Annotated in this window: 44 protein-coding genes, 2 tRNA genes and 1 other RNA gene (1 of these 47 cut by a window edge); 17 read left to right on the plus strand and 30 right to left on the minus strand. The window is 70.7% G+C overall.

The features are described 5' to 3' along the window. Both OQ02_RS30265 and OQ02_RS30270 read right to left on the minus strand, forming a co-directional pair. Positions 1 to 438, minus strand: the 5' portion of a protein-coding gene (locus OQ02_RS30265; protein ID WP_033442042.1) for a GNAT family N-acetyltransferase. Its footprint begins 384 nt before the window's first position; only the first 438 of its 822 coding nucleotides appear in the window; the start codon lies at positions 436 to 438; its stop codon lies off the left edge, out of view. Then, a complete protein-coding gene (locus OQ02_RS30270; RefSeq protein WP_063747182.1) occupies positions 431 to 1,531 on the minus strand; it encodes a glycosyltransferase in 1,101 nt (366 codons plus the stop codon). The genes OQ02_RS30265 and OQ02_RS30270 overlap by 8 nt, the downstream gene beginning before the upstream one ends. A gap of 94 nt (positions 1,532 to 1,625) precedes the next feature. On the opposite strand from OQ02_RS30270, the gene hrpB reads away from it, so the two are divergent. From hrpB to OQ02_RS41460, 3 genes are read left to right on the plus strand one after another with little or no spacing between them, the layout of a single operon-like run. Continuing rightward, complete coding sequence (gene hrpB, locus OQ02_RS30275; protein ID WP_033442084.1) at positions 1,626 to 3,971, plus strand: ATP-dependent helicase HrpB; 2,346 nt, start codon at positions 1,626 to 1,628, stop codon at positions 3,969 to 3,971. 55 nt (positions 3,972 to 4,026) lie between these two features. After that, on the plus strand, positions 4,027 to 4,452 hold the full coding sequence (locus OQ02_RS30280; protein WP_231500300.1) for a hypothetical protein: 426 nt from the start codon (positions 4,027 to 4,029) through the stop codon (positions 4,450 to 4,452). After that, positions 4,449 to 5,060 (plus strand): alpha/beta fold hydrolase, encoded by a 612-nt coding sequence (locus OQ02_RS41460; RefSeq protein WP_156077395.1) that lies wholly within the window; start codon positions 4,449 to 4,451, stop codon positions 5,058 to 5,060. The genes OQ02_RS30280 and OQ02_RS41460 overlap by 4 nt, the downstream gene beginning before the upstream one ends. A 131-nt stretch (positions 5,061 to 5,191) precedes the next feature. Here OQ02_RS41460 and ssrA read toward each other — a convergent pair. Continuing rightward, positions 5,192 to 5,564: a transfer-messenger RNA gene (gene ssrA, locus OQ02_RS42000) on the minus strand. A gap of 165 nt (positions 5,565 to 5,729) precedes the next feature. Between ssrA and OQ02_RS30290 the strand changes: the two genes are divergently transcribed. Both OQ02_RS30290 and OQ02_RS30295 read left to right on the plus strand, forming a co-directional pair. Continuing rightward, a complete protein-coding gene (locus OQ02_RS30290) occupies positions 5,730 to 6,977 on the plus strand; it encodes a sensor histidine kinase (protein WP_033442087.1) in 1,248 nt (415 codons plus the stop codon). After that, positions 6,965 to 7,609, plus strand: coding sequence for a response regulator transcription factor (locus OQ02_RS30295; RefSeq protein WP_033442044.1), 645 nt, complete (start codon positions 6,965 to 6,967; stop codon positions 7,607 to 7,609). Before OQ02_RS30290 ends, OQ02_RS30295 begins: the two co-directional genes overlap by 13 nt. Here the strand turns inward: OQ02_RS30295 and OQ02_RS30300 are convergent. From OQ02_RS30300 to OQ02_RS30325, 6 genes are all read right to left on the minus strand, one after another. Beyond that, the gene (locus OQ02_RS30300) at positions 7,596 to 8,450 is read right to left on the minus strand and encodes an amidohydrolase family protein (protein WP_033442045.1); all 855 of its coding nucleotides are present in this window, start codon (positions 8,448 to 8,450) and stop codon (positions 7,596 to 7,598) included. The genes OQ02_RS30295 and OQ02_RS30300 overlap by 14 nt on opposite strands. Further along, positions 8,447 to 8,923 (minus strand): SsrA-binding protein SmpB, encoded by a 477-nt coding sequence (gene smpB, locus OQ02_RS30305; protein ID WP_033442046.1) that lies wholly within the window; start codon positions 8,921 to 8,923, stop codon positions 8,447 to 8,449. Before smpB ends, OQ02_RS30300 begins: the two co-directional genes overlap by 4 nt. A 43-nt stretch (positions 8,924 to 8,966) precedes the next feature. After that, positions 8,967 to 9,869: a permease-like cell division protein FtsX gene (gene ftsX / locus OQ02_RS30310; RefSeq protein WP_033442047.1), complete on the minus strand. Its 903-nt coding sequence runs from the start codon at positions 9,867 to 9,869 to the stop codon at positions 8,967 to 8,969. A 53-nt stretch (positions 9,870 to 9,922) separates the two neighbouring features. Continuing rightward, the gene (ftsE, locus tag OQ02_RS30315) at positions 9,923 to 10,612 is read right to left on the minus strand and encodes a cell division ATP-binding protein FtsE (RefSeq protein WP_033442048.1); all 690 of its coding nucleotides are present in this window, start codon (positions 10,610 to 10,612) and stop codon (positions 9,923 to 9,925) included. A gap of 92 nt (positions 10,613 to 10,704) precedes the next feature. Continuing rightward, complete coding sequence (gene prfB, locus OQ02_RS30320) at positions 10,705 to 11,805, minus strand: peptide chain release factor 2 (RefSeq protein WP_033442049.1); 1,101 nt, start codon at positions 11,803 to 11,805, stop codon at positions 10,705 to 10,707. A gap of 51 nt (positions 11,806 to 11,856) precedes the next feature. Continuing rightward, positions 11,857 to 12,357: a PadR family transcriptional regulator gene (locus tag OQ02_RS30325; RefSeq protein ID WP_033442050.1), complete on the minus strand. Its 501-nt coding sequence runs from the start codon at positions 12,355 to 12,357 to the stop codon at positions 11,857 to 11,859. Positions 12,358 to 12,748: 391 nt separating this feature from the next. Between OQ02_RS30325 and OQ02_RS30330 the strand changes: the two genes are divergently transcribed. Beyond that, positions 12,749 to 12,946 (plus strand): hypothetical protein, encoded by a 198-nt coding sequence (locus OQ02_RS30330; RefSeq protein ID WP_033442051.1) that lies wholly within the window; start codon positions 12,749 to 12,751, stop codon positions 12,944 to 12,946. A 53-nt stretch (positions 12,947 to 12,999) separates the two neighbouring features. On the opposite strand, the gene OQ02_RS30335 is transcribed toward OQ02_RS30330, so the two are convergent. From OQ02_RS30335 to OQ02_RS30345, 3 genes are all read right to left on the minus strand, one after another. Next, positions 13,000 to 13,073, minus strand: a tRNA-Met gene (locus OQ02_RS30335). Positions 13,074 to 13,211: 138 nt separating this feature from the next. Continuing rightward, a tRNA-Met gene (locus OQ02_RS30340) sits at positions 13,212 to 13,285 on the minus strand. 94 nt (positions 13,286 to 13,379) lie between these two features. Further along, the gene (locus OQ02_RS30345) at positions 13,380 to 16,361 is read right to left on the minus strand and encodes a UPF0182 family protein (protein ID WP_063747183.1); all 2,982 of its coding nucleotides are present in this window, start codon (positions 16,359 to 16,361) and stop codon (positions 13,380 to 13,382) included. Between the two features lie 141 nt (positions 16,362 to 16,502). Between OQ02_RS30345 and OQ02_RS30350 the strand changes: the two genes are divergently transcribed. After that, positions 16,503 to 17,045, plus strand: a complete 543-nt coding sequence (locus OQ02_RS30350; protein ID WP_051772974.1) for a PPA1309 family protein — start codon at positions 16,503 to 16,505, stop codon at positions 17,043 to 17,045. Between the two features lie 13 nt (positions 17,046 to 17,058). On the opposite strand, the gene OQ02_RS30355 is transcribed toward OQ02_RS30350, so the two are convergent. Further along, complete coding sequence (locus OQ02_RS30355; protein WP_063747184.1) at positions 17,059 to 18,144, minus strand: YlbL family protein; 1,086 nt, start codon at positions 18,142 to 18,144, stop codon at positions 17,059 to 17,061. A 109-nt stretch (positions 18,145 to 18,253) separates the two neighbouring features. On the opposite strand from OQ02_RS30355, the gene OQ02_RS30360 reads away from it, so the two are divergent. After that, complete coding sequence (locus tag OQ02_RS30360; RefSeq protein ID WP_051772975.1) at positions 18,254 to 19,645, plus strand: zinc-dependent metalloprotease; 1,392 nt, start codon at positions 18,254 to 18,256, stop codon at positions 19,643 to 19,645. 219 nt (positions 19,646 to 19,864) lie between these two features. On the opposite strand, the gene OQ02_RS30365 is transcribed toward OQ02_RS30360, so the two are convergent. After that, positions 19,865 to 20,392 (minus strand): M48 metallopeptidase family protein, encoded by a 528-nt coding sequence (locus OQ02_RS30365; RefSeq protein WP_033442091.1) that lies wholly within the window; start codon positions 20,390 to 20,392, stop codon positions 19,865 to 19,867. A gap of 204 nt (positions 20,393 to 20,596) precedes the next feature. Here OQ02_RS30365 and OQ02_RS45130 point away from each other — a divergent pair, with 204 nt between their 5' ends. The 4 genes from OQ02_RS45130 to OQ02_RS30380 all read left to right on the plus strand — a co-directional run bounded on the left by OQ02_RS45130 (position 20,597) and on the right by OQ02_RS30380 (position 23,924). After that, positions 20,597 to 20,752 (plus strand): DUF5679 domain-containing protein, encoded by a 156-nt coding sequence (locus OQ02_RS45130; protein ID WP_197043564.1) that lies wholly within the window; start codon positions 20,597 to 20,599, stop codon positions 20,750 to 20,752. Positions 20,753 to 20,879: 127 nt separating this feature from the next. Next, positions 20,880 to 21,890, plus strand: a complete 1,011-nt coding sequence (locus OQ02_RS30370) for a TOMM precursor leader peptide-binding protein (RefSeq protein WP_033442053.1) — start codon at positions 20,880 to 20,882, stop codon at positions 21,888 to 21,890. Positions 21,891 to 21,977: 87 nt separating this feature from the next. Continuing rightward, a complete protein-coding gene (locus tag OQ02_RS30375; RefSeq protein WP_033442054.1) occupies positions 21,978 to 23,288 on the plus strand; it encodes an ABC1 kinase family protein in 1,311 nt (436 codons plus the stop codon). An 81-nt stretch (positions 23,289 to 23,369) separates the two neighbouring features. Further along, positions 23,370 to 23,924: a hypothetical protein gene (locus OQ02_RS30380; protein ID WP_051772977.1), complete on the plus strand. Its 555-nt coding sequence runs from the start codon at positions 23,370 to 23,372 to the stop codon at positions 23,922 to 23,924. Positions 23,925 to 24,604: 680 nt separating this feature from the next. Here OQ02_RS30380 and OQ02_RS30385 read toward each other — a convergent pair. The 6 genes from OQ02_RS30385 to OQ02_RS30405 all read right to left on the minus strand — a co-directional run bounded on the left by OQ02_RS30385 (position 24,605) and on the right by OQ02_RS30405 (position 29,246). Then, the gene (locus tag OQ02_RS30385) at positions 24,605 to 24,784 is read right to left on the minus strand and encodes a hypothetical protein (protein ID WP_033442055.1); all 180 of its coding nucleotides are present in this window, start codon (positions 24,782 to 24,784) and stop codon (positions 24,605 to 24,607) included. Then, complete coding sequence (locus OQ02_RS30390) at positions 24,781 to 25,692, minus strand: class I SAM-dependent methyltransferase (protein ID WP_033442056.1); 912 nt, start codon at positions 25,690 to 25,692, stop codon at positions 24,781 to 24,783. The genes OQ02_RS30385 and OQ02_RS30390 overlap by 4 nt, the downstream gene beginning before the upstream one ends. Positions 25,693 to 25,891: 199 nt before the next feature. Then, on the minus strand, positions 25,892 to 26,116 hold the full coding sequence (locus OQ02_RS30395; RefSeq protein WP_033442057.1) for a hypothetical protein: 225 nt from the start codon (positions 26,114 to 26,116) through the stop codon (positions 25,892 to 25,894). Further along, positions 26,113 to 26,511: a WhiB family transcriptional regulator gene (locus tag OQ02_RS30400; RefSeq protein ID WP_033442058.1), complete on the minus strand. Its 399-nt coding sequence runs from the start codon at positions 26,509 to 26,511 to the stop codon at positions 26,113 to 26,115. The genes OQ02_RS30395 and OQ02_RS30400 overlap by 4 nt, the downstream gene beginning before the upstream one ends. 140 nt (positions 26,512 to 26,651) lie before the next feature. Next, positions 26,652 to 26,876, minus strand: coding sequence for a hypothetical protein (locus OQ02_RS44260; RefSeq protein ID WP_156077396.1), 225 nt, complete (start codon positions 26,874 to 26,876; stop codon positions 26,652 to 26,654). 306 nt (positions 26,877 to 27,182) lie between these two features. Further along, a complete protein-coding gene (locus OQ02_RS30405) occupies positions 27,183 to 29,246 on the minus strand; it encodes an ATP-dependent DNA helicase UvrD2 (protein ID WP_033442059.1) in 2,064 nt (687 codons plus the stop codon). Between the two features lie 63 nt (positions 29,247 to 29,309). Between OQ02_RS30405 and OQ02_RS30410 the strand changes: the two genes are divergently transcribed. After that, a complete protein-coding gene (locus OQ02_RS30410; RefSeq protein WP_033442060.1) occupies positions 29,310 to 30,050 on the plus strand; it encodes a DUF4191 domain-containing protein in 741 nt (246 codons plus the stop codon). 149 nt (positions 30,051 to 30,199) lie between these two features. Here the strand turns inward: OQ02_RS30410 and OQ02_RS30415 are convergent, their stop codons facing one another. After that, positions 30,200 to 30,673, minus strand: coding sequence for an RDD family protein (locus OQ02_RS30415; RefSeq protein WP_033442061.1), 474 nt, complete (start codon positions 30,671 to 30,673; stop codon positions 30,200 to 30,202). A 195-nt stretch (positions 30,674 to 30,868) separates the two neighbouring features. Between OQ02_RS30415 and glnA the strand changes: the two genes are divergently transcribed. Then, positions 30,869 to 32,293 (plus strand): type I glutamate--ammonia ligase, encoded by a 1,425-nt coding sequence (glnA, locus tag OQ02_RS30420; RefSeq protein ID WP_033442062.1) that lies wholly within the window; start codon positions 30,869 to 30,871, stop codon positions 32,291 to 32,293. Between the two features lie 266 nt (positions 32,294 to 32,559). Further along, positions 32,560 to 33,387, plus strand: coding sequence for a hypothetical protein (locus tag OQ02_RS30425; RefSeq protein WP_156077397.1), 828 nt, complete (start codon positions 32,560 to 32,562; stop codon positions 33,385 to 33,387). Here OQ02_RS30425 and OQ02_RS30430 read toward each other — a convergent pair. Then, positions 33,384 to 33,779 carry a YkvA family protein gene (locus OQ02_RS30430; protein ID WP_033442064.1) on the minus strand — a complete coding sequence of 132 codons (396 nt, stop codon included), beginning with the start codon at positions 33,777 to 33,779 and terminating at the stop codon, positions 33,384 to 33,386. The genes OQ02_RS30425 and OQ02_RS30430 overlap by 4 nt on opposite strands. Beyond that, positions 33,780 to 34,442 carry a hypothetical protein gene (locus OQ02_RS30435; RefSeq protein WP_033442065.1) on the minus strand — a complete coding sequence of 221 codons (663 nt, stop codon included), beginning with the start codon at positions 34,440 to 34,442 and terminating at the stop codon, positions 33,780 to 33,782. It abuts the gene before it with no gap. Between the two features lie 189 nt (positions 34,443 to 34,631). Here OQ02_RS30435 and OQ02_RS30440 point away from each other — a divergent pair, with 189 nt between their 5' ends. Next, positions 34,632 to 34,847: a hypothetical protein gene (locus tag OQ02_RS30440; RefSeq protein WP_033442066.1), complete on the plus strand. Its 216-nt coding sequence runs from the start codon at positions 34,632 to 34,634 to the stop codon at positions 34,845 to 34,847. A 45-nt stretch (positions 34,848 to 34,892) separates the two neighbouring features. Here OQ02_RS30440 and OQ02_RS30445 read toward each other — a convergent pair whose 3' ends face one another. From OQ02_RS30445 to OQ02_RS30470, 6 genes are all read right to left on the minus strand, one after another. Continuing rightward, positions 34,893 to 35,822 carry an NADP-dependent oxidoreductase gene (locus OQ02_RS30445; protein ID WP_033442067.1) on the minus strand — a complete coding sequence of 310 codons (930 nt, stop codon included), beginning with the start codon at positions 35,820 to 35,822 and terminating at the stop codon, positions 34,893 to 34,895. A 12-nt stretch (positions 35,823 to 35,834) separates the two neighbouring features. Continuing rightward, complete coding sequence (locus OQ02_RS30450) at positions 35,835 to 38,777, minus strand: bifunctional [glutamine synthetase] adenylyltransferase/[glutamine synthetase]-adenylyl-L-tyrosine phosphorylase (RefSeq protein WP_033442068.1); 2,943 nt, start codon at positions 38,775 to 38,777, stop codon at positions 35,835 to 35,837. 39 nt (positions 38,778 to 38,816) lie between these two features. Further along, the gene (locus OQ02_RS30455) at positions 38,817 to 39,041 is read right to left on the minus strand and encodes a hypothetical protein (protein WP_033442069.1); all 225 of its coding nucleotides are present in this window, start codon (positions 39,039 to 39,041) and stop codon (positions 38,817 to 38,819) included. After that, on the minus strand, positions 39,038 to 40,171 hold the full coding sequence (locus OQ02_RS30460; protein ID WP_033442070.1) for an inorganic phosphate transporter: 1,134 nt from the start codon (positions 40,169 to 40,171) through the stop codon (positions 39,038 to 39,040). The genes OQ02_RS30455 and OQ02_RS30460 overlap by 4 nt, the downstream gene beginning before the upstream one ends. A gap of 83 nt (positions 40,172 to 40,254) precedes the next feature. After that, positions 40,255 to 40,992 (minus strand): type 1 glutamine amidotransferase, encoded by a 738-nt coding sequence (locus tag OQ02_RS30465; protein ID WP_033442071.1) that lies wholly within the window; start codon positions 40,990 to 40,992, stop codon positions 40,255 to 40,257. A 15-nt stretch (positions 40,993 to 41,007) separates the two neighbouring features. Further along, entirely contained in the window at positions 41,008 to 41,490 is a 483-nt protein-coding gene (locus OQ02_RS30470) for a rhodanese-like domain-containing protein (protein WP_081916047.1), read from the minus strand. Between the two features lie 79 nt (positions 41,491 to 41,569). Here OQ02_RS30470 and OQ02_RS30475 point away from each other — a divergent pair, with 79 nt between their 5' ends. Then, positions 41,570 to 42,034: an Lrp/AsnC family transcriptional regulator gene (locus tag OQ02_RS30475; RefSeq protein ID WP_033442072.1), complete on the plus strand. Its 465-nt coding sequence runs from the start codon at positions 41,570 to 41,572 to the stop codon at positions 42,032 to 42,034. A 21-nt stretch (positions 42,035 to 42,055) separates the two neighbouring features. On the opposite strand, the gene OQ02_RS30480 is transcribed toward OQ02_RS30475, so the two are convergent. After that, positions 42,056 to 42,919 (minus strand): GNAT family N-acetyltransferase, encoded by an 864-nt coding sequence (locus tag OQ02_RS30480; RefSeq protein ID WP_051772978.1) that lies wholly within the window; start codon positions 42,917 to 42,919, stop codon positions 42,056 to 42,058. Positions 42,920 to 43,194: the final 275 nt, after the last annotated feature.

Consider the following 43,194-nt stretch of genomic DNA (forward strand, 5'->3'; position numbering starts at 1 on the left):
GGCGATGCCTTCGAGGTCCGCGTCACGCGCCGCGCGCACGAGAGGCGACGGCCGCACCTCACCGCGGTGCACGACGGCCAACGCCTCCTCCACCGCGTGCCACCCGGTGTCGTCGGCGATGCCCTCGATCTCGGCCACCGTCGTCGGTGACGCGTACAGCACCGCTTCCGCCCGCCCGACGTCGGCGAACGTCTGCTCCAACCGCATCAACGTGCCCGCGACCTCGGCCGACGACCCGTACACGGCGCACGCGTGGTTGCCGCCGGGCAGCGGGTTGTCCCGGTTCACCACGACCTGCGCCACGCCGACCCGGCCGACCTTGCCGTACCGGACGGCGCCGGACGCCAACCGGGCGGCCTCCACCAGTCCGGCCAGGTCACGGGCCCGGTACGGGTCGAGCAGGTCCGGGTCGTCCGGGTCGCGCAGCGGGTCAACCACGCACGTCCCGGCCCTTCCACTTCGCGGTGCCGCGCAACGCCTGCCACGCCGCGTCCAGCGACATCGCTCCGAACACCGCGTACGACAGCGGCGCGAGCACCGCGGCCGACTGCGGCTGCCGCGAGCGCCGCAGGAAGATCCACCCGGCGACCGTCTGGCCGAGCAGCGCCAGCATCCCGAGCCTGGACCCGCGCAACGCGGTCACCGCCGGCACCACCCCGTACGCGATGTGCGCGAGCCCGGTCGACCCGAGCGACAGGAACGCGGTGGCCGGCCCCTTCGCGTACATCGACGTGCCGGCGACCATGCTCTTGCGCATCGACGCCCACATGTCGCCGAACGTGTCCATCCCCGACGTGGTCAGCGAGTCCGCCCCGTCCACGTACCGCGTCCTACCGCCGGTGTCGCGGACCAGGGTGGCGAAGCCGACGTCGTCCGCACGCGACCCGGCGATCGCGGACCAGCCGCCCGCCCGCTCGTACGCCGCACGGCTGACCAGGATGCAGTGCCCGACGGCCAACGCCATCCCGCGCCGCCCGTCCACGGTCGTCGTCTCGAACAGCAGCTGGTTCACCGGCGGCAGCAGCAGCCACCACCCGGCGCTCGGCCTGGTGCCGCGGCCGGACGTGGACACCAGGTCCACCCCGTCCCGCCGTGCGCCCGCGAGCAGCCGTCCGACCAGGTCGGGCGCGGCCTCGGTGTCGGCGTCCATGAACAACAGCCAGTCGGTGTCCACGTCCGCGCAGCCCACGTGCAGCGCGTGCACCTTGCCCGCCCACCCCGACGGCGGTCCGGAGCTGCTGATCAGCCGGACCCTCGGGTCCTCCTCCGCGTGCCGCCGCACGATCTCGGCGGTGCGGTCGGTCGACGCGTCGTCCACGACCACGATCCGCAGGTCCGCGTAGTCCTGCTTGCGCAGGCCGGACAGGCAGCCGTCGATCGTTCGCTCCTCGTTGCGCGCGGGCACGACGACCGTGACCGGCCCGGCGTCGACCGTCGAGGTGGGCAGCCGCTTGACCTCTTGCCAGACCTTGATCGCCACTGCGGCGCGGGCCAGAGCCACCGTCGCGCCGAGGACACCCCATTTCCCCATTGGTCCACAATGGCACACACCTATGGACGGACACCGGCTCACCTCGAACCCGCCGAACCCGCCGGCCCCAGCGAATCCGCCGACCTTGCCGAACCTGTCGAACCTGTCGAACCTGCCGGACCTGCCGATCCGCCCGGTGCTCGGCGAGATCGCGGACACGCTGGCGGCGCACGGCTCGGCGGTGCTCGTCGCGCCGCCGGGCACGGGCAAGACGACGTTGGTGCCGTTGGCGCTGGACGGTCGCGTAGTGGTGGCCGAACCGCGTCGCCTGGCCGCACGTGCCGCAGCCGCGCGGATGGCGAGCCTGCTCGGCGAACCGGTCGGGCAGACCGTGGGCTACTCGGTGCGGGGCGACCGGAAGACGTCGAAGAACACGCGCATCGAGGTGGTCACCTCGGGTCTGCTGGTGCGGCGGTTGCAGCACGACCCGGAGCTGGCCGGCGTCGGCACGGTGCTGCTGGACGAGTGCCACGAACGGCACCTGGACGCGGACCTGCTGCTGGCGCTGCTGCTCGACGCCCGCGCCGGGCTGCGGCCGGACCTGAGGTTGCTGGCCACCTCGGCGACCGTCGCGGCCGACCGGCTGGCGCAGCTCCTCGGTGACGCGCCGGTGATCCGGGTGGAGGCGCGGACTTTCCCGGTGGACGTCGCGCACGTCCCGGCGGCACGCCGTGAACGGGTCGAGGCCACCGTCGCCCGCGCCGTCCGACAAGCCCTGTCCGAAGTGGACGGTGACGTGCTGGCGTTCCTGCCGGGTGCGGCGGAGATCCGGCGGTGCGCGGCGCTGCTCGGTGACGACGTGGACGTGCTGCCGCTGCACGGTCGGCTCACCACCGCCGCGCAGGACGACGCCCTGCGCCCCGGTTCGCGGCGGCGGGTCGTGCTGTCCACCGCTATCGCCGAGTCGAGCCTGACCGTGCCGGGCGTGCGGGCGGTGGTGGACTCCGGGTTGTCGCGCGTTGCCCGGGTCGACCACCGGCGCGGGCTGTCCGGTCTGGCCACGGTCCGCGTCAGTGCCGCCGTCGCCGACCAGCGCGCGGGCCGGGCGGGACGTGAGGCGCCGGGCCGCGTCTACCGGTGCTGGCCCGCGCACGAGCACAGCACCCTCCCCCGCTACCCCGAGCCGGAGATCCGGACGGCCGACCTGACCCGGCTGGCGTTGGAGCTGGCCTGCTGGGGCGTGCCGGACGGTTCGGGGCTCGGCTGGTGGGACTCGCCGCCGCCGGGCGCGCTGGACGCCGGCCGCTCGGTGCTGCGGGCGTTGGGCGCGTTGGACGACGACGGCGGCGCGACCGACCGCGGCCGGCGAATGGCAGCTCTCGGGCTGCACCCCCGCCTGGCGCGGGCGTTGCTGGACGGCGCGGCAGCGGTGGGCGCGCGTCAGGCCGCGTCGGTCGTAGCCCTGCTGGACGACGACCGGTCGAACTCCGGCATCGAGCTGGCCGTGCGCGACGCCGACCCGCGCGAGGTGCGCCGACTGGCCGCGATGGTGGACGACCCACCGAACCGGAAGGCTTCCGACCCGGCGCTGGTGGTCGCGCTCGCCTACCCGGAACGGTTGGCGCGCCGCCGTTCTGCCGGTTCGCCGGTGTACCTGATGGCCGGCGGGACGGCCGTGGAACTACCGCCGGGCAGTGCTCTGGCGGACGCCGAGTGGCTGGCGGTGGCGATCGCCGACCGGGAGCCGGGCCGCACGCACGGTCGGATCAGGTTGGCCGTGCGGGCGGACGAGGAACTGGCGGTGACGGCCGCGGCTTCCCTCCTGGCGTTCGAGGACGACGTCCGGTGGGACGGTGACGTGGTGGCGAACCGGCTGCGCAAGCTGGGCGCGATCACGTTGTCCAGCAAGCCGTTGCACGACCGCGAGGCGATCCGCCGGGCGTTGGCGGACGGCCTGCGCGCGGAGGGCATGGGCCTGCTGCGGTGGGACGCGGACGGTCTGCGCACGCGTGAGCGGATGGCCTTCCTGCACCGCGTGATCGGCGATCCGTGGCCGGCGGTGGACGACGAGTCGCTGCTCGCCGTCGTGGACGTGGGTGACGCTCGGCGCAAGGCGGACCTGGCGCGGATCAGCGGTGAGCAGGTGGTCCGGCGGTTGCTGCCGTGGCCCGCGGCGGCCCGGTTCGACGAACTCGCCCCGGATCGCCTGGAGGTGCCTTCGGGTTCACGCGTAAGGGTGGACTACTCGGCGTCCCAGCCCGTGCTGCCGGTGAAGGTCCAGGAGGTCTTCGGCTGGACCGAGACGCCCCGGCTGGCCGACGGGCGGGTGCCGATCGTCCTGCACCTGCTGTCCCCCGCGGGTCGGCCGACCGCTGTGACGGGCGACCTGGCGTCGTTCTGGCGGACCGGTTATCCGCAGGTCAGGGCGGAGCTGCGGGGCCGGTACCCGAAGCACCGCTGGCCCGAGGACCCGATGACCGCGCGTCCCGCCCGCCGCTAGCTACTTGACGGCACGCGTCAAGTACTTGACGATAGCCGTCAAGGAGGTGGTCCACGTGCTCGCAGAACAGCTCGCCACGATCATCCGCACCCGGCTGCTGGACCCGTTGGAGATCCTGTTCGACGACGTCGGCGACCTGCCGTCCCGCGCCGACGCGGTGGCCCGGCAGTTGGCGGCGGCCATGGAGGGCGACGACGACGCGGCGGCCGTGCACGCCATCGCGAGGCTCGTCGGCGCGCTCTACCCGGGCGACGCGCCGTTCGACCCGCCCGCCGAGTGGTGGCGCACACCGCTGGGCCAGGTCGTGGCGCGGCGGATGGGGCACCCGGCGACGACGGCGGTGTCGTACTCGGTGGCCGGCGCGATGCTCGGCGTCACCAAGCAGGGCGTCCACGACCTCGTGCGGCGCGGGAAGTTGGAGCGGAACGCGGACGGCGGCGGCGTGACCGTCGACTCGGTGAGGGCGAGGTTGACGACGTGAGGGTGCTGGCACTGCACGGGGCGGGCGGGTCGCCGGCGGACTGGGACGGGGTGATCAGCGCCCTCGGCGGCGCCCACGAGCTAGTCCCGCTGACCCTCGACGGCCCGTGGGACTGGGACTCCGTCCTGGACCGGATCGAACCGCACGCCACCGACAACCCGGCCGTGGTCGGCATGTCGCTGGGCGGCATGGTCGCGGCGCTGTGGGGCAGGCGCCACCCGGAGTGCCCGGCGGTGATCGACATCGACGGCCACGGCGTGCCCACGCAACCCCAGCGCTACCCCGACCCGACCGCGGTGGCCGACGACATCGCCGCCCTGCGCGAAGTCTTCCGCGGCTTCGGCCAGCCGGAACTCCAGCAGGCGATCGAAGAACTCGACTGCTTCGAGGTGTTCCACGACGTCCGCTGCCCCATGCTGCTGGCCGTCGCCACGAAACCCATGCCGGGCCAGGCCCTCTTCGAGCAGTACCACCGAGGCCTGCTCCGAGACCTGGCCACCCTGCCGGCCACCATCGAGGTCGTCCGCATGGACGCCTCGCACGCCGTCACCTTCGAAGACCCCGCCCTGGTAGCCACCCTGATCAAGGACTACCTCGACGGCCGCTGACCCGGACCGCTCAACACAACCACGCGCGGACCGGGGTCGGGGCCAACGCCCACCGGGCGGGGCGGGTCGCACCCCCGCAAAGCACAACGGCCGACCCGGTTCGCGCTTCCGCGAACATGGGTCGGCCGAGGCCGTGGAGGTGCCGGGAATCGAACCCGGGTCCTCTGCCGCATCATCAAGGCTTCTCCGTGCGCAGTCCGCTACATCTCTACTCGGCCCCGGTGATCACGCGGACAAGTCACCGTGATGAGCCCAGCCACTGTGGGTGTCCCAACCGTTCCCCGTGGCCGGGGACGGCGGTGAGCCTCCTAGCTGATGCCGGCGACCGGAGCGGAGGCACCTCCGGGCCGACAGCGTTGCTCCTAGCCTCAGGCGGCGAGGGCGAACGCGCGCTGGTCGTTAGACTCGGCGCTTATTGGTTTGCGATGACGCTTACGGTGGTCTCTCGCCTGCACCGGCACGCTTCCCTTGAATCAACGCACAAAGTCGAAACCGTTCACCCCCGTGTTGTGGGTCCTGCTGCGCACAGCATAACGCCCCGCGCACCCCGGTTCATTCCGATTAGGTTGGTAGGGCTGTCCCCACCCCTCGCTGACCGGCGTACCTGATGGTTCCCGGCCACCCGGACGGGCGATGCTGGGCCGGTACATCAGCCTGAAGGTGGGGAACATGACGACGCGGGTCAACCCGGACATCGCCCGGATCAGCGGGTACTTCCTGCTCAACCTGGTCACCGGGATCTTCTGGTTCGTCCTGCTGGTGACCCTGGGCGCAGTCAGCCTCGGCACCGCGGTGATCTGGGTCGGCTTGCCGCTCGGCGTGCTGACCATGGTCCTGGCACGTGGCGCGGCGAGCGCCGAACGGGCGTGGCTCGGCGCCGCGCTGAAGGTCGACATCCCGTCGCCCTACCGGCCGCTGCCGACCGGCCTCGCCACCCGCGCGAAGGCGCTGGCGACGGACCCGGCGACGTGGCGCGACCTGTCCTACTGGCTGCTGATGCTGCCGCTGGGCGCGATCGAGTTCTCGCTCACGGTGGCGCTGTGGTCGGCCGTCCTCGGCACCGTGTTCCTGCCGTTCTACCTGCACACGCTGCCCGCCACGTGGCAGGTGGACTTCGGCGGCGGCAACGTGTGGCTGATCGACTCGTTCGCCAAGGCCCTCCCGGTGAGCGTGCTGGGCCTGCTGCTCGGCGTCATCGCCTACCGCCTGCTCAAGGGCCTGGCCAGGGGTCACGCGGCGTTCGCGCGGGCCATGCTCGGCCCGTCGCGCAACAGCGTGCTGTCCGCCGAGGCGGAGCGGCTGAGCGCCAGCCGGGCCCGGGGCGTGGAGGCGGCCGAGGCGGAGCGCCGGCGCATCGAGCGCGACCTGCACGACGGCGCGCAGCAGCGCCTGGTGTCGGTGGCCATGGGTCTCGGCCGGGCGCGCAGCAAGATGGAGTCCGACCCGACCGCCGCCCGTGACCTGATCGAAGAGGCGCACGCGGACGCCAAGCTGGCCATCTCCGAACTGCGCGACCTCGCCCGCGGCATCTACCCGTCGGTGCTGGGCGACCGCGGCCTCGACCCGGCCCTGTCGTCGCTGGCCGCGCGGTGCCCGATCCCGGTGACCGTGGACGTGGACGTCGAGCCGCGCCCGCCGACAGCCGTGGAGAGCGCCGCGTACTTCACCGTCGCCGAGACGCTGACCAACATCGCCAAGCACGCCGGCGCGACCGAGGCGCACGTCAAGGTGACCCGCACGGAGAACTCCGTGGTCGTGGAGGTCACGGACAACGGCCGCGGCGGTGCGGAGGTGCGTCCGGGAGGTGGCCTCGCGGGCCTCGCGGACCGGGCTGCGACGATTGACGGCGTGGTCGTCGTGGTGAGCCCCCTCGGTGGGCCGACAGTGATCCGGACGGAGCTGCCGTGCGCGTGGTGATCGCCGAGGACTCGGTCCTCCTGCGGGTGGGCGTGCAGCGCCTGCTGGCCGACGAGGGGATCGAGACGGTCGCGGCGGTGGAGGACGGTGACGCCCTCCTCGCCGCGATCGGCGAGCACCGGCCGGACCTCGCCCTGGTGGACGTGCGGATGCCGCCCACGTTCACCGACGAGGGCCTGCGCGCCGCGATCGAGGCCCGCAAGCGCATCCCGGGTCTGCCGGTGCTGGTGCTCTCGCAGTACGTGGAGGAGCGCTACGCGGTGGAGCTGCTGGCGGGCGGTGCGAACGGCGTCGGCTACCTGCTCAAGGAGCGGGTGGCCGACGTGTCGGAGTTCGTCGCCGCGGTGCGCCGGGTCGCCGACGGCGGCACGAGCATCGACCACGAGGTCATCACCCAGCTCATGGCCCGGTCACGCCGCAACCCGGTCGACTCGCTCACCCAGCGTGAGCGGGAGGTCCTGGGCCTGATGGCGCAAGGCCTCTCGAACGGCGCAATCGCCGCGTCCCTCGTCGTGTCGGACGGCGCGGTGGAGAAGCACGTCGGCAACATCTTCGCCAAGCTCGGCCTCGAACCCAGCACGTCCGAGCACCGCCGCGTCCGGGCCGTGCTCGCCTACCTCAACCTGGGCTGATGCCCAGCAGCCTGGCGCCGTTGTCGTGCAGCACGGCCCGCAGGAACGGCTCGCCCAGCCGGTCGTCGGCGGCGGCCCAGCCCTCGATCGCGTCCAGCTGCACGGAGTAGTCGTACGGGATGTTCGGGAAGTCCGAGCCCAAGATCACCCGATCGCCGACGTCGACGAGCCGCGCCGCCCAGTCCCGCGGCAGGGCCGCCCGCGCCTCCGTGAACGGCACGCCGACCATCGTGGTGTCCAGGTGTACCCCGTCGTACCGGCCGACCAGGTCCAGCGCGCCCACGTAGTCCGGCATCCCGGCGTGCGCCAGCACCGCCACCAACGACGGGTGCCGCCGCAGCACGTCCTCGAACACGTCCAGGCCCGTGTGCGCCCCGGGGACCGGCCCGTGCCCGCAGTGCACGACCACCGGCACCTGCGCGTCGGCCAGCAGGCCCCACGCGCCGTCGAGGGAACGCGGGTCGTAGCCGCCGACCTGCACGTGCGCCTTGAAGCACCGCGCACCGGCCGCGAGAGCCCGCGACACGTACGCCTCGACGCCCGGCTCCGGGTACAGCGTGGCCGTCGGCACGGCGCCGTCCACGCGTGCGCCGAAGTCCAGCGCCCAGTCCGTCAGCCACTCGCCCATGCCCGGCTTGTGCGGGTACACGAGGGGCGCGAACCCGACCACCCCGAACGACCGCAGCGCCGCCAGCCGGTCCGCTTCGGGCAGCCGGTACCGGATCGCCCAGTCGACGCCGTAGTGCCGCGAAGCCTGGTCGAAGTACGCCCACACCTTGTCCAGCACGCGCTGGGGCATGAAGTGCACGTGCACGTCGACCAGGCCCGGTACGCCGTTCAGTAGCGGCCCTTCAACGCCCGGCCGTGCGCCTTCTGGATCTCCCGATCCGCGTCGCGCTTGGCCAGGTCCTGCCGCTTGTCGTACGACTTCTTGCCGCGCGCCAGCGCCAGCTCGACCTTGACGTAGCCGTCCTTGAAGTACATCGACAGCGGGATCAGCGACAGACCGCTCTCCTTGGTCTTGCCGATCAGCCGCTCGATCTCGCCGCGGTGCAGCAGCAGCTTCCGCTTGCGCCGCACCTCGTGGTTGGTCCAGGTGCCCGCCACGTACTCCGGGATGTGCAGCGCGTGCAGCCAGATCTCGTTGTTGTCCACCTGGGCGAAGGCGTCCACAAGGGACGCCCGGCCCATGCGCAGGCTCTTCACCTCGGTGCCGACGAGCACGACACCCGCTTCGAAGGTGTCGAGGATGGTGTAGTCGTGCCGAGCCTTGCGGTTCGACGCGATCACCTTCTGACCGCGTTCCTTGACCATGACCGAAACCTTACGTGAGCCGGCCAGCGGTTATCGGCCGCAACTACAGGCGGACGTAGAGCCGCAGGGTGACGTAGCCCGTCAACGCGGAGATCAGGATCGAGACGCCGAGCAGTATCGGTGAGATGAACAAGATCTCGATCATGCTCACCTCCGGGATGATGTTGGACGCGAACAGGTCGCCCAGCACCCGGTTGAGCAGGAAGACCTTGGTCACCACGAGCAGCCCGATCGACAGGACCGCGCCGATGATGCCCGCGACCACCGCCTCGATGAGGAACGGCAGCTGCGTGTACCAGCGGGTCGCGCCCACCAGCCGCATGATGCCGACCTCCGTGCGCCTGGTGAACGCCGACACCTGGATGGTGTTAGAGATCAACATCAGGGCCGCGAACGCCTGGAGCAGCGCCAGCGCCAACGCCGCGTCACGCACGCCGTTGAGGAAGCCGAACAGCCGGTCCAGGTCCTCGCGCTGGTCGTCGACCTTCTTCACGCCGGCCTTGTCGCTGAACGCCTGCACGATCACGTCGGACCGCTCGGCGTCGACCAGCTTCACCCGGAACATGGCCGGGATGGCCTCCGGGCGGGCCAGCTTGGCCAGCTCCGGCTGCGACTCGAAGACCTTCTTGAACCGCTCGTAGCCCTTGTCGCGGTTGTCGTAGACGACCGACTCGACGCCGGAGGTCGACTCCAGCTGCGTGCGCAGGCCGGCGCAAGGCTGCTGCGTGCAGTCCTTGTCGTTGGCGCTGATGTCGTTGGTGAGGTGGACCGCCACCTCGAGCTTGCCGAGGTAGTCGTCCTGCATCTTGCCCACCATGTTGACGACCAGGAGGCCGACACCGAGCAGGAAGAGGGAGATAGCGGTCGTGAGGATCATCGCGATGGTCATCGTGACGTTCCGGCGCAGGCCGGTGACGACCTCGCTGAACACGAAGCTGGTACGCATCGGGGGGAACGTTCCTCAGAGTCGGGGGATGAGGGGGTCCGTCGGCCTCGGGCTCAGCGGCCCACGCCGTAAACACCCCGCGCGTCGTCGCGGATGATCCGGCCGTTGTCCAGCTCGACCACGCGACGGCGCATGGAGTCGACGATGGAGTGGTCGTGGGTGGCCATCAGCACCGTCGTGCCGGTGCGGTTGATCCGCTCCAGCAGCAACATGATGTCCTGGCTCGTGTCGGGATCCAGGTTTCCGGTCGGCTCGTCGGCGAGCAGCACCAGCGGCCGGTTGACGAACGCGCGGGCGATCGCCACCCGCTGCTGCTCACCACCGGACAGCTCGTGCGGCATCCGGTCCGCCTTGCCGTCGAGGCCCACCAGCTGGAGCACCTCGGGCACCACCTTGACGATGGTGTTGCGCGGCTTGCCGATGACCTCCAACGCGAACGCGACGTTCTCCGCCACGGTCTTGTTGGCCAGCAGTCGGAAGTCCTGGAACACGCAGCCGATGGACTGGCGCAGGCGGGGGACCCTGCGCCGGGACATCTTGGCCACGTCGAAGTTCGACACGTACACGCGGCCCTTGCTGGGCACTTCCTCCCGCAGCAGGAGCCGCAGGAATGTGGACTTCCCGGAACCGGAAGGTCCGATGAGGAACACGAACTCACCCTTGCCCATCTCGACGGAGACGTTGTCGAGAGCGGGGCGGGCGGAGCTCTTGTAGACCTTGGACACGTGTTCGAGGCGAATCACGAGGGGCGAGTGTACTCGTGGCCTGGGTAAAGCCTCCGTCTCGCCCTTCTTCTCGGGGCCGGACGGCGGCTTGACCGATCAGGAACCGCCGGTCAGGCCTGCCGCTGCTTGCGCCAGCGGATGCCCGCTTCCAGGAAGTCGTCGATCTCGCCGTCGAGCACGGCCGACGGGTTGCCGACCTCGTGCTCCGTGCGCAGGTCCTTGACCATCTGGTACGGGTGCAGCACGTAGGACCGCATCTGGTTGCCCCAGCTGGACCCGGTGTCCTTGAGGGCGTCCATCCGGGCCTGCTCCTCCTGGCGCTGCCGCTCCAGCAGCTTCGCCTGGAGCACGGCCATCGCGGTGGCCTTGTTCTGGAGCTGCGAGCGCTCGTTCTGGCAGGAGACGACGATGCCGGTCGGGATGTGCGTGAGGCGCACCGCCGAGTCGGTCGTGTTGACGCCCTGGCCGCCGGGGCCGGACGAGCGGTAGACGTCGACCCGCAGTTCCTTCTCGTCGATGTCGACGTGGTCGGTCGTCTCGACCACGGGCACGACCTCGACGCCCGCGAACGACGTCTGCCGGCGGCCCTGGTTGTCGAACGGCGAGATGCGCACGAGGCGGTGCGTGCCCTGCTCGACGCTGAGCGTGCCGTAGGCGTACGGGGCGGTGATGCGGAACGTCGCGGACTTGATGCCCGCCTCTTCGGCGTAGGACGTGTCGAACACGTCGACGCCGTAGCCGTGGCGCTCGGCCCAGCGCGAGTACATCCGGAGCAGCATCTCGGCGAAGTCCGCCGCGTCGATGCCACCGGCCTCGGCGCGGATGGTGACCAGGGCGTTGCGCTCGTCGTACTCGCCGGACAGCAGCGTGCGGACCTCCAGGGAGGAGATCTCGTCACGCAGCTTCGCGCGGTCGGTGTCCGCCTCGGCGAGGCTGCCCGCGTCACCCTCGTCCTCGGCCAGCTCGTACATGATCGCCAGGTCTTCGAGCCGCTCCCGCAGCGTGGTGACGCGCCGCAGCTCGCCCTGCTTGTGCGAGAGCTGGCTGGTGACCTTCTGCGCCTGCTCCTGGTCGTCCCACAGGTCGGGTCGGGCAGCCGTCTCTTCCAGATCGGCGACCTGAGCGCGCAGCGAATCGAGGTCCATCACCGCCTCGATGCTCGAAAGCGTCGCGGAGAGGTCCTTGATGTCTGCTTCGACGTCGGGGTTCACGTTCGAAGATTACGCCGGCACCGGTCGCTGAGCGCGACCGGTGGGCGCGCTTCAGGCCGTGGGGATGGCGTCGAGCAGTTTCAGCACGGCCTTGGCGTGGGCCAGGCCGAATTCGGCGACCGCTTTGGCGTAGGCGTCCTCGGCGGTCTTGACCGCCGTCTTCGCCGCCTCCTGTTCGGCGCCGTAGCCGGCGCGGGCGGAGTCCACGAGCCCTTGCCGCTGTTTGGCGGTCAGGGAACCCGCGTGCACCAGCCGCAGGATCAGCGGGCTGCGCAGGTGGTCCGGTCCCGGCTCGGAGAGCAGCCAGTTCTTGAACGCCTTCTTGCCCGCCGCTGTGAGCACGTACTGCTGGCTGGAGCGCGGGCCCTGCTTGCCGAGTCGCAGCAGGCCTGCTTCCGCCAACGCGGGCAGCTCGCGGTAGACCTGGCTGCGGGTGACGCTGAAGAACGCGCCGAAGCGCTCTCCGGCCTCAGCCACGAGCTGGCCACCGGTCTTGGGTCCGTCGTGCAGCAGCCCGAGCAGGGCAGCTGCCGTCGCATTCAGGTCCGACACACCACCAACCGTGCCACGCTCACCGGTCGCTGTCCACAATGGTCAGCCGTTCTGTCCACTGTGGCTGATCACGGGCTAGCGGAGTTGGGCCATGCGGAGCAACGAGAAACATCGCTGCGTAACCACCCGCTGATCAACACCACGCGTTCGGCCCCTTGACCGCGACTGTCCACGCCGGGTGGAAATTCATTGACCCACAACGGAAACCGCATTTTTGCGTTCACTCGAACGGCAGCGCGCGTCACGCGGAGCGTCCGGCGCGCCCCAACGGGGCCGTCGACCGATAGCACAACCCGGTGATGTCGCGGCCACACCCTGGCAAACACGTCGGGTGGTGGGACCATTACGGCGGGTTGTCGTTCGACTGGCTTGTTCGACTGGGAGGTCGACTGTGGGCATCAAATGGACGACGGGGACGAAGGCGGTCCGCAACGCCCGCGCGTGGGCGTCCGGCACGATCCCCGACCAGGCGGGCAAGGACGAGTGCATGGTGTGCGGCAAGCAGATCCGCCGGCACCGCACGGTCAGCGGCGAGGGTCGGGTGTGCTCGCTCACCTGCGCCCAGTACTGGGCCGAGAACATGACCTGAGGCGCGGACGCGGAAAAGGCCCTCGGATCGGAATCCGGGGGCCTTTCACGTAGTAGCGGGGACAGGATTTGAACCTGCGACCTCTGGGTTATGAGCCCAGCGAGCTACCGAGCTGCTCCACCCCGCGCTGTAAGGACAACTATACACGACCTGAAAACCCCTTTTCACCGGGGTCCACTAACCGCATCGCCGCACGTGGGACCGTGTGCGACAGACATAAGCGAAAGGCCCGTCCGGCATCTCGCCGAACGGGCCTTTCACGTAGTAGCGGGGACAGGATTTGAACCTGCGACCTCTGGGTTATGAGCCCAGCGAGCTACCGAGCTGCTCCACCCCGCGCTGTAATTGGAACTGTACGCCGGGCGTCGACCAGATAGCAAATCGGGTGGCCCGGAACGTGTCCCAGGCCACCCGATCGCATTGTCGACGCAGGTCAGCCGGTCGGTGTCGGCGACGGCTGGACCGACGACGGCGACTGCGTGGACGCCGCGCTCGCCGTGTCGAACCGCTTGGTCGCCTCGTCCAGCGCCTTGTACGCGCTGCCGAGCTCCGCGAAGTCACCGCTGGCCTGCGCGGCCTTCACCCGCGACAGGGCCGTCTGGATGTCCTTCACGGCCTGCTGGAGCTCCGTGCCCTGCTGCCCGTCGGCCGGCGGGGTCGTCGGCGTGGCGGACGGCGTGGACGTCGGCGGCTGCCCGTTGTTGTCCTCGCCGGGCACCTGCGCCGCCGCGCCGGTGAGCACCTCCTCCAGCGCCTGGCTCAGCGTGGGCGCGTAGCCCACCTTGTCGCCGAAGCTGACCAGCACCTTGAACAGCTGCGGGAACTGGGTGTTCTGACTGGCCCGCTCGATGTAGATCGGCTCCACGTAGAGCAGGCCGCCGCCCACCGGCAACGTCAGCAGGTTGCCGTAGACGACCTTCGTCTGGCGCTGGGTGAGCAGGTTCAGCTCACCGCTGACCTCGCCGTTGGTGAGGAAGGTGGTCTGGATCTGCTGCGGACCCTTGGCCTCGTTGTTCAACGTCAGCACGCTGATCTTGCCGTAGTTGTCCGGGTCGGAGCCGACCGTCACGTACGACGCCATGAACTCCCGGTTCAACCGCACCAGCGCGCTGGTCAGCTGGAAGCTCACCTTGTCCGCGTCGGCCGGATCACCCGCCAGCACGTAGAACGGCGGCTGCCGGTCGCGCTGCTGCTGCACGCCCTGCTGCTGGGCCTCGATGGTGGTGGCGTTGTCGATGGTCGGGTCGGACGGCACGTCCCAGAACGAGACGCCGGAGTAGAAGTCGCGCGGGTTGTCCACGTGGTACTCCGACAGCATCTCGCGCTGGACCTTGAACAGGTCCTCCGGGTAGCGCAGGTGCTCCTTCAGCGACTGCGACATCTCGCTGTTCGCCTTCACCGTGCCGGGGAAGACGCCCATCCACGCCTTCAGCACCGGGTCCTGCTTGTCCATCTCGTACAGCGTCACCGAACCGTCGTAGGCGTCCACAGTGGCCTTGACGGAGTTCCGGATGTAGCTGATCTCCCGGTCCGGCTGCTGCGCGACACCCGGCAGCGAATCGTTCGTGGCCTCGCCCAGCGCCGTGCGGCGCGCGTACGGGTAGTTGTCGAGCGTGGTGTAGCCGTCGACGATCCACGTGATGCGGCCGTCCACCACGGCGGGGTACGGGTCGCCGTCCACGGTCAGCCACGGCGCCACGGCCTCCACGCGGTCACGCGGGTTCCGGTTGAAGATGATCCGCGAGTCGTCGCCGATGGCCGAGTTGAACAGGATGTTCCGCTCGCCGTACGCGGCGGCGAAGACGAGCTTGTTGAACAGCCCGCCGATGCGCACGCCGCCCTTGCCGTCGTAGGTGTACGACGAGCCGTCGGTGTCGTACTCGCCCGGCGCGCCCTCACCCCGGCCGCCGACGATGGCGTAGTCGCCCGCACTGCCCATCTCGCCGTAGTACGTCCGCGGCTGCTGCACGCCGAACGGGCCGGGCTTGACCTCGCCGTTCTGGCCCACCTCGGCCACCTCGAACACGGGGTAGCCGCCGTTGCCACCCTCGTCCGCGGGCGAGTTCACCTTGCTGGCCTCGGCGAACACCATGCCGTTGCCGTGCGTGTAGATGAGGTGCTGGTTGATCCAGTCGCGCTGACCCGACGGGATGCCCGCGGTGTGCAGCTCGCGGACGGCGACGATGTAGTCCTGGAGCTGCTGGTCCACCTTGTACCGGTCGACGTCGAGCTTCTCCGGGAACGCGTAGAACGGCCGCAGCTGCTGGAACTGGGTGAACGTCTTCGAGATGACGGCCGGGTCGAGCAGCCGGACGTTGCCCAGCGTCGCCTGGTCGCTCTTCAGCTCGTCCAGCGAGACGTTCTGCTTGCCCGCGTACGGCTTGCTCTCGACCTTGTCCTCGGTCAACCCGAACGCCTGCCGGGTCGCGGCGATGTTCCGGTTGATCGGTTCGGCTTCCTTCTCGATGGCGTTGGGCTTCACCGAGAACTGCTCCAGCACCGCGGGCCACGCCGCGCCGACCAGGATGCTGGACAGCACCAGCAGCACGGTCGCGATCGCGGGCAGCTGGAGGTTGCGCAGCACCGCGCCCGCGAAGAACGCGATGGCGCAGAAGACCGCGATGAACAGCAGGATCAGCTTGGCGGGCAGCACCGCGTTGAGGTCGGTGTAGCTCGCGCCGTCGAACTTGTCGTTGCGCTCGGAGAACAGCAGCGTGTACCGGTCGAGGAAGTACGCCACCGCCTTGAGCAGGATGAACGTGCCGGCCACGATCGCCAGGTGGGTGCGCGAGGGCCCGGACAGCTGCCCGCCGCGGCCGGCCAGGCGGATGCCGCCGAACAGGTAGTGCGACACCACCGCGCCGACGAACGCGACCGCCGTGGCGATGAACAGCCACGACATGACCCACGTGTAGAACGGCAGCTGGAAGGCGTAGAAGCCGATGTCGTGGCCGAACTCGGGGTCGTTCACGCCGAACTGGGTGGCGTTGAGGAACAGCTGCAGCAGCTGCCACTCGGTCTGCGCCGAGGTGCCCGCGATCAGGCCGACGAGCACCGGCAGGCCGATCGCGAACAGCTTCATCCGCTTGCTGACGACCGCGCGGTAGCGGGCCACCGGGTCGTCAGGCCCGGACACCGGCACGAAGACCGGCCGGGTGCGGTAGGCGATGATCAGGTTGATCGCGAGGAGGCCGCCCACCAGCAGGCCCACGGCGAAGAACAACCCGAAGCGGGTGCCCAACACCGTGGCGTAGACGCTGCGGAAGCCGACCTCACCGAACCAGAGCCAGTTGACGTAGGTGCCGAGCAGCCTTGAGCCGGTGATCAGACCGACCAGGACCACCGCACCGACGATGAGCAGAATCCGGCTGCGACGGGACAGCCTGGGCAGTCCGACCGGGGGCCGTGTGGCCACGGGGCACGCTCCTGGATCGCGGTAGTGGCGTTCGTACGTTCTGTCCAACTCTACGGAGGCCGCTGAGGGTTCCCCGTCGGGTCTTCGGTTCGCTCCGATTGCCCGGATCTGATTGCCCGGTCCGCGGGCGGTGATGCGACGATGGCGCACGTGTCAGCCAGTGAAACGCCGCCCGTGGTGCTGCCCGCTGTCGCCCGCGAGGTCGAGGAGTTCGTGTCCACCGCCGGGTGGAACCAGCCGATGCAGCTGTTCGCGCTGGTCCCGACCTCGGAGCTGCTGGAGCGGCAGCCGGAGCTCGCGGGCCAGCTCGATCCCGACGCGTCACCGCTGACGCCGATCGCCCAGGACTCGCTGCCGGACTCCGAGCTGGACCGGGCGCTGGCCGGGATCGTGTGGCCCGACCTGGTGCACGGGTGCGCGCTGGCGCAGGAGATCGTCGTGCTGCCGCCGGACGCGGAGGCCCAGCTGACCGCGGAGGAGCTGGACGACGAGGAGGCCCGGCGGTTCGCCGCCGAGCACCCCCAGCGCCGCGAGGCCAGGCTGGTCGCGGCCGTGCTGCGGGACGGCTCGGCGGCGTGCGTCCTGCGGCTCCGGGGCAGCGTCGAGGTGCCCGAGGAAGTCGTGGAGCACCCGGAACTCGCCCCGAACCTCACCCACGCCCTGCTCGAGACCCTGCGCGCCTAGCAGCTGGGGGCTCTTAGCAGCTGGGGGCTTCGCCGCCCTTGCTCAGCGATTCCAGGGACCTCACCGCGTCGTCCAGCTTCTCGACCTTGACCAGGCGCATGCCCTCCAGGGCGTGCTGCTTGGCCTCGTCGCAGTTGCCCGCCGGCACGAGGAACACGGTGGCGCCGTCCTCTCGGGCGGCGACCATCTTGAACCCGATGCCGCCGATGCGGCCGACCTCGCCCTTGTCGTTGATCTCGCCGGTGCCCGCGACGGACTGGCCGCCGTTGAGCTCGCCCGGGGTCAGCTTGTCGACGATCGACAACGCGAACAGCAGACCCGCGGACGGGCCGCCGACGTCGCTCAGGCTGATCTTGATCTCGAACGGCACGTCCGCGCGCTCCAGCGGCAGCACGCCGAGGAAACCGGCCTCGCGGCCCTCGGTCCGGCCGAGCGTGACGGTCGCGGTCTTGCGCTCGGAGCCGCGCTCGAACGTCAACGTGATCTTGTCGCCCGGCTTGGTGGCCTCCAGCGACGAGCGCACGTCGTCGGCGCTCGCGACCTGCTTGCCGTTGACCTCGAGCAGCCGGTCGTTCGGCTCGAGCACGTCGGCCGCGGCGGTGTCGTTGGTGATCTCGGCGGCGACGACCTTCATCGGGTAGTCGAGGTAGCGCAGCGCGGCGACCTCGGCGCTGGTCTGCGAGTCCTGGAACGCCTTCACGTTCTGGTCGCGGACCTGCTGCTCGGACTCGCCGGGCCGGAAGAACTCCTCGCGCGGCGCCAGCGCGTACCGGCCGCTGACCCACAGGCCGAGCGCGCCGAACAGCGACACGTCGTCGGTGAGCGACACGGTCGTCATGGTGAGCCGACCGCCCGTCGGGAACGTCTCCTGCCCGTCGACCGTCACCACGTCGCCGCCGTTGACCTGGCCCAGGGTGTCGTAGGTCGGGCCGGGACCGAGTGCCACGTAGGGCACCCGGGCGAACCCGCCGAGGAGACCGAGCGCCAGTACGACCAGGAGGCTGACCACGAGGGTCCACGTCCGCCGGGTCAGGCCGCGCCGGGGCGCGTGCGGTGGTGTTGGTGCCTGGTCCACGACGGTGTCGGTGCCTTCGGTCACGCCCGACAGGGTACGACCCCGGCGTTCCGCTACCGGCGAACCGGTCCCGCACGCCTGCGATCGGATTGTCGGCTCCGCCTCCCGCCGGCGTCCCGCGTACCTTGGAGGCATGAGTGACCTGCCCTTCGGGTTCGGCCCGCAGGACCCCGACGACCGCAACCGCAAACCAGGGGAGCAAGGGGACAACCCCTTCGACTTCAACCAGCTCGGCGCGATGCTGAGCCAGCTCGGTGCGATGTTCAGCAATGCGGGCACGTCGTCCGGGCCGGTCAACTACGACCTCGCGAAGCAGATCGCGCTCCAGCAGCTCGCCGGCAAGGGCGGCCCGACCACCGGGTTCGGCCCGGACCAGAACAGCGCGGTGGTCGACGCCGTGCACCTGGCGGACATGTGGCTCGACCCGGTGACGGCGCTGCCCGCAGGTGCGCGCACGGCTCAGGGCTGGAGCGCGCGCGACTGGGTGGAGCGCACGTTGCCGACGTGGCAGCGGCTGTGCGACCCGGTGGCGCAGCGCGTGTCCGGCGCGTGGGTCGAGGCGATGCCGGCCGAGGCCAAGGAAGCCGCCGGTCCGCTGCTGTCGATGCTCGGGCAGATGGGCGGCATGGCGTTCGGGTCGCAGCTGGGCGGCGCGCTGGCGCAGCTCGGCGCCGAGGTGCTGACGTCGACCGACGTGGGGTTGCCGCTGGGGCCGGAGGGCACGGCGGCGCTGCTGCCCGCGAACATCGAGAAGTTCACCGAGGGCCTGGAGCGGCCGGCCAGCGAGGTGCTGGTGTTCCTGGCGGCCCGTGAGGCGGCGCACCAGCGGCTGTTCAGCCACGTGCCGTGGCTGCGCCAGCGGCTGCTGGACACGGTCGAGGAGTTCGCCCGCGGCATCACCGTCGACACGTCCGCGCTGGAGGAGCTGGCCGGTCAGATCGACCCGGCGAACCCGGCGAGCATCGAAGAGGCGATGAAGTCGGGGATGCTCGAACCCCAGACGACGCCCGAGCAGAAGGCGGCGCTGACCCGCCTGGAGACGTTGCTGGCCCTGGTCGAGGGCTGGGTGGACGTGGTGGTGAACGAGGCGGTCGGCGAGCGGCTGCCCGGTGCCGAGGCGCTGCGCGAGACGCTGCGCCGGCGGCGGGCGTCCGGTGGTCCGGCCGAGCAGACGTTCGCCACGCTGGTCGGCCTGGAACTGCGCCCGCGCCGGCACCGGTCCGCGGCGGCGCTGTGGAAGCTGCTCGGCGACCAGCACGGGATGGAGCAGCGCGACAGCGTCTGGGACCACCCGGACCTGGTGCCCACGGGTGAGGACCTGGACGACCCGATGGAGTTCGCCGAGCGGTTCGGCCAGACGCGCAAGGCGCTGGAGGACCCGATGGCGGAGCTGGAGCGCACCCTCCGCGAGAAGTCCGACGACCAGGCTGACTCGTCCGAGGCCGGCCGGTCCGACCGGTCCAGCCAGTCCGAGCCCGGCCAGTCCGACCAGCCGTCGGACGAGGACAAGGGCAAGGACGCCTGACCGCGAGCCCCACGCCCGGAACACGCGAGCCCTCCCTCGGGCACCGCGAGGTTCCGGGCCGGGCCGCGAGCCTCCCCTCTGTGCCCCGCGACTCGTCGCATCGGGCCAGGCGGTTCCACTCGGGCACCGCAAGTCGTCCCGTCGAACTCGTCCCGTCGAACCGCGCGGTTCCCGACCTGGCACCGCACGGCGTCCTCTTCGTGCGGTGCCAGTCCTCCCCTAGTCCTCCTCGGTGATGCCCAGGCCCGCCGCGGCCGAGATGCCCTCCAAGTACCCGATGGCCCGTTCCGACTTCGGGTACGCGTGCACGAGCAGCCAGAAGTCCTTGCCGTGGCCGGGCACCTCCAGGTGCGCCAGCTCGTGCACCAGCACGTAGTCGAGCACCCAGGCGGGCACGTCGCGCAGGCGTTCGCTGATCCGGATGGAGCCCTCGCTCGGCGTGCACGACGCCCACCTCGTGCGCATCGGCGGCACCCACCGCACGCTGCTGGGCTGCACGCCGTTCAGGTACCGCACCGCCAGCTCCTCGCACCTGGCCAGCAACGCCGCGTCGGAGGTGCGCGTCGGCGAACGCCTGCGGGTCTCGCTGCGCTGGAGGCGGCTCAGCATCTCCGCCACCCAGTGCTTCTCCTCGCTCTTGCTCATACGAGCCGGCAGCAGGACGACGACCGTGTCCCCCTCGCGGTACGCGCTCACCATGCGACGGCGCCGGGCGCTGCGCCGCACCTCCACCTGCGGTTCGGGCATGGCGTTCACGGTAAGGCCAGGGACCGACAATTCGCGGCGGCCAAGCGGCGGTGTGTGGAGGGACGGACCAGCAGGTTCCACCGAAAGGCGGCTGGACACGCTCGACGCGGCGTGCAGCGGACCGGCGTTTGCGGAGGTAGCGTGCAGCGCAACCCCCGAGTGTGGCGCAGATCGCGCCGGACTCTCGAAACAAGGGAGGAAGCCGTGGCCGAGACCTACAACGGCTACTGCGTCAAGTGCCGTGAGAAGCGGGACTTCACGGGCGAGGTGCACGAGAGCAACAACCGCAGGATGGCCAAGGGCAAGTGCCCGGTCTGCGGAACCACGGTGACCCGGATCCTCGGCAAGTCGAAGGTCTGACCCCCGACGGGTGGCCGGGCGGCAGGTGCCCGGCCGCCCGTCAAGGCCCTCTGCGTCTTCTGTGGACAACTCGTAAGCCTGTGGACAGGCGTTTTGCCATTTCGGCGGTGGTGGGCAAGCTGCCGGTGTGGATCTCCCCAACCGCCCCAGGGTGCTACCCGGCCTGCCGCTGCTGCGCCGCCGGGACGACGTCGTGCAGATCGGCACCGACCCGCGGCACGCCATGCTGGTCGAGGACGTGCCCGAGCCGATGTCGTCCGTCCTGCTCGGCCTCACCGGCCAGCACACCCTCTCCGACCTGCGGGAACGGCTCGACGGCCACGGTGATCAGGCGGCCGAGTTCGCCGGCGTCCTGCACGGCCTGGCCCAGGCCGGGCTGGTCGAGGAATCGGTGCCCGCCCCGCACGCCCGGCTGACCGCCGAGGTGACCGGGTGGGCGTTGCGCACCCGTCGTTCGGCGGTCCGGCTGCCCGCCGCCCGTGCCGCCAGATCGGTCGTCGTCCACGGCGAGGGGCGGCTCGCGGTCACCGTCGCGGCCCTCTTGGCGGCCTCCGGCGTGGCACACGTCCGGGTGATGGCACGGGGACGCGTCGGGCCTGAGGACACCGGATCGGGTTACGTCGAATCCGACGTCGGCCGGTTGCGCGCGGACGCCGCCCAGGACGCGGTCCGGCGGGCGTGCGGCTCCGTGCGGCCGGCGGGGCGCGGCACCGACCTGGTGGTGTTGGCCGACGCGTTGGTGCCCGCCCCGGAGTTGCTGCACGAGCTGACGTCGGACGGCACACCGCACCTGGCCGTTCGGGTCCGCGAAGGGTTGGGCGTGGTGGGTCCGCTGGTCGTGCCGGGTCGCAGCAGTTGCCTGAGGTGCGCGGACCGGCACCAGGCCGACCTGGACCCGGCGTGGCCGCTGATAGCCGCCCAGCTCGTGGACCGCCCGCAGCACGCCGACCTGGCCACCGTGACGGCCACCGCCGGTGTCGCGGTCGCGCAGGCGCTGCTGGCCCTCGACCGTTCGGAGGAGTCCTCGACCAGGCCGCCGACGTGGGACGCGACCCTGGAGGTCGACGCGTTCACCGGGTCGGTCGAACACCGGATCGCCCCCGTGCACCCGCGTTGCGAGTGCCGTTCCGCACTGTGATCCACCCTCAGGTAGGCCTGTGTAGGTTTTGTGGGGGTGGCGTGCATTACCGCGACCACGCGAACGGGCGGGGAGGAGAATCACCGGGTGAGCGAGATCCCACGGAAGGCAGCGCACCGCACCGCCAAGCTGGCCAGCCTTCCCCTCGGGGTGGCGGGCCGCGTGGTGGGCGGCTGGGGGAAGCGCCTTGCAGGCCGCAGTTCCGAGGAGGTCAGCGCCGAGATGTCGGCGAAGACCGCGGAACAGGTGTTCGCGGTGCTCGGGCAGCTCAAGGGCGGTGCGATGAAGTTCGGCCAGGCCCTGAGCGTGTTCGAGGCCGCGGTGCCGGACGAGCTCGCCGGGCCGTACCGCGACGCACTGACCAAGCTCCAGACGTCCGCGCCGCCGATGCCGGTCCGCACCGTGCACCGCGTGCTGGCCGAGCAGCTGGGCGCGGCGTGGACGAAGCGGTTCTCGTCGTTCGACGACACGCCCGCCGCGTCGGCGAGCATCGGGCAGGTGCACCGGGCGGTGTGGCACGACGGCCGCGACGTGGCGGTGAAGGTGCAGTACCCCGGCGCGGACGAGGCGTTGCAGGCCGACCTGAAGCAGCTGCTGCGGTTCAGCAAGGTCTTCCAGATGATGGCACCGGGTATCGAGGTCAAACCGCTCCTGGAGGAGCTGCGCGACCGCTACCTGGAGGAGTTGGACTACCGGACCGAGGCGGACAACCAGCGGGTCTTCGCCAAGGCGTTCGACGGTGACGACCGGGTGCTGGTGCCGCGGGTCGTGGCCAGCTCGCCGAAGGTGATGGTCACCGAGTGGATCGACGGCACGCTGCTGTCGAAGATCATCCGTGATGGGGATCGGACCGAGCGGGACCTGGCCGGGCAGTTGCTGGCGGAGTTCCACTTCTCCGCGCCGAGCCGGGCCGGGTTGCTGCACGCAGATCCGCACCCCGGCAACTTCATGCTCGGCTCGGACGGCCGGCTGCGGGTGATCGACTTCGGCGCGGTCGCGCGGCTGCCTGACGGGTTGCCCAAGACGCTCGGCGTGATCACCAGGATGGCGCTGGAGGGTCGTTCGGAGGACATGGTCGAGCTGTTCCGGGCGGAGCGGTTCATCCGGCCCGGGATGGAGATGCAGCCCGACGACCTGATCAACTACCTGAGCCCGTTCGTCGAGCCGCTGCGGACCGAGACGTTCCACTTCACCCGCAAGTGGCTGCAGTGCGAGGCGGAGCGCGTGAGCGACTTCCAGAACCCGGAATCGCAGGCCGGGAGGTGGTTGAACCTGCCCCCGCAGTACCTGCTTATCCACAGGGTCACGCTCGGCGCGACGGGCATCCTCTGCCAGCTCGACGCGAACGTGCAGGCCAGGGCCATCGTCGCCAAGTGGCAGCCGGGCTTCGACGACTGAGTTGTCCACAGCCAGCCGACTTGTCCACAGATCACCAACAGCCCGTGGCCCGATCCCCGGAACCCCCGGAAGATCGATCCCATGGACCAGGTGATCAAGACCGCAGAGCTGAAGGCCACCGGCGTTCCGGGCTACGTCATCGACCTCAAGTGCCGCCCCGGCGGGCCGTGGCAGCGCATCCTGCCGGGGGTGCTGCTGCTCGGTGCCGGCCCGCCGACCAGGGCGCAGCGCGTGCGCGCGGCCCTGGTCTACGCGGGTCCGGGCACCGTGGTCACCGGCGTCGACGCGCTGCACGCCCACGGCCTCCGGGCCCTACCGCCGCCGACCCGGGTGCACCTGCTGCAACCGGCAACCAGCCGCCGCTCCTGCGCCGACCACGTGCTGCTGGAACGCACCACCAGACCGCCGGCGGTCGTGGTTCGTGACGGCCTACCGCTGGCCGAGCCCAACCGAGCAGTCGTCGACGCCGCCCGACACGAGCCGAACGCCCTACGCCAACACCACGTGCTGGCGACAGCGATCAGGTCGGGCTTGTGCACAGTCGCAGACCTGACCGCGGAGCTGAACGCGGGCAACAGGCGAAACTCAGCCACCCCAAGGTCGGCATTACGCCTACTGTCCGCCCTCCTCCGCTGACTCAACCCACCGCTCCACAGCAACAGCACCCAGCCCCCACACCCAACCTCACCCACCGCGCCCAGCCCTCGCTCCCAACCTCACCCCACCGCGCCCAACCTCGCCCCACCGCGCCCAGCCCTCGCGCCCGACCTCACCCACCGCGCGCCCAGTCCACAGGCCCCAACCTCACCCGCCGCGCCACCCATCGCGCGGACGGTCCGCCGCGCCCTCGCCACCTCCCCCACCCACCACGGCCACCCATCACCGGCAGCCGACCCACCACCCTTGGCCTGCCCGCCAGGGCACCCAAACCACGTCACCGCACCCTGCCCGCGACCGCACACAACCCACGACCCACGACCCACGACGGCCACTCCACCCCTGGCAGCCACCCACCACCACTCCCAACTTGTGTCACTGGCGGCCAGCCCACCACGGTGGCCCGCCCGCCACCCCACCCACACCACCGCAGCCGACTCGCCGCACCCACCCACCGCAGCCACCCACCTCACCACCAAGGCGAAGCAAACCGTGCACCGCGCCCAACCCGCCACGGCATCCCGAGATCGCTGGGCGCAATCAGGCGCCGTGCACAGTCGGCCACCACCGCCTGCGCTGGTCGCCGCGCCCGGTAGTCAGCGGGTGGGGTTCGACAGCGGCGGAGGTCGTGTGAGGTGGTCGAACGGGGTGATGGGTCGTCACTGGGACCAGTAGTCGGTGGGCAGCTTTCCCTCGATGTCGCGGACGTGGGCCCGCGCGCAGGCAGGGCACAGCCACTGGTCGACTCCGCGTTCCCGCTCGCGCACCCATGCCAGCAGTTCGGCCGGATCGGTCACCGAGGACCGCGTCCGACCACAGCGGGCACAGGTGTCGGTCACGATTTGCGGCCGAGGTACACGGTGTTGGCGATCAGCATGAACACGTCGTCGCGGCGCCCGACGAACGCGGGGTCCTGCGGGTCGAGGAGTTGCCGGATGGTGCTGCGGTCGGCGGGGTGCAGCAGGTCGCCGGCGACCTCCGCGTACCACTTCAAGTGGTCGACCGCCCAGTCGCGCACCGCCTGCTTGGCCGGTGCGGGGTGGTCGAGGAGGTAGCTGAACGCCGTCACGTCCACAAGACCGGCGTCCGCGAGCGCGACGTTCCAACCGCCGTGCATGCGAACGGCGTCGGTGATGTTCTCCCGCATCCGCACGAACCACTGGGCTCGGGCGGCGAGCAGCCGATCCTGCAAGCCGGGGTCGCCGACACCCACGTCGAACGGGAGGAACTTGCCCGACAACCCGCCTTCGGCGAGCGCCAACCACCCACCGGGCGCGACCGCCTCGACCAACCCGGCCACCGCGGCACGCTGATCAGGGAGGTGATGCACGACGTTCGACGCCCACACCAACTGCGCGGCACCGGCGATCTCGGCCGGTCGTTCGGTGGCCAGGTCGGCGAGGACCGGCCGGACGTGAACCGTCGCCCTGGTCGTGTCGGTCTCGTAGGTGGCGGCCGACCGGGCCGAGCCGGTCGCGGCGTCCAGCATCTCGGGCACCGCGTCGACCAGCACGACCGTGCCGCCGCCGCGAGCGGACAGGGCTTCGACCAGCGCCACGCTCATCCCACCCGTGCCGCACCCAACATCCAGCACGGTCGGGTTGTCGGGGAGGGTTCCGACGAGTCTGCGCGCGACCACGCGGTGGGCCTCGGCATCCAACTCGTCAGCGCGTCGCCGCGCGTTCAGCTGGGACGACCAGTCGATGCCGTCGTGGGTGTGGGCATGGTTGTGAGAGTGAACGGCCACAGGTCGCACCGTACCCAGGACGGGCGAAACCCTCCCAGCGAAATCCGCCGCCCACCACGCGTATGGCAGGCACAGGCACGCCGGGTCGGCTTGAGCGGAACCGACCTGAGGCGGGCGGGCGCGGGAGGACGGTCGTCAGGCGGGTACAGCGCGGCCCGCCGTCCCCGCGTCGGGCGGGGAGGGCGGGCCGCTGCGTGCATCAGATCGCGTGAGCCTTCAGAGCGGCCCTGCGCTGGGCCCATCCGGCCAGCCGGCGCCACCTGCGGGCGACGACGAGCCGGTGGGCCAGCCGATGCTGTTGCGCGAATATCTCCGCGTCATGCATTCGGGATCTGGCAAGGTTTTCTTCGAGCAGCATGGGGTTCCCCTTGGGGTTCACTTCGGTGAGCATCGCTTCGTCTGTGGTGGATCGGTACGTGGTCACGCGGCGGCCTCCTGGTCGTTAGCCCCCCGGACAACGGTCGCGGCGGGCGCCGCGGGCACAACGGGTGCTGCATCCTTGCGGGGACGTCCACGGGGACGCTTGCGCGCGATCACAGCTCCGCGCTCGAAGATTTCGCCGCCCCAGACCCCCCAGGGCTCGTGGCGGGCGACCGCGCCGGCCAGGCACTCGGCGATCACGGGGCAGGTGGCGCAGAACTTCTTCGCCTCCTCCAGCTCCGCCGGAGCGTCGGCGAACCACAGGTCAGGGTTGTTGGTACGGCAAGGAAGTTCCAAGCCGGCGTCCGGCGCGGTGTCGATCAGGGATGCGACTCCGGCTCCGGCGAGCTCCGACTCGGTGGACAACGTCCCGTTTATGGGGACGGTCACGGTCAACATCAGTGGGACTCCTGTCAGGTCTTGCATGGGGTTTGGCAGTGCAATTGCGTACGGCAAAACGGGTTTGAACAGCACAAAGGCCGCGGATCCGGTTACGGGTCCGCGGCCTTTGTGAGCTTCGTGGCCTGACTACGAGGTGGTCAGGTACTTCGCTCTCGCGCGGACGGCGCAACGATCTGAGTCGGGACGTAGGTCGACGCGTGCGGCGTCGGCACCTGGATCAGTTGAACTCGCTCGACACCCCAACCGAGGGCGTGGCGATCGCGGGCAGACTTCTCCCCCGCGACACGAGCAGCACCGGACGCCAAGTCCACCCCGGACATCAGGTAACCGGGCGTCTTGAAGCACATGAGGGTGCTGTTCACGGCCGGTCACCTCCTCGGGCGTCTCGTAGTCGAGCGCTAGCTCTTGAATCCCCAGCGGGCGCATCGCGCCCGGCCTGAGCAGGTTATGACTCGGCGCACGGCGGGTGCAACCGCTTTTTCCAAATACCTGTCGATCGAGTGAAAATTCCGCGTTTGCCCTGTACAGAGGGCTAGGGCGCGAGCACTCGTCCGGACCAGTCCGCCCGCCGGCGGGACGAGCCGGTCACCGCGGGTGGCCCGAGCCCGTCGATCAGCGCCCGCCTGTCAGCGCCAACCTGCCAACGCCCGCCTGTCAACGCCCGACTGTCAGCGCCCGCCGCGCACGAGGGCCAGAACGTCGTCGCCGAAGCGGTCGAGTTTGGCCGCCCCGATGCCGGAGATGGACACCAGCCCGGCGACGTCCTCGGGCCGCTGCTCGGCGATGGCGACCAGGGTCGCGTCGGTGAACACGACGTACGCCGGCACCTTCAGCTCACGCGCCCGGTCCGCCCGCCACGCCCGCAGCTTGGTCAACAGCTCCTCGTCCACGTCCGACGGGCACGAGGAACACCGGCTGAGCTTGATCGCCCGCGCGTCCACCAACGCCGACCCGCACACCCGGCACTGCGGCTTGGGCCGCTTCTGCAGCGGCTCGCGCTTGGCGGTCCGCGACGCCGGGTGGTCCTCCGGCACGAGCCCGTAGAGGAACCGGCTGCGCCGCCGATAACGACGTCCGCCCGCAGCGCGCGCCAACGCCCACGACAGCCACAAGTGCACGCGGGCGCGTGTCACGCCCACGTACAGCAACCGGCGCTCTTCCTCGATCGCCGCGTCGTCGCCGTCCGCGTGCTGGATCGGCAGCGTGCCCTCCACCAGCCCGACCAGGAACACCGCGTCCCACTCCAGCCCCTTCGCCGCGTGCAGGGACGCGAGCGTCACGCCCTCGACCGTCGGCGGGTGCTGCGCCTCGGCGCGCAGGTCCAGTTCGGCGACGAACTTCGGCAGGTCCGCGCCGTCCACCGCGGTGACCAGCTCCTCGGCCAGTTCGACCAGCGCGAGCAGTGACTCCCACTTCTCCCGCGCCGACCCGCCGGCGGGGGGCTCGTCGGTCAGGCCGATCCCGGCCAGCACCTCGCGCACCACCTTCGGCAGCTCACCGGTCGGCTCGTGCGCCACCGCCGAGCGCAGTGCGGCCATCGCCTGCCGCACCTCGGCCCGCTGGAAGAACCGCTCGCCGCCACGCACCTGGTACGGCACGCCCACCTCGGCCAACGCCTGCTCGAAGACCTCCGACTGCGCGTTGACCCGGTAGAGCACGGCGATCTCGCTCGCCGACACTCCCTCGTCCAGCAGCGCCTTCACCCGCTGCGCGACGGCCGCCGCCTCCAGCGGTTCGTCGTCGAACTCGGTGAACGTCGGCCGCGGACCGTCCGGGCGCTGCCCGATCAGCTGCAACCTCGACCCGGCGGGACGTCCCCGCGCCCACTTGATCACTTCGTTGGCCAGGCCAACGACCTGCGGCGTCGACCGGTAGTCCCGCTCCAGCCGCACCACGACGGCCTCGGGGAACCGGCGCGGGAAGTCGAGCAGCGGACGCGGTGAGGCGCCCGCGAACGAGTAGATGGTCTGGTTCGCGTCACCGACCACGGTCAGGTCGTCGCGCGCGCCCAGCCACGCGTCCAGCACGCGCTGCTGCAACGGCGTGACGTCCTGGTACTCGTCCACGACGAAGCACCGGTACCGGTCGCGGAACTCCTCGGCGACCTCGCCGTGCTCCTCCAACGCCGCCGCCGTGTGCAGGAGCAGGTCGTCGAAGTCGAGCAGCTGCGCCTGGTTCTTCAGCTCCTCGTACGTCCGGTAGACCTGCACGACCTGCTCGGCGGGCGCGGGCGTGTCGCGGCTCGTGCGGCCCGCCTCGGCCGGGTAGTCCTCGGGCGAGACGAGCGAGGCCTTGGCCCACTCGATCTCGCCCGCGAGGTCGCGGAGCGAATCGGACTCGGTGGACAGGCCGGCCCGGTTGGCGGCCTGCGCGACCAGCCGCAGCTTGTTCCGGTCGATCAGCTGCCACTGCTCGCCGCCGACCACCCGCGGCCAGAAGTAGCGGAGCTGGCGCAGCGCGGCGGCGTGGAACGTGCGGGCCTGCGCGCCGTGCACGCCGAGCGCCCGCAACCGGGTCCGCATCTCACCCGCGGCACGGGCGGTGAACGTGACGGCGAGGACTTGACCAGCGGAGACGTGCCCGCGTTGGACCAGGTAGGCGATCCGGTGCGTGATCGTCCGGGTCTTGCCGGTCCCGGCGCCCGCGAGGACGCACACAGGGCCGCGCGGAGCCTCCACGGCGGCACGCTGTTCCGGGTCCAGTCCCTCCAGCAGCCGGTCCATGCGCTGCATCCTCGCAGAGCACAGCGAGTCCTCCCGTGATGGGGCGACGCGGCGCGCCGTATCCTGGTCGGTATGGCTGGTAAGCAGGACAAGGCGGCTGTCAAGGCGGCCTCCAAGGAAGCGGCGAAGGCCCGGCGCGCGGCATCGAAGGCGAAGCGCGGCCAGATCTTCGAGGCGTTCAAGATGCAGCGCCGCGAGGACAAGGCGCTCGTGCCGTTGATGCTGGCGTGCCTGCTCGGCGCGACGGCCGCGGCGTTCCTGATCGGCCTCATCTGGGACATGCAGTGGGTGCTGCTGCCGATGGGCATCGCGGTGGGCGCGCTGCTCGCGGTCATCGTGTTCGGCCGCCGGGTGCAGCGCAGCGTGTACGCGAAGGCGGACGGGCAGCCGGGCGCGGCGGCGTGGGCGCTGGACAACCTGCGCGGCAAGTGGCGGGTAACCCAGGCCGTGGCGGGCACGACGAGCGGTGACATGGTGCACCGGGTGCTCGGTCGGCCGGGCGTGGTGCTGGTCGCCGAGGGCGCGCCGCACCGGGTCAAGGGCCTCCTCGCGCAGGAGAAGAAGCGCGTGGCGCGGGTGATCGGCGAGACCCCCATCTACGACCTCGTCGTCGGCACGGAGGAAGGCCAGGTCCCGCTGCGCAAGCTCCAGGGCCACCTGATGAAGCTGCCGCGCAACATCTCGACCGCCCAGGTCGACACGATCGACAACCGGCTCGCCGCGCTGGCCAGCCGTGGCGCGGCACTGCCCAAGGGCCCGATGCCCCAGGGCGCCAAGATGCGCAACGTGCAGCGCGCGATGCGCCGCCGCTGACCCCGGCGAGTCGTCCACTCGGACACCGCGAGTCGTCCACTCCGGCACCGTGAACCGCACACCGCGGCACGGTGCCGGAGTCGTTTCCGGGCGTTCTCGGGCGGGAGCCGTTTCAGCAGGTCGACGGCAGGTCGACGGCGTCGGAACGGTCAGCGGACGCGGATGACGATGGTGCCCGCGGCCTTGTCGTGCAGACCCCGGCCGTCCGCGTCCCAGACCACCGCCGGGATGATGGGGAAGATCAACACCGTCCGCAGGGCGGCCCGGGGCACGCCGACGATGCCCGCCCCGTCCAGCCGGGCGACCCGCAGCCCGAACAGCAGGTGACCAGGGGTGAAGCCGAAGAAACCGACCGCGACCACGGTGATGGTGAACCAGGCCAGCAGGCTCCAGTTCTGCGGCAGGTCGGGCCTGGTGAACAGGCCCGCGACGCCCGCCGAGAGCAGGAAGTCGACCAGGATGGCGAACGTCCGCCGACCCGTCGACGCGACCGAGCCGGGTCCGGACTGCGGCAGGCCGAGGCGTTCACCCCGCCACCGCTGCCCGGTGCCGTCACCGGAGTCGGCGCCGGGCTCAAGCGCCGAGCGAGGTCCAGACAGCCACGAACCGGTCCACTTGCTCACCCCACCAGAGTAAGGGCCGTGCTCAGCGGGTGAGGAGCGGCAGCCGGGTTGCCCGGCCTGGGCACCCCGTTAACACTGGCGAAACACGAGGGTGATGGCTGGGCAACAACACGGTCTTAGTTTCGCCACGATGGCCGGCCGCACACCGCAGCGGCGTACAACCACGCCCCCACCGCAGCAGAGGAGTCGACGAGGGTGTTCAAGAATCCCGACGAGGTCCTGAAGTTCATCTCCGACGAGGGCGTGAAGTTCGTAGACGTCCGCTTCAGCGACCTGCCCGGCGTGATGCAGCACTTCACGCTCCCCGCCTCTGCGTTCGACGCGGACGCCATCGCCGAGGGCCTCGCGTTCGACGGCTCCTCGGTCCGCGGCTTCCAGTCGATCCACGAGTCGGACATGCTGCTGCTGCCCGACCTGTTCACCGCGCGCCTCGACCCGTTCCGGATCGAGAAGACGCTGTGCATCAACTTCTTCGTGCACGACCCGTTCACGCGTGAGGCGTACAGCCGCGACCCGCGCAACATCGCCCGCAAGGCCGAGCAGTACATCAGCGAGTCGGGCATCGCGGACACCGCGTACTTCGGCGCCGAGGCCGAGTTCTACATCTTCGACTCGATCCGCTTCGACACGACCGCGAACTCCTCCTTCCACGAGATCGACGCGATCTCCGGCGCCTGGAACACCGGGCGTGACGAAGAGGGCGGCAACCGCGGCTACAAGGTCAAGTACAAGGGCGGCTACTTCCCCGTCACGCCGACCGACCACTACGCGGACCTGCGCGACAAGATGGTCCTCAACATGCAGGACCAGGGCTTCACCGTCGAGCGCGCGCACCACGAGGTGGGCACCGGCGGCCAGGCCGAGATCAACTACAAGTTCAACACGCTGCTGCACGCCGCGGACGACTTGATGCTGTTCAAGTACATCGTCAAGAACACCGCGTGGCAGGCCGGCAAGACCGTCACGTTCATGCCGAAGCCGCTGTTCGGCGACAACGGCTCGGGCATGCACACGCACCAGTCGCTGTGGAAGGACGGCCAGCCGCTGTTCCACGACGAGTCCGGTTACGCGGGCCTGTCGGACATGGCGCGGCACTACATCGGCGGCATCCTGCACCACGCGCCGTCGCTGCTGGCGTTCACCAACCCGACGGTGAACTCCTACCACCGCCTGGTGCCGGGCTACGAGGCCCCCGTGTCGCTGGTCTACTCCCAGCGCAACCGGTCGGCTTGCGTGCGCATCCCGATCACCGGCAACAACCCGAAGGCCAAGCGCATCGAGTTCCGCTGCCCCGACTCGTCGGGCAACCCGTACCTCGCCTTCTCGGCGATGGTCATGGCGGGCCTCGACGGCGTGAAGAACAAGATCGAGCCGGCGGCCCCGATCGACAAGGACCTCTACGAGCTGCCGCCCGAGGAGGCCCGCGACGTCAAGCAGGTGCCGGCCACCCTCGACGCGGTGCTGGACAACCTCGAAGCGGACCACGAGTTCCTGCTCGAGGGCGGCGTCTTCACGCCGGACGTCATCGACACCTGGATCTCGTTCAAGCGCGAGCAGGAGATCGACCCCCTGCGCCTGCGCCCGAACCCGTACGAGTTCGCGCTCTACTACGACGTGTGATCGACGCGGGGCTCTGACCAGCAGTTCCACCGGTTGAAGCCCCACCCAGATCCTCCACAGGCCGAAGGCCGGGTGACTGCCACAGTCACCCGGCCTTCGGCCTTTCGAGCTCCCCGCCGTTCATTGCACCGGTCGGCCGACAATTCGCCGAATTAATTCCTGCGGTGGTTCCCGCGAATTCACCATCTCACGCACAGAACCCTCATGGCGACGCCACAGGTCCGGCTACCTAACAACTCGATCACCCGGGCACCGTTCGACCGCCCGTGCGGAAGGCTGGACGGGTGCTGCTGGACATCCTCACGAACGTCATCGCGAACGTCGTCTTCTGGATCGGACTCGGCGTCACGGCCGCGGCGGTGGTGCGCGTGGCCCAGCGGCGCTTCCGGCGGTTCTTCGGGCTGGACGCCAACCAGCAGCTCGCGGCGTGCCTGTCGAACCTGTGGACGACCGCCACCAGCACCAGGCCTCGCGGGTACTCGGTGTCGCTGCACGAGCTGCGCGCCTCGGAGGCGATCACCCGGCTGTTCGGCTCGGCCTCCTTCCGCCTCCCCGACGTGGTCCGCGGTCTGGTCGACGCGATCTACCTGGGCGGTCACCGGTACGACTTCCGCACCGCGGTGAGCCCGGCTCCGACCGACGACCCGAAGAACTTCCCCGAACTGGCCGGCAACCTGATCGTGGTCGGCGCGGCGGCGCGCAACCGCGTCCGACGGCTCTACCTGGACGAGAACCTGCTGAGCCTGCGCATCTCCAACGAACTGCCCGACGCCGGCCCGCACCAGTCGCCACCCGACCAGCGGTACGTCGAGGTGTTGACCGGGGCCGACGTGGGACGGCGGGTCACCTCCGACTCGCTGGAACTCGCCGTGGTGGAGAAGGTGCGCGACACGGTGCGCGGCACGACGGTCGTGTTCTGCCTCGGCCGGCGCGGCGACACGACGTGGGCCGCTACCGAGTACCTGGCCCGGAACTGGCGGGCCTTGCAGCGCGAGTTCGGTGACGCGCCGTTCGCGCTGTGCCTCGGCTTCCGCGAAGTGGGCTACGGCTACGACTACCACCCACCGCGACGCCTGCTCGCCCTCCGCACCTAGGAGGACGTCCCGGTCAGCCTGCGCACCACGGCCAGGCCGTCCGGCGTCCCCGGCCAGAGTTCCGCCACGACCTCGGGCCCGACGGCGCGCACCACGGAACGCAGCACCCAGCTGACCAGGATCGCGTCGTCCGCGTACCCCAGCACGGGGATGAAGTCGGGAACGAGGTCGAACGGCAGGGCCAGGTAGGCCAGGAGCAGCCACAAGCGGACGCGGGCTGCGCGGGGGACGCGGTGGTCCCGGGCCAGGCGGGTGACCAGGCGCAGGACGTCCGGCAGCAGGCGGATAGCCAACGCGAGCGAGTTGCCGCGCGGCCGGATCAGGAACAGGCCGAGGAGCAGCACCGCCCAGAGGCCCAGCAGGCCCAGCGCGACACCGAGGAGGACGTCCACCTACTTCGGGATCGGGACGCCGGTCACGGTCACCGCACCACCGGTGGGCGCCAGCTGACCGATGATCCCCGCGAACGTCAGCGAGAACGTCGTGCCGGACGCGCTCGCCTTCTGGTCGAACACCACGAAACCGTTGATCGCCGAGTTCTTCGCGATCGACGCCGGCCACCTGCTGGTCGACAGGGACGCGGCGTAGTTGCGCTCCGCGTCGTCGACCGCCGAGATCGACGCCACCGGCAGGTCCATCTTCGAAGTGCTGGCGTTGATCGCGGTGACGAACACCTTCAGCCGGCCGCCCTCGTTCTCGACCTTGGTGACCTCGACGGTCAGCAGCCCGCGCGCCTGCTTCCACGACCCGTCGGCGACCTTGGCCTCCGCGCTGGGCTGTGCTCCGGCCTCCGCGGTGGACGACGGGTCCGACCCCACCGCGCCGTCCAAGCCGGCGGAGTCACCCGAGGACGAGGACGTGGCCTCTGCCGGCGACGTCGTCGGGACCGTCGACCGGGTTTCGCGCAGGCTGACGCTCAACGCGCCGACACCGATCGTGCCCGCGGTCACCGCCTGGATCACCCCGAGCAGCACGAGCACGCCCAGCATGACCAAGCCGATCTTCAGGAACGCGCTGCTGCTCTTCTTGCGGTGGGTCTGGTTCTCGTCGTCCATGACGTCCTTCGTCCGGGCGCACGCGTGCGAACGGGGATCTCCCCCATTAGTGTCGACAGTCTCGACATACGGAACACCAATAGTCAATGCACAGGGGCCTTGGATCGACCCTCCGTAGCCCCCTGTGAACACCGCGTCGACACCAGGGCTGCCCATCCCCCGGTCGTGGGCTCCGGTTAGGGTCACGCCGTGTCTGATGACGTCGTGAACTCCGCCCAGGTGCTGTCCACCAACATCTTCGACTCCGCCGCCGAGGCGATCGAGGCGATCGGCGCCGCCGACGTGCTCGGTCTCGGCGTCCGGGTGTCGAACCGCCTCGTCCAGGACGAGGAATCCGACGACACGCTCGTCGAGGAGTGGATCGTCGAACTGCTCACCTCGGTCCCGACCGTCGACGAGGAGTGAGACCGCCGAGGGGCCCTCGTCCTCGACGGGGGCCCTTCAGCAACGTCACACCGTGAGCACGACCTTGCCCCGCACGTGCTTGCCCTCCAGCAGCCGGTGCGCCTCCGCGGCCAGCGCCAGCGGGAACGTCTGCTGCACCTCGACCTTCAACGCCCCCGAGCCCGCCTGCCCGGCCAGCCAGTCCAGGTCCGCGGCCACCGGCTTGGCGTACGCGTAGCGCCCGCCAAGCTCCAGCACGTTCGTGTCCACAATGGACACGATGCGGGCGGGGTCGCGCACCAGCGCGGGCGAGTCGTTGAGCGCCGCACCGCCGATGCAGTCGAACGCCACGTCGACCAGCCCGTCGCCGCCGACCAGCTCGGCCACGTTGTCCACCAACGCGTCCCCGTAGGCCACCGGCTCCGCACCGAGCGCCCGGAGGAACCCGTGGTTGCGCGGTGACGCGGTACCGATGACCCGCGAGGCGCCCAAAATCCGCGCCACCTGCACGGCGAGGTGCCCGACTCCGCCGGCGGCGGCGTGCACGAGCACCGTGTCACCGGCGGACACCCCGACCTTCCGCAACGCCTGCAACGCCGTCAGCCCGGTCAACGCGAGCCCGCCCGCCTCCGCGAACGACAGGGACGGCGGTTTGTGCGCCAACCCGCGCTCGGTCGCCGCGACCAGCTCCGCGTACGTCCCGTGCTGGACGTGGTCCTTGCGCTGGTAGCCGAACACCTCGTCGCCCACCGCGAACCCGTCCACCGCGGGCCCGACGGCACGCACCACGCCCGCCACGTCCCAGCCCGGGATCAACGGGAAGTGGTGCGGCGTCGAACTCGCCGCGTACCCCATCCGCACCAGCCGGTCCACCGGGTTCACCCCCGCCGCCCGCACCTCGACCAGCACCTGGTCGAGGGCGATCGGCGGGTCCGGCAGCTCCCGCAGCACGAGGACGTCGGCATCTCCGAATCGGTCCTGCGCGATCGCTTTCACGAACTCCAGTGTTCAGGAACCGTAGAAGATGCGCTCGATCACGGCCCGCGCCCGCCGGGCCGTGCGCCGGTAGGAGTCCAGGAACTCACCCGGATCGGCGCCGTGCCCCAGGGCCGACGCCACCGCCGCCAGGTCGCGCCCGGTCGTGGGCAGCTGGTCACCGGCCTTGCCCCGGACCAGCACCACCGCGTTCCGCGCCTTGGTCGCCATCACCCACGCCTCGACCAGCGCGGACTCGTCCTCCGGCGCCATCAGGCCCGCTTCGGTCGCCGCACGCAGCCCGCGCACGGTCGACGGCGTCCGCAGTCCCGGCACCTCGAACGCGTGCTGCAACTGCAACAGCTGCACGGTCCACTCGACGTCCGCCAGCCCGCCGCGCCCCAGCTTGGTGTGCGTGGACGGGTCGGCGCCCCGCGGCAGCCGCTCGGCCTCCACGCGCGCCTTGATGCGCCGGATCTCCCGGACCGCCGCGGCGTCCAACCCCTGAGCCGGGTACCGCACCGGGTCGATCATCTCGATGAACCGCGCGCCCAGCTCCGCGTCACCCGCGATGAACCGCGCCCGCAGCAACGCCTGCGCCTCCCACAGCTCGGCCCACTGCGCGTAGTACGCCCGGTACGACTCCAGCGTGCGCACCAGCGGCCCCTGCCTGCCCTCGGGCCGCAGGTCGGTGTCCACCTGGAGCGGCGGGTCCTGGCTCGGCGCGCTGAGCAGCCGCCGCACCTCCTCCACCACGGACGACGCGTACCGGGCGGCGTTCGAGTCGGTCACGCCCGGCGCGGGCTCGCACACGAACATCACGTCGGCGTCCGAGCCGTACCCCAGCTCACGCCCGCCGAGCCGGCCCATGCCGATGACCGCGATCGACGCCGACCGCTCACCGGACGCCCGCACCACCGCGTCCAACGCCGCCTGCAACACCGCCACCCACACCTCGGACAGCGACACGCACACCGTCCGCAGCGGCACAAGCCCCAGCAGGTCCGCCGACGCCACCCGCAGCAGCTCCTGGCGGCGCAACGACCGGGCGGCGGTGACCGCTCGCCCCAGGTCGGTGTACCGGGACACGGTGCTGCGCAGCGGGTTGCCGATGGCCATCGGGTCACCGCCGACCAGCGCACCGGTGTCGGCCAGCAGCCGCAGCACCTCCGGCGCCCGCACCAGCAGGTCCGGCACGAACTTCGACGTGCCCAGCAGCGCGGCCAGCCGGTCGACCACCGTGCCCTCGTCCCGCAGCAGCCGCAGGTACCAGGGCGTCTCGGCCAGCGCCTCGGACACCTTCCGGTAGGCCAGCAACCCGCGGTCCGGGTCCGGCGTAGCGGCGAACAGGTCAAGCAGCACCGGCAGCAGCGCCGTCTGGATCCGCGCCCGCCGGGAAACACCCCTGGTCAGCGCCTCGATGTGGGTCAACGCGCCGTCAGGTGCCGCATAACCCAACGCCGCCAACCGCGCCGCCGCCTGGGACGTCGTCAGCCGCAGAGCCTCCGTCGGCACGTTCGCCACGGCCTGCAACAACGGCCGGTAGAACAGCTTCTCGTGCAGCCTGCGCACCTGGTTCGCGCGCTTGCGGAACTCGGCGAGCAGCACCTGGCTCTCCGACAGCCCGCCCTCGGCCTGCAACCCCGCCGCACGCGCCAACCACCGCAGCGCGCTCGCGTCCTCGTCCGCCGGGAACAGGTGCGTGCGCAACATCCGCTGCAACTGCAACCGGTGCTCCAGCGTGCGCAGGAAGCGGTAGGCGCGGCCGAAGTCGGCGGCGTCCGTGCGGCCCACGTACCCGCCACGCCCCAACGCGGCCAACGCCTGCGTCGTCGTGGTGATCCGCAGCTCCTCGTCACCGCGCCCGTGGACGAGCTGGAGCAGCTGCACGGCGAACTCGACGTCCCGCAGCCCGCCGCGCCCCAGCTTCAGCTCCCGGTCGGTCAGGCCCGCCGGCACGTGGTCCTCGACCAGGCGGCGCATGGCCTGCACGTCGGGCACGAAGTTCTCCCGCTCGGCGGCCGTCCACACCAGCGGGCGGACCACGTCCATGTACCGCTGCCCCAGCTCCTCGTCACCGGCGACCGGCCGGGCCTTGAGCAGCGCCTGGAACTCCCACGTCCGCGCCCACCGCTGGTAGTACGCGGCGTGGCCGTCCAGCGTGCGCACCAGCGCGCCCGCCTTGCCCTCCGGCCGCAGCGCCGCGTCCACCTCGAAGCACGCCTGGCCCGCGACCTGCATGACCGTGCTGGCCAGCCGGGTCGCCACCGCGATGTCGCCCTCGCCGACGAACACCACGTCCACGTCGCTGACGTAGTTCAGCTCCCGCGCGCCGCACTTGCCCATCGCGATCACCGCGAGCCGGCACTCGCCCGCGCGCGGCACCTGCCGTTCGGCGACGTCCAGCGCGGCCCGCAACGCGGCCACCGCGAGGTCCGACAGCAGACCGGCGACCTCGTCGTAGCTGACGTACAGCTGGTCCGGCTCGACCACGTGCGCCAGGTCCGCGGCGGCGATCCGGCACAGCAGCGCCCGGTACCCCAGCCGCAACTCGCGCACCGCGTCCGCGCCGGTCAGCCCTTCGACGGCGGCGACGAGAGCGGGCGCGAACGCCTCCGCGTCCACCGGGTCGGCCACGGCCAGGTCCCGCCAGCGATCGGGGTTGGCGACCAGGAAGTCCGACAGCGCCGTGGACGCGCCGAGCACCGCCAACAGCCGCCCGCGCAACGCCTCGCCGTCCCGCAACGCCTGGTCCAGCTCGGGCCACCGGTCGCCGAGCGCGGCACGCAGCCGGTCGACACCGAGCAACGCCAGGTCCGGGTCCGGGCTGCGGGACAACGCCACCAGGACCGGCTCGTTGCCCTCAGTGGGCCTTCGCCCCTCCCACCACCCCGCGGCACGCAGGTGGTCACCGCTGCGCGCCTCGGTGAGGCCGAACCGAGCGGGGGACGTCGGCAGTCGAGCTGGATCGGTCATCGACGATCACCGTAGTCCGCCCGGACCGGGGACGGGACCTCAGCCAGCCACGATCAAGTAGATGCCGAACAACACTACGGTCACGCACGCCAGCAGGCAGGCCGCCGCAGCCGCCGTCGGCAGCGCGGTCGACGCCTGGCGCTCCTGCGCGGCCTCCCGCGCCGACAACGCCCGCAGCCCGCCGGAGAACAGCAGGACCAGCCCCAACACCACCGCGAGGCTGACCGCGAACACGGCGCCGAGCGCCAACCAGTCGATCTTCACAGCGCCACCTTGTGCGTCTCGGCCTGCGCCGCGATCTCGTCCACCACGTGCTCCGGCCGCACCGGCTCACGACGCGACAGCAACCAGATCGCCAGCGAGACACCCATCCCGACCACCGCCACGACCACCACACCCCACGTGCCGAGCGACGCGATCCACCCCGCGAGCGCGCCGACCAGACCCGCCGCCGGGAGCGTGAGCCCCCACGCCGCCGCCATCCGCCCCGCCACGCCCCACCGCACGCCGTCCCGCTGCCGACCGAGGCCGGAGCCCATGATCCCGCCGGACGCGACGTGCGTGGTGGACAGCGCGAACCCCAGGTGCGAGGACGCCATGATCACGGTCGCCGCACTCGTCTGCGCGGCGAAACCCTGCGGCGCCTCGATCGTGGTCAGGCCCGTGCCCAGCGTCTTCGTGATGCGCCAACCGCCCAGGTAGGTGCCGAGCGCGATGGCGATCGCCGCGCTCAGGATCACCCACAGGGGAGGTTCCGCGCCGGGCGCGAGGGTGCCGGCGGTGATCAGCGTGAGCGTGATGATGCCCATCGTCTTCTGCGCGTCGTTCGTGCCGTGCGCCAGCGACATGAGCGCGGCCGACGCGATCTGGCCCGCCTTGAAACCCTTGTCCGTCACCGACTTCCGCGCCCGCTTCGTCAACCGGTACGTCAGGTAGGTGGCCAGCATCGCCACGATGCCCGCGACCAGCGGCGCGGCGATCGCCGGTGCCACGATCTTGTCCACGACCTTGGCGAAGTGCACCGCGTCCGCGCCCGCCGCGATCCAGGTGGCGCCGATGAGCCCGCCGAACAGGGCGTGCGACGAACTGGACGGCAACCCGACGTACCAGGTCACCAGGTTCCACATGATCGCGCCGATCAGGCCGCCGAACACGATGGCAGGCGTGATTCTGGCGTCGTCCACGAGACCGCCGGAGATCGTCTTGGCGACCTCCACCGACAACAACGCGCCCACCAGGTTCAACACCGCGGAGAACGCGACGGCCGTGCGTGGCCGCAGGGCGCCGGTCGCGATGGACGTCGCCATCGAGTTCGCGGTGTCGTGGAAACCGTTGGTGAAGTCGAACACCAACGCGGTCACGACCACGATGATGACGAGGAGCGAGGCATCCACGCTGATTCCTCCGGCTGAACCGACACAGTCGAAGGTGAACGCTACCTCTCCCGAAGATGAACGATCGTCTCAACAGACGTTCGTCACACCAACGGCAGGCTCCGTTGGATCGTCAGCTCACCCGACGCCAGGCGCACGAATCTTTCGGCGAACGGCTGCCAGACCTCACGGATGTCCTCATGACCTTGTGCGAGGCGGTCCGGATCGAGAGCCCCTGGACGTGCCGCGGCCACCGCCTCCGGGTTGTCGGCCGCCCACCGCACGACCATCTCCGGGGTCGTCTCGATGTGGAACTGCACGCCGTAGGCCCGGTCACCGACGCGGAACGCCTCGTTGGCGCACTTCGGGGACGACGCGAGCAGCAGCGCCGTCGGCGGCAGCAGCGCGACCTCGTCCCCGTGGAACTGGAGCACGTCCGGCGTCCACGGCAGCTCGCCGAACAACGGGTCACCGCTCGACGCGTCCCGCTTCGCCACCAGGTCCAGGCCGATCAGCGTGCCGTGCGGACTCCGCCGCACCTGACCACCCGTGGCCGCCGCCAGGAGCTGCGCACCCAGGCACACGGCCAGCAACGGCACCCTCTTGGCCACCGCGTGGGACAGGAGCTTGCGCACATCGGCCAGCCACGGGTGCTCGACGTCGTCCAGCGCGCCCATCGCACCGCCGAGGCACACCACGCCCTGGTAACCGTCAAGGGTCTCCGGCACCGGCCGCTCGTAGGGCGCGACCACGTCCAGCACCGCCCCGGCGGCGGTCAGCCACTCGCCGAGGCGGGCCGGCGGGTCGTTGCGGTCGGGTTGCAGCACGAGCAGGCGCGTCACCCGACCGAGGGTAGATCAGCAGTCGCAGCTGATGCCTTGCAGGGCCGTTCCGCCTGCCCCGGTGCCGCCCACCGCTGTCCCGTCCACCCCGGTGCCGTCCACCCCTGTGCCGTCGACCGGGTAGCCGGACGCCCGCCAGGCGGTGATGCCACCGGCCAGCCGCTTCACCTTGAACCCGAGCGTCGACAGCTTGAGCGCGCCCTTCGTGGCGGCGTTGCACTCGAAGCTCTCGCAGTAGCAGACGTAGACGAGGTCGCGGTCCCAGCCGGCGGTCGTCGTCTCGTCCATGTCCCAGTGCGGGAGGTTCAGCGCGCCGGGGATGTGGGCACGGGCGAACGCCTCGGCGCTGCGCGTCTCGACGAGCTGGAAGCCCTCGGTGTCGCCTGCCTCCAGGTCCCGGACCACGTCGTCCGGGTCGGCCTCGAAGGCCAGTTCCGCGGCGAAGAACGCGGCGGCGGCAGCGGGGTCGGCGGCGGGGAAGCGGAGCGTGTTGGTCATGACTAAATGGTGGCTGACCAGCGTGTTCTTCCCCATGCGGAAGTCAAGGTGTTGAGCCGTCGCGGCTTACGATTCCACGGTGGAACTGGACGATCTGGATTGGAAGTTGTTGGACCTGCTCCAGCGGGACGGGCGGATGACGTTCACCGAGCTGGCCAAGCGCGTCTCGCTGTCCGCGCCCGCGACGACCGAACGGGTGCGGCGGCTGGAACAGGCCGGGATCGTCACCGGGTACGTCGCGGTCGTCGACACCCAGCGGCTCGGGCTGCCGATCGAGGCCATCGTCCGGGTGCGGGTGCGCAGCCTCGACACGCCCCGGTTCCGGGACCGGGTGGTGACGATGGCCCAGGTGCGCGACGCCGACCACGTGACCGGTGACGACTGCTGGCTGCTGCGCGTCGTGTGCCGGTCGATGGTGGAGCTGGAGGAGTTCGTCGAGCAGGCCCAGCGGTACGGCGACACGACCACGTCCCTCGTGTTCTCCTCGCACGCCCGGAACCGGCCGGTGACGCAGGAGCTCTTCAGGGGCATCGCATCGCCGTGACGGCAACCACCGGGCCGCGGTTCAGCCCCCAGCCGGGGTGAACACGAACTCGGCCGAGTCGACCAGGGGCCGGAACCCGATCCGCTGGTAGATCGAGTTCGACGTCGGGTTGGCCAGGTCCGTGTAGAGCACGACGTGCTCGGCGCCGTTGTCCCGCGCCCACGCCGCGCAGGCCGCGGTGACCGCCGCGCCGTACCCGTGCCTGCGGTGCTCCGGCGGGGTGTAGACGGGACCGATGCGGGCCATGCCGGACGCCGGTGCGTTCGCCGCCGCCCAGGACACAGGGGTGTCGCCGTGGCACCAGATCAGGTTGCCGTACCCGGCCTCCAGGCTGACGCGCAGCGATCGTTCCGCGTGCTCTTCGGCGGCCTCGTCCCGGACTTGGCCGGTGGCCTCCACACCGAACTCCGCGCGCCAGCGGGCCAGCAGGGCGATGTCGTCCACCGTGGCAAGACGGGCGCGGCCCGGGATGTCCGGCAGCTCCAGGTCCTTCAGCACGTAGAGGCGCATCGCCATGTGCTCGCGCGCCCCGCACCCGGTGCGTGCGGCCCAGGCGACGACGAACGCCTCCACCGAGTCCCGCGGACCGTTGACGCCCGGCAGTTCGACATCACCCGCCAGGAGGTCCGCCACGGCCTCCGCCCACTGCGGCGGGACACCGCTCAACGTCAACGGCCACGGCGGGGTGCGCAGGGCCGCGGCCACCAGGACGTCGTCTTCGGTGACGGTGACCAGAAGCGGCGGCTCGTCGTCCGGGTCGGGGTGGTTGAGCCAGCGGTCCACCGCCGCGATCGGAATGGTGTGGAACACCGGGTCGGCGTTGAAGAAGTCCTTGGTCCGCGCCCAGAACTCCGCCAGATCGTCGTGCTTGGTCACCTCGGCCACGAGACGGACGGTAACGCAAAAAAGCCTTCAGGGGCACTCGATCAACGAGTGCCCCTGAAGGCGAAAAATTGTTCGGCGGCGTCCTACTCTCCCACACCCTCACGAGTGCAGTAACACTATGAAATTACCAACCCGTAGGCACCAGAACCCAAACCCCCTAACAGGCTTGGATCTGGTGGTCCGGTTCGGTTCTTTCAGAACCGCACAGTGGATGCGTAGCGTCTTCATGACAAGTCCTCGGCCTATTAGTACCGGTCAACTCCAGCCGTTACCGA

It is taken from the genome of Saccharothrix sp. NRRL B-16314 (genome assembly GCF_000716595.1).
Classification (GTDB): domain Bacteria; phylum Actinomycetota; class Actinomycetes; order Mycobacteriales; family Pseudonocardiaceae; genus Actinosynnema.

Bases quoted from the DNA above. Each gene is read 5' to 3' on its own strand.
- OQ02_RS30270 (WP_063747182.1), bottom strand. From the start codon at position 1,531: ATGGGGAAATGGGGTGTCCTCGGCGCGACGGTGGCTCTGGCCCGCGCC.
- OQ02_RS30290 (WP_033442087.1), top strand. From the start codon at position 5,730: ATGACGACGCGGGTCAACCCGGACATCGCCCGGATCAGCGGGTACTTC.
- smpB (WP_033442046.1), bottom strand. From the start codon at position 8,923: ATGGTCAAGGAACGCGGTCAGAAGGTGATCGCGTCGAACCGCAAGGCT.
- ftsX (WP_033442047.1), bottom strand. From the start codon at position 9,869: ATGCGTACCAGCTTCGTGTTCAGCGAGGTCGTCACCGGCCTGCGCCGG.
- OQ02_RS30350 (WP_051772974.1), top strand. From the start codon at position 16,503: ATGGCGCACGTGTCAGCCAGTGAAACGCCGCCCGTGGTGCTGCCCGCT.
- OQ02_RS30360 (WP_051772975.1), top strand. From the start codon at position 18,254: ATGAGTGACCTGCCCTTCGGGTTCGGCCCGCAGGACCCCGACGACCGC.
- OQ02_RS30365 (WP_033442091.1), bottom strand. From the start codon at position 20,392: ATGCCCGAACCGCAGGTGGAGGTGCGGCGCAGCGCCCGGCGCCGTCGC.
- OQ02_RS30380 (WP_051772977.1), top strand. From the start codon at position 23,370: ATGGACCAGGTGATCAAGACCGCAGAGCTGAAGGCCACCGGCGTTCCG.
- OQ02_RS30400 (WP_033442058.1), bottom strand. From the start codon at position 26,511: ATGTTGACCGTGACCGTCCCCATAAACGGGACGTTGTCCACCGAGTCG.
- OQ02_RS30405 (WP_033442059.1), bottom strand. From the start codon at position 29,246: ATGCAGCGCATGGACCGGCTGCTGGAGGGACTGGACCCGGAACAGCGT.
- OQ02_RS30410 (WP_033442060.1), top strand. From the start codon at position 29,310: ATGGCTGGTAAGCAGGACAAGGCGGCTGTCAAGGCGGCCTCCAAGGAA.
- OQ02_RS30435 (WP_033442065.1), bottom strand. From the start codon at position 34,442: ATGGACGACGAGAACCAGACCCACCGCAAGAAGAGCAGCAGCGCGTTC.
- OQ02_RS30450 (WP_033442068.1), bottom strand. From the start codon at position 38,777: ATGACCGATCCAGCTCGACTGCCGACGTCCCCCGCTCGGTTCGGCCTC.
- OQ02_RS30470 (WP_081916047.1), bottom strand. From the start codon at position 41,490: ATGACCAACACGCTCCGCTTCCCCGCCGCCGACCCCGCTGCCGCCGCC.